The sequence below is a fragment of the Staphylococcus argensis genome (genome assembly GCF_002902305.1).
In the GTDB taxonomy this organism is placed as follows: domain Bacteria; phylum Bacillota; class Bacilli; order Staphylococcales; family Staphylococcaceae; genus Staphylococcus; species Staphylococcus argensis.
Genome location: NZ_PPPX01000001.1, coordinates 98,787 through 140,449, shown reverse-complemented (window position 1 = coordinate 140,449; position 41,663 = coordinate 98,787). Strand labels below are relative to the sequence as shown.

The 41,663-nt window shown below is 40.2% G+C and carries 43 protein-coding genes and 1 pseudogene; 13 read left to right on the top strand and 31 right to left on the bottom strand.

Going from position 1 to position 41,663, the window contains the following annotated elements:
- The 3 genes and pseudogenes from CD039_RS12190 to mntC form a co-directional block, all read left to right on the top strand.
- Positions 1 to 100, top strand: a pseudogene (locus tag CD039_RS12190) (metal ABC transporter ATP-binding protein); the annotation flags it as partial.
- A gap of 9 nt (positions 101 to 109) precedes the next feature.
- Positions 110 to 949: a metal ABC transporter permease gene (locus tag CD039_RS00710; protein WP_260843956.1), complete on the top strand. Its 840-nt coding sequence runs from the start codon at positions 110 to 112 to the stop codon at positions 947 to 949.
- On the top strand, positions 946 to 1,875 hold the full coding sequence (mntC, locus tag CD039_RS00705) for a manganese ABC transporter substrate-binding lipoprotein MntC (RefSeq protein WP_103370723.1): 930 nt from the start codon (positions 946 to 948) through the stop codon (positions 1,873 to 1,875). Before CD039_RS00710 ends, mntC begins: the two co-directional genes overlap by 4 nt.
- Before the next feature lie 864 nt (positions 1,876 to 2,739).
- On the opposite strand, the gene CD039_RS00700 is transcribed toward mntC, so the two are convergent.
- From CD039_RS00700 to CD039_RS00660, 9 genes are all read right to left on the bottom strand, one after another.
- Positions 2,740 to 4,788, bottom strand: coding sequence for a cation:proton antiporter (locus CD039_RS00700; protein ID WP_103370722.1), 2,049 nt, complete (start codon positions 4,786 to 4,788; stop codon positions 2,740 to 2,742).
- A 402-nt stretch (positions 4,789 to 5,190) separates the two neighbouring features.
- Positions 5,191 to 5,649 carry a Na+/H+ antiporter subunit G gene (locus CD039_RS00695; RefSeq protein ID WP_002472602.1) on the bottom strand — a complete coding sequence of 153 codons (459 nt, stop codon included), beginning with the start codon at positions 5,647 to 5,649 and terminating at the stop codon, positions 5,191 to 5,193.
- Positions 5,624 to 5,926: a Na+/H+ antiporter Mnh2 subunit F gene (gene mnhF2 / locus CD039_RS00690; protein ID WP_002472538.1), complete on the bottom strand. Its 303-nt coding sequence runs from the start codon at positions 5,924 to 5,926 to the stop codon at positions 5,624 to 5,626. The genes CD039_RS00695 and mnhF2 overlap by 26 nt, the downstream gene beginning before the upstream one ends.
- Positions 5,923 to 6,405 (bottom strand): Na+/H+ antiporter Mnh2 subunit E, encoded by a 483-nt coding sequence (gene mnhE2 / locus CD039_RS00685; protein ID WP_002472570.1) that lies wholly within the window; start codon positions 6,403 to 6,405, stop codon positions 5,923 to 5,925. Before mnhE2 ends, mnhF2 begins: the two co-directional genes overlap by 4 nt.
- Complete coding sequence (mnhD2, locus tag CD039_RS00680; RefSeq protein ID WP_103370721.1) at positions 6,402 to 7,907, bottom strand: Na+/H+ antiporter Mnh2 subunit D; 1,506 nt, start codon at positions 7,905 to 7,907, stop codon at positions 6,402 to 6,404. Before mnhD2 ends, mnhE2 begins: the two co-directional genes overlap by 4 nt.
- Positions 7,900 to 8,250: a Na+/H+ antiporter Mnh2 subunit C gene (mnhC2, locus tag CD039_RS00675; RefSeq protein WP_103370720.1), complete on the bottom strand. Its 351-nt coding sequence runs from the start codon at positions 8,248 to 8,250 to the stop codon at positions 7,900 to 7,902. Before mnhC2 ends, mnhD2 begins: the two co-directional genes overlap by 8 nt.
- Positions 8,247 to 8,672 carry a Na+/H+ antiporter Mnh2 subunit B gene (gene mnhB2, locus CD039_RS00670; RefSeq protein WP_002472610.1) on the bottom strand — a complete coding sequence of 142 codons (426 nt, stop codon included), beginning with the start codon at positions 8,670 to 8,672 and terminating at the stop codon, positions 8,247 to 8,249. Before mnhB2 ends, mnhC2 begins: the two co-directional genes overlap by 4 nt.
- Entirely contained in the window at positions 8,659 to 11,055 is a 2,397-nt protein-coding gene (locus CD039_RS00665; RefSeq protein ID WP_103370719.1) for a DUF4040 family protein, read from the bottom strand. Before CD039_RS00665 ends, mnhB2 begins: the two co-directional genes overlap by 14 nt.
- A gap of 26 nt (positions 11,056 to 11,081) precedes the next feature.
- Positions 11,082 to 11,639 (bottom strand): tyrosine-type recombinase/integrase, encoded by a 558-nt coding sequence (locus tag CD039_RS00660; RefSeq protein WP_103370718.1) that lies wholly within the window; start codon positions 11,637 to 11,639, stop codon positions 11,082 to 11,084.
- 150 nt (positions 11,640 to 11,789) lie between these two features.
- Between CD039_RS00660 and sroA the strand changes: the two genes are divergently transcribed.
- Entirely contained in the window at positions 11,790 to 11,987 is a 198-nt protein-coding gene (sroA, locus tag CD039_RS00655; RefSeq protein WP_103370717.1) for a sigS mRNA-stabilizing protein SroA, read from the top strand.
- A gap of 13 nt (positions 11,988 to 12,000) precedes the next feature.
- A complete protein-coding gene (locus tag CD039_RS00650) occupies positions 12,001 to 12,222 on the top strand; it encodes a DUF2922 domain-containing protein (RefSeq protein WP_103370716.1) in 222 nt (73 codons plus the stop codon).
- Between the two features lie 295 nt (positions 12,223 to 12,517).
- On the opposite strand, the gene CD039_RS00645 is transcribed toward CD039_RS00650, so the two are convergent.
- On the bottom strand, positions 12,518 to 12,769 hold the full coding sequence (locus CD039_RS00645; protein ID WP_103370715.1) for a hypothetical protein: 252 nt from the start codon (positions 12,767 to 12,769) through the stop codon (positions 12,518 to 12,520).
- Between the two features lie 368 nt (positions 12,770 to 13,137).
- Here CD039_RS00645 and CD039_RS00640 point away from each other — a divergent pair, with 368 nt between their 5' ends.
- The 3 genes from CD039_RS00640 to sarA all read left to right on the top strand — a co-directional run bounded on the left by CD039_RS00640 (position 13,138) and on the right by sarA (position 15,898).
- Positions 13,138 to 14,067 carry a DMT family transporter gene (locus CD039_RS00640; protein WP_103370714.1) on the top strand — a complete coding sequence of 310 codons (930 nt, stop codon included), beginning with the start codon at positions 13,138 to 13,140 and terminating at the stop codon, positions 14,065 to 14,067.
- Between the two features lie 167 nt (positions 14,068 to 14,234).
- Positions 14,235 to 15,158 (top strand): efflux RND transporter periplasmic adaptor subunit, encoded by a 924-nt coding sequence (locus tag CD039_RS00635; protein ID WP_103370713.1) that lies wholly within the window; start codon positions 14,235 to 14,237, stop codon positions 15,156 to 15,158.
- A gap of 365 nt (positions 15,159 to 15,523) precedes the next feature.
- The gene (sarA, locus tag CD039_RS00630; RefSeq protein ID WP_103370712.1) at positions 15,524 to 15,898 is read left to right on the top strand and encodes a global transcriptional regulator SarA; all 375 of its coding nucleotides are present in this window, start codon (positions 15,524 to 15,526) and stop codon (positions 15,896 to 15,898) included.
- Between the two features lie 237 nt (positions 15,899 to 16,135).
- Here the strand turns inward: sarA and CD039_RS00625 are convergent, their stop codons facing one another.
- From CD039_RS00625 to CD039_RS00605, 5 genes are all read right to left on the bottom strand, one after another.
- Complete coding sequence (locus CD039_RS00625) at positions 16,136 to 16,846, bottom strand: hypothetical protein (protein WP_103370711.1); 711 nt, start codon at positions 16,844 to 16,846, stop codon at positions 16,136 to 16,138.
- Between the two features lie 320 nt (positions 16,847 to 17,166).
- A complete protein-coding gene (locus tag CD039_RS00620) occupies positions 17,167 to 17,673 on the bottom strand; it encodes an SA0570 family protein (RefSeq protein ID WP_103370710.1) in 507 nt (168 codons plus the stop codon).
- A 271-nt stretch (positions 17,674 to 17,944) separates the two neighbouring features.
- Positions 17,945 to 18,745, bottom strand: a complete 801-nt coding sequence (locus CD039_RS00615; RefSeq protein ID WP_103370709.1) for an alpha/beta fold hydrolase — start codon at positions 18,743 to 18,745, stop codon at positions 17,945 to 17,947.
- A gap of 6 nt (positions 18,746 to 18,751) precedes the next feature.
- The gene (locus tag CD039_RS00610) at positions 18,752 to 19,450 is read right to left on the bottom strand and encodes an HAD family hydrolase (protein WP_002472509.1); all 699 of its coding nucleotides are present in this window, start codon (positions 19,448 to 19,450) and stop codon (positions 18,752 to 18,754) included.
- A gap of 156 nt (positions 19,451 to 19,606) precedes the next feature.
- Positions 19,607 to 20,566 (bottom strand): FecCD family ABC transporter permease, encoded by a 960-nt coding sequence (locus tag CD039_RS00605; RefSeq protein ID WP_103370708.1) that lies wholly within the window; start codon positions 20,564 to 20,566, stop codon positions 19,607 to 19,609.
- A gap of 176 nt (positions 20,567 to 20,742) precedes the next feature.
- Here CD039_RS00605 and CD039_RS00600 point away from each other — a divergent pair, with 176 nt between their 5' ends.
- Both CD039_RS00600 and CD039_RS00595 read left to right on the top strand, forming a co-directional pair.
- Entirely contained in the window at positions 20,743 to 21,090 is a 348-nt protein-coding gene (locus tag CD039_RS00600; protein ID WP_103370707.1) for a hypothetical protein, read from the top strand.
- A 1-nt stretch (position 21,091) separates the two neighbouring features.
- Positions 21,092 to 21,280 carry a helix-turn-helix transcriptional regulator gene (locus tag CD039_RS00595; RefSeq protein WP_103370706.1) on the top strand — a complete coding sequence of 63 codons (189 nt, stop codon included), beginning with the start codon at positions 21,092 to 21,094 and terminating at the stop codon, positions 21,278 to 21,280.
- A gap of 152 nt (positions 21,281 to 21,432) precedes the next feature.
- Here CD039_RS00595 and CD039_RS00590 read toward each other — a convergent pair whose 3' ends face one another.
- The 15 genes from CD039_RS00590 to pta form a co-directional block, all read right to left on the bottom strand.
- Positions 21,433 to 22,311: an ABC transporter substrate-binding protein gene (locus tag CD039_RS00590; RefSeq protein WP_103370705.1), complete on the bottom strand. Its 879-nt coding sequence runs from the start codon at positions 22,309 to 22,311 to the stop codon at positions 21,433 to 21,435.
- Between the two features lie 68 nt (positions 22,312 to 22,379).
- Positions 22,380 to 23,021, bottom strand: a complete 642-nt coding sequence (locus CD039_RS00585) for an endonuclease III domain-containing protein (protein ID WP_103370704.1) — start codon at positions 23,019 to 23,021, stop codon at positions 22,380 to 22,382.
- A gap of 208 nt (positions 23,022 to 23,229) precedes the next feature.
- On the bottom strand, positions 23,230 to 24,891 hold the full coding sequence (argS, locus tag CD039_RS00580) for an arginine--tRNA ligase (protein WP_103370703.1): 1,662 nt from the start codon (positions 24,889 to 24,891) through the stop codon (positions 23,230 to 23,232).
- The gene (locus tag CD039_RS00575) at positions 24,892 to 25,305 is read right to left on the bottom strand and encodes a YwiB family protein (RefSeq protein WP_103370702.1); all 414 of its coding nucleotides are present in this window, start codon (positions 25,303 to 25,305) and stop codon (positions 24,892 to 24,894) included.
- A gap of 46 nt (positions 25,306 to 25,351) precedes the next feature.
- A complete protein-coding gene (locus tag CD039_RS00570) occupies positions 25,352 to 25,858 on the bottom strand; it encodes a YwhD family protein (protein ID WP_002472563.1) in 507 nt (168 codons plus the stop codon).
- Between the two features lie 139 nt (positions 25,859 to 25,997).
- Entirely contained in the window at positions 25,998 to 27,296 is a 1,299-nt protein-coding gene (locus tag CD039_RS00565; protein ID WP_103370701.1) for an HD domain-containing protein, read from the bottom strand.
- A gap of 16 nt (positions 27,297 to 27,312) precedes the next feature.
- Positions 27,313 to 27,795: a GNAT family N-acetyltransferase gene (locus CD039_RS00560; RefSeq protein WP_002472542.1), complete on the bottom strand. Its 483-nt coding sequence runs from the start codon at positions 27,793 to 27,795 to the stop codon at positions 27,313 to 27,315.
- 314 nt (positions 27,796 to 28,109) lie between these two features.
- Positions 28,110 to 28,652, bottom strand: a complete 543-nt coding sequence (locus tag CD039_RS00555) for a flavodoxin family protein (protein ID WP_103370700.1) — start codon at positions 28,650 to 28,652, stop codon at positions 28,110 to 28,112.
- A gap of 166 nt (positions 28,653 to 28,818) precedes the next feature.
- Entirely contained in the window at positions 28,819 to 29,754 is a 936-nt protein-coding gene (locus tag CD039_RS00550; RefSeq protein WP_103370699.1) for an aldo/keto reductase, read from the bottom strand.
- Positions 29,755 to 30,027: 273 nt separating this feature from the next.
- Positions 30,028 to 30,372, bottom strand: coding sequence for a YuzB family protein (locus CD039_RS00545; protein ID WP_103370698.1), 345 nt, complete (start codon positions 30,370 to 30,372; stop codon positions 30,028 to 30,030).
- A 300-nt stretch (positions 30,373 to 30,672) separates the two neighbouring features.
- Complete coding sequence (locus CD039_RS00540) at positions 30,673 to 31,749, bottom strand: phosphomevalonate kinase (RefSeq protein WP_103370697.1); 1,077 nt, start codon at positions 31,747 to 31,749, stop codon at positions 30,673 to 30,675.
- Positions 31,750 to 31,761: 12 nt separating this feature from the next.
- On the bottom strand, positions 31,762 to 32,745 hold the full coding sequence (gene mvaD, locus CD039_RS00535; protein WP_103370696.1) for a diphosphomevalonate decarboxylase: 984 nt from the start codon (positions 32,743 to 32,745) through the stop codon (positions 31,762 to 31,764).
- A gap of 3 nt (positions 32,746 to 32,748) precedes the next feature.
- Entirely contained in the window at positions 32,749 to 33,672 is a 924-nt protein-coding gene (gene mvk / locus CD039_RS00530; RefSeq protein ID WP_103370695.1) for a mevalonate kinase, read from the bottom strand.
- Between the two features lie 1,025 nt (positions 33,673 to 34,697).
- A complete protein-coding gene (locus CD039_RS00525) occupies positions 34,698 to 35,531 on the bottom strand; it encodes a lipoate--protein ligase family protein (RefSeq protein WP_103370694.1) in 834 nt (277 codons plus the stop codon).
- Positions 35,531 to 36,517 carry a phosphate acetyltransferase gene (gene pta, locus CD039_RS00520; RefSeq protein WP_103370693.1) on the bottom strand — a complete coding sequence of 329 codons (987 nt, stop codon included), beginning with the start codon at positions 36,515 to 36,517 and terminating at the stop codon, positions 35,531 to 35,533. The genes CD039_RS00525 and pta overlap by 1 nt, the downstream gene beginning before the upstream one ends.
- Positions 36,518 to 36,711: 194 nt before the next feature.
- Between pta and hemQ the strand changes: the two genes are divergently transcribed.
- The 3 genes from hemQ (at position 36,712) to CD039_RS00505 (ending at position 39,848) form a co-directional block, all read left to right on the top strand.
- Complete coding sequence (gene hemQ, locus CD039_RS00515) at positions 36,712 to 37,461, top strand: hydrogen peroxide-dependent heme synthase (RefSeq protein WP_103370692.1); 750 nt, start codon at positions 36,712 to 36,714, stop codon at positions 37,459 to 37,461.
- A gap of 1,142 nt (positions 37,462 to 38,603) precedes the next feature.
- Positions 38,604 to 39,377 carry a threonine/serine exporter family protein gene (locus CD039_RS00510; RefSeq protein WP_002472601.1) on the top strand — a complete coding sequence of 258 codons (774 nt, stop codon included), beginning with the start codon at positions 38,604 to 38,606 and terminating at the stop codon, positions 39,375 to 39,377.
- Between the two features lie 18 nt (positions 39,378 to 39,395).
- Positions 39,396 to 39,848 (top strand): threonine/serine exporter family protein, encoded by a 453-nt coding sequence (locus tag CD039_RS00505; RefSeq protein ID WP_103370691.1) that lies wholly within the window; start codon positions 39,396 to 39,398, stop codon positions 39,846 to 39,848.
- 178 nt (positions 39,849 to 40,026) lie between these two features.
- Here CD039_RS00505 and CD039_RS00500 read toward each other — a convergent pair whose 3' ends face one another.
- Positions 40,027 to 41,433 (bottom strand): DHA2 family efflux MFS transporter permease subunit, encoded by a 1,407-nt coding sequence (locus CD039_RS00500; protein WP_103370690.1) that lies wholly within the window; start codon positions 41,431 to 41,433, stop codon positions 40,027 to 40,029.
- Between the last annotated feature and the right edge of the window lie 230 nt (positions 41,434 to 41,663).

Genomic DNA, 41,663 nt, shown 5'->3' with positions numbered 1-41,663 from the left:
AGTCATGTTACTGAACAAGAACTTACGCTATTTTGGTGAAAGCAAACAAGCGACACAACCTGAAATACTCAATGATGTATTTCTCAATCAAGTCGGATAAGAAAGGAGTATACTCGTGGATTTCATTCAACATTTGTTTGATTATCAATTCCTCAACCGTGCACTGATTATGTCCATGGTGGTAGGTATCGTTTGTGGCACAGTAGGCAGCATCATCGTCCTACGCGGATTGTCATTAATGGGAGATGCAATGAGTCACGCCGTCTTGCCTGGCGTTGCACTTTCATTCGTCTTTCAAATTCCAATGTTCGTCGGTGCACTGATTACAGGGATGCTAGCCAGTGGTTTCATCGGCTTAATCTCTGACAAGAGTAAGACGAAAGCCGATGCAGCGATTGGTATTAGCTTTACAGCATTCTTAGCCAGTGGTGTGATCATCATTAGCTTGATACATAGTGCGACAGATTTATACCATATCTTATTCGGTAATCTGCTCGCCGTCACGCACGCGACATTCTGGTCCACACTCATCGTCAGCTTAGTCGTGCTCGCACTCATTATCATCTTCTACCGTCCATTGAAGATTTCAACGTTCGATGCGACATTCAGCCGTATGAGTGGTCTCAATACAACATTCATTCACTATTTCGTGATGTTACTACTTTCATTAGTTACGGTAGCAAGCATTCAAACTGTGGGGATTATCTTAGTCGTAGCACTACTGATTACACCCGCTTCAACTGCTTTTTTAATTTGTAAAAAGCTACACACGATGATGATTGTGGCAAGTATTATCAGTATTGTTAGTTCAATAGTAGGACTTTATTTCAGTTATATTTACAACATTCCAAGTGGCGCGACGATTGTAATTTGTGCATTTATTATTTATCTCGTCGTCTTCGCCCTTCATAAGTTGAATTTACCAATCAAGAAAGGAAGCGTATCATGAGAAAGTTTATTACATTTTTACTCATAGCAGTCTTATTCCTAGCTGCATGTGGAAACAATGGTTCAGGGGACCATCACGATAGCAAGCATAAACTCAAAGTCGTCACTACTAACTCTATCCTGTACGATATGACGAAAGAAGTGGGTGGCGACAATGTCGAAGTACACAGTATCGTACCGATTGGACAAGATCCGCACGAGTACGAAGTGAAGCCGAAAGATATCAAAGCTTTAACTGATGCAGACGTTATTCTCTATAACGGGTTGAACTTAGAGACAGGTAATGGTTGGTTTAAAAAGGCTTTAGACCAAGCAGGCAAATCTGAAAAAGATGACTCCGTCGTATCTGTTTCCGACAAAGTGAAACCGAATTATTTAAAAGGTGCTAAGCACATCGATTCAAACCGTGATCCACATGCATGGTTAAGTCTATCTAACGGTATTAAATACGTAACAAGCATCCAAAATGCATTAGAAAAATACGATAAAGATCACAAATCAACATACCAAGATAAAGGCGACAAATATAAAGAGAAATTAGATAAACTCAATAAAGATAGTCATAAGAAATTCAAAGATATCCCTAAAGATCAACGTACAATGATTACGAGTGAAGGTGCATTTAAATACTTTGCACAAGAATATGACATCAACGCGGGTTATATTTGGGAAATCAATACTGAAAAACAAGGTACACCTTCTCAAATGAAACAAGCCATTCATTTCGTTAAAGACAACGATGTGAAGAACTTACTCGTCGAAACAAGTGTAGATGAGAAGAGCATGAAGAGTCTCAGTGAAGAAACAGATAAAGATATTTACGGTAAAGTTTATACAGACTCTATCGGTAAAAAAGGAACAGACGGGGACTCTTATTACAATATGATGAAATCAAACATCGACACAGTACACAAGAGTATGAAATAAGGCTACACAAGGGGATGAAATTGGCAGAAATACTTTAGAAGTGTAATCGCTATTCAGAGATTAAACCAGAGGCAGTGATATCCTCCCACTGCCTGTTGGGTTATCATCATAGTGATTCGAACAGATGGCCGTACAATTACCTTGTTCCGGCTAACTACAGTCTCCACCCTGAGAGTTGGCGGGGGCAACGGTACTATAAGTCAAATACCCCTTTGACAGCCACTTAACGTAGACACCGCTCCCCTTTAACAGGTGCTACGTTAAGTCAATAATTCTCCTAAGGTAATAACATTCCGGGCTATGAACCTCTTCGTTGAGGTGAATAGTCCCATATCGTACGTACCCTCCTAATACATGACGTACGATATGGTGGTATTCAAGCCTAGATAATCTCTCAACTCCAACGACGGTTCAAATCCTCCCCCGTCGTTGGAGTCATCTTTTTATATTCATTCTAGTTTATTTAAAATAGTATATGAGGTAGATGAAAATAACTAAAAAATGAATTATAAATCCATTTTCAATGTCGACTCGAGACGCTAGATGGATTTAAGACCACAACGAAAATCCATTCTTTGAGCTCTTTGAGCGAAAAGAATTAGTTGAGTGTGGTCCTACGCAGTAGCTGTCTGAATTCGAGATGGCTATCGCTTTCTCGAACTCTAGTCAGCTTTCCGGGGGTAGTACTACGAAATCATAGATTTCTGTACTTCTCCCAAGCAAGCGAGAGTCATAACATTGAAAATTAAATACTTTTTAAGTTTAACCGGCCATATTTGATAATGCCCATATAAAAACACTTTCGCTCGTCACTTTATCTTCCTTCGACAGTGACTTCAAAGCGAAAGTGTTTCTTTATATTATTTAAGTTAAACTATCTACAATAATCATTTCATCGTAGTTAATCGCTTCTCGAATCTTCAACGCAGTCGCCTCACTAATCTCATCTTCATCTGTTAATTGACTGAGTAAACGACGCTGTTCTTTCAGAGCGACCAACTTAATCTTCGTGATAGAGTTCTCGTTATTTGGATTAAAGAAGTTATCAGGTGTTAAGTTATCAATTCGCACGAGATACGCATCACAAACCATACCGACCTCTAATTTGTTGTTCTCTGTCGTTTCTTTACTTAAACGACTGACAACATGGTAGTGCACTGTACGCATAACGTTAGATATTTCGACTAAGTTATCCGCGATAGAGAGCGAAGAGGCTGCATTTGTGCGCATGCGTTTACGAATACGTTTTTTCAAGAAATAACCTCTTATTCCCACGATAATTCTTTGGATTAACGATGCTTGTTTGTAGACTTGTGTACGTTCTGCATAGCGTAGGTAGTTGTCGAGCACGTTAGATGTGATGTCGCCATTTTCAACTAATTTATTTAATGTCGCATTCTCCACATCAAACGCGAGCTTTTGAAGACGCTGCAATTCTTTCGAGTTCTCATCTTCATTCTCTACTGTTTTTAAAAAGGCTAATTTATCATGATATTCCTTAATGACGTTACCGTAACGATAACTAGATTCTGCCGTAGATTTCTTATTCAATGAATCGATCACATGCTCTAAGATAAAGATACGTGCTTGTTTGAAGTTCATACCTTTAATCTTAGGTTTCTTCGCATTCGGCGTAATCAATGGTAAGACGACTTGCGCCATCACTAAGCTGATGATGACCATGCCTGAAGCGATAAATAGTAAGTCATCACGGAATGTAAATTTATGATGATCCGCTAACACATAAGGTAGCGTCAAGGCGATAGCAAGCGAAATCGTACCATGCACACCACACAACGTCATTAGAAAAGCGTACATACTCCGTTTAGGTGGCGTTTCTGTAGGGTTATAATTATCATCATTCTGTGCCATAATCTTCTGGAATGGACTGATTGGCAAGTAGAAATAAGGATAGAGTACGTAAACCCATAAGAATCTGAATAAATAAACGGCTAAAGCGATTAACGCTGTAACGATGACTAAGAAGAGTAAGTTATGTGGCTCGTACTTCACAATCTTCTCGATAACTTCAGGAACGAGGAAACCAAGAATAGAGAAGACGAAACCGTTGAGTGCATAGCTCAAGATGTTCCACGTGTGATTGTAACTCATCTGTAATTGCGTACGTGCTTGTGCGATACGATCGCGTTCAAAGCCGTGCACGAGACCTGCAACTACCGCTGCGATGATTCCAGACGCATGTAGCATTTCAGCAACAAGATATGTCACAAATGGCGTCAGCAACTGGATAAACGTAAACATATTCACATTCTCAATACCCCGGTGTGTCAACGTAATTCTAAATCGAACGAGTACGACACCGATGATGAGACCGATGATAAATCCGCCGATCGAAGAAATGAGGAATTGTTCTACTGCATTGAATATTGAGAATGCACCAGTAATCAAGGCAGCAACAGATATTTTAAATGAAATGATACCTGCAGCATCATTAAGTAGAGATTCACCTTCAAGGATCGTCATTGCACCTTTAGGTAAGACTTTGCCTTGAGTGATTGCTTGTACCGCCACTGCATCGGTAGGACAAAGGATTGCTGCGAGTGCAAATGCAGCTGCCAGTGGAAGTTCTGGCCATATCCAGTGCACGAAGAGGCCTACAACAATTACCGTAGTGACAACAAGTCCTAAGGCCATCATCAATACAGGTTTGATATACCGTCTTAAGTGGACCCTTGAGACGTGTACCCCTTCCACGAAGAGTAGTGGCGCGATGAGTGTTAACATGAAGAGCTCGCTATCAAAGTGAAATTCAACCGGAATAGGCGTGAGATAAAGTAACATTCCCAAGATAATTTGGATAAAAGCAAGTGGCACCTTTGGTAAGTAGGTATGTACAAGTGAGCTCACGATAACGAGCGCTAAAAATATGAGTATCGTTTCAAAAATTTGCAAAGTTTCACCTCTTTTCAGTTCACTATTTTTCTTTATAATTGCTGAGGTTGAAACACAGAATATTTCAATAATTAATAACTTTTAAAGCGCGATTTGTCAGCTCCCCTCATTCCATCAAATACAGACCAATGTCATATCGTCATCAATTGAATGACACGCTCTTTAAGGATGGAATCCGTTCATTCTTAACGCTTTAAGATAAGAAATACTGTAGCATTTCAGACAATTACATTCACTTAATATTTTATCATCATTTTTATGCATATTTAAATGTGATGCACCATTAAATATAGTTCGAACCACTCTCATTCCAAAGCGAGAGGGAAGTCGATCTAATTCATCGACGCAACTTACATCGAGATGGACTTCCTCAACTTTGGATATTAATAAACGCTTCAACCTTTAACGATCATCGAAATCTTCGTGTTCTTTACGATAATTCTCTAAACGACGTTCTTCACGTACCTTCGCACGCTGTTTCAGCTCTTCGAACGTATTATGTTCACTCGAACTCAACAGAATATCTGCCTGGCGAGGGCCATCCTTTCTACGATACATAAACGCCCCAGTACGATAAGCGGCTCTTGAGATGAGATGTCCACCTACCGGAGAAGTTAGATTGATGAAAATCAATGCGAGAATCAAGCGAACACTGAGATAACCTTGTGTCGTCATAAAGTAAATTAAGACACCGACAATCGTAAATAATACAGATAACGTTGAACTCTTTGTAGCAGCGTGACTGCGCAAGAAGACGTCTTGAAATTTAATCAGCCCTATAGCACTAATGAGCGCGATGATACTTCCTAAAAAGAGCAGTATAGCAGCAATGAGACTAACGATTTCGCTTATTTGAGGCATGGAAGACCTTCCCTCCTTCAATAAATCGCGAAATAGACACGGAACTCACAAAGGAAATAATCGCGATTAACAAGATAGAATCAAGGAATGAGAATGTACCATAGAGCACGCTAATGACACCGACGATACTCATAAGGATGGCACTGGCTGCGTCAAAGGCAACAACGCGATCGGCTGTTGTTGGTCCTTTAATCAATCTAAATAACGTAAGGAACAATGCGATACCAAAGATCACTATCGCACTTGTAATAAAGAACGTTGTAATGTGTTCAATCATCGTGCCACCTCCAATATGAGATCTTCGTACTGTCGTATACTTTTCAATAATTTCGCTTTCTCTTCTTCAGAGACATCTATCGCATGAATAAAGAACTTTTTCTTCTCATCCGAAATGCGAATGACGGTCGAACCTGGGGTAATAATGACGAGTATCGTGAGAAAGGCAATCTCCCAATCGTTCTTCAATGACGTTTCGTACGTCACCATCCCCGGATTCATGTCGCGCGTTTTAAACAAGATGTAATTAATAATCGATAGGCTTGAAGTCGTGAGTTGGTAGAGATAGACAGCTAAGAACTTAATCGCGACCCAGACCTTTTTCAGATAGAATTCTTGTCCGAAGAAACGGTGAAGAATATAAATCACGATGACACCGATTAAGTAACCCGCAAAGAAAGTAGAGAACTTAAAGGACTCTTCATCTTGGAATAACACCCAAAGAAAAGCAATGATTACATTTAGGACGACTTGTCTCATCTCTTATGCGCCTCCTTCAATAAATGCGGGTTCACTAATTTCGTATAATTGTCCGGATTCATATTCATCTTCGTCGCTTGATCAGTCACTTTGAATAACAGCGGTGCTGCGAGCCCCATGAGAAGTACAACCGTCGTTAAGATGCCAATCAGCCACTTACGGTAACCTTGAAGTGGATTAAATTCTACGCGCTCACCTTCCGCTGAATGCCCTGAATACATCTTGAAGTAAATTCGGAAGAGACTATACATTGCAAGCAAGCTCGTAATAATCATGAGCGCTAAACCAATATAGTTACCATTTTCAATCGCCCCTTTAAAGATATAAATCTTACCTGGGAAACCACTGAACGGCGGAACTCCACCAATCGCAAAGATCATGATGATGAACGCTACACCAAAGAATGGCTCTCGCTTAGCTAAACCGTGAAGATAACTATAATGTTGGCGACCGCTCATATAAACGAGGGAACCGATAATGAAGAATAATAACGTCTTCACGATGATGTCATTTGCTAAATAGAAGATAGCCCCACTCACACCAGAGAATGTGTGACTACCTAGACCTAAAATGATAAAGCCAATGGATAGAATAACTTGATATGCTGCAATCTTTTTAATATTCGTGTAAGCAAGTACACCGAAAGCGCCGATCAACATCGTGATGCATGCTAAGACGACGAGCAGTTCATGTGTAATCTCTGGATGGTCATTGAACATCAATGTGAAGAAGCGAATTAACGCATACGCTCCGACTTTAGTCATCAATGCCGCAAAGAGTGCTGCCAACTCAGTGTTGAGTACAGAATAAGCTTTAGGCAACCACATGAAGAGTACTAATGCAGCTTTCGAACCAAAGGCCACGAGGAAGATGATAGCGATGATGACCACCGAACTGGCATCTTTCATATCATCTAGACGTTGAGCGACAAGCGCATAGTTCAATGTACCTGTCAGTTTGTAAAGCAAGCCTATACCGAGTAACAGCAACCATGACCCAATAATGTTTAGCACGACGTAGATAATCGCTGCTCGTAACTGTTCAACAGATTGACCGAGAGTAACGAGCACGAATGACGCAAGTAACATTACCTCAAACATGACGTAGATGTTAAATAAATCTGCGGTTAAAAATGACCCGACGACGCCTGTGGTAAGAAAGAGTATGAAACTTGGTAAGTAGTAACGAATCGCACGTTTCTCAGCTCGACCGAAACCATAGGCGATGATGAGTGTCACTACGAAACTAGACGTCGTGACCATCAGTAAGCTGAACGTATCACCGACGAACTGAATGCCAAATGGTGCTCTCCATCCACCGAAATCGAGCACTAAAGGATGTGTGCGCATCACATGGATGAGTAGATACACTGAGATTAATGTTGAAACACTCATCGTACCGATAGATAGAATGCGTGACAACAGACTATTTTTACGTGTAAAAACTAAGACTAACGCGCAAATGACTGGAAGGAGTAGTGGCAAGATCAGTAAGTTATTCATCTGAGTTGTCACTCTCCTTTCTCAATACGTCAATTTCTACTTCTTTCGTCACGCGGTAAGTACGATAGACGAGTACAAGCAAGAACGCAGTCATACCGAAACCGATGACAATCGCTGTGAGTACGATAGCTTGAAGTAATGGATCTACGAAATGTTGCGTCCCTTTACCAATCAAAGGTTCCGACATATGACGGCCGTAATGACCCATACTCATAATAATCAATTTACCCGCGTGTGTATAAATTGAAATACCAATAATAATACGTATTAAATTGACCGACAGTATCATGTAAGTACCGATGAAGATTAAGAAACCAATCACCATGAGTAAGATAATATTCATGAGCGACCACCACTCATCGATAACATGACTGTGACGACAACACCTACGACCGTCAATAAGACACCCGCTTCAAATAATGTCACTGTCGTCAAATGAAGCTCACCCAACAAAGGAACGTGGGCGGCAATTGACGTTTGATATAGGAATGGCTTTCCGAAGAATATCGGTCCAATTGCCGTCGCTATCGAAAGAAGTGAACCGATAATCATAAAGATTCGGAAGTCTATTGGCAATGAAACGAGTACTTGCTTCACATCAAAGGCTAAGAACATGAGCAAGAACGCGGAGCTAAAGATTAAACCTCCGATAAAGCCACCGCCTGGGCTATCATGTCCGGCTAAGAACAAGTAGAAACCAAACGTCAATAAGATGAAGACCACAATCTTCGTGACTGTGCGTAGTACAACATCATTCTCTTTCATCTTGTCCCCTCCGATCCTTAAAGTTGAGTAATGTATAGATACCTAAACCAGTGATGATGAGCACCATACCTTCGAATAACGTATCAAATGCTCGGAAATCACCAAGAATAGCGTTGACAATATTTTTACCACCTGTGAGCTCTTTCGCATCATGATAGAATGTGGAAATCGTCGGCATACTGTCACCTTGCTGTGCGATGAAGACGAGCGTCACGACGACAACCGCCATGATCAATGACACGATAATCTTCATTAACTCACGTCGTTTATGCACACGTCCACGAGGAACGTTAGGTAAGCGCGAGAAGCTCACGATAAAGAGAATAGTCGTAATCGTTTCAACCACGAGTTGCGTCAGCGCTAAATCTGGCGCTTTCATAAGGATAAAGAAGATTGTGACACAATAACCAATAATTCCGTTAAGAATGACCATCGTGAGTCTTTGACGAATAAACGTCAACGCAATACCTAAAGCAATGACAACGATGAGCGTAATGACTTCAAGTGGTCCGAAATCACTGACATGAATTTGATGCACTTTCGGGAATCCTGTTCTAAACAAGCCATAGCCAATCAATACCGCGAAGAAGAGCAACGTCCAGACGATGTAATGATTTAGACGGTTATTCATTAACCCGCGAATACTATAGCCTGAATAACGCTCGAAACTGTTATAAATACGTAAATATAAACGTGTAATAGATAAATCTTTACCTCGTTGCGCAAGTCCAATCCAATCTACTTTAAATACAGCGATGAGACCTACAATGATGACTATCGCACTCATCAACAGCGATAAGTTAAAGCCGTGCCATTGAGAAATTGTTGGTGCCACTTCTTTGATTGCAGCCTTTCCAGAAATACCTTGTAAAGCTGGAACTAACACATAGGTTGTTAGGATGTTCGGTACGAAGAAGATGACTGGTAAGCAAATCATCATAATAGTTGATGGCAATGCGAACAAGAATGGTTCGTGCGGATTGCGAATCGGCAAGCATTCATTATGATAACTGCCCCAGAAGACCTTTTTAACCATAAATAGTGAATAGATAAATGTGAAAATGCTAGCTACGACACCGATCACAACAACAATCACCATCAATAATGTGTTGAACTGCGGTAAGTCATTCGCGTTAAGCAGACCTTCAAAGAACATCTCTTTACTCAAGAAACCGTTCAGTAAAGGAACGCCGCCCATGGATAAGCCAGCTAATAGCATCACAATATGTGTTAAAGGTAAGACTTTACGTAAACCGCTTAAGTTACGGATATCACGCGTGCCTGTTTCGTGGTCAATGAGCCCTACTCCCATGAACAATGCGCCTTTGTATAACGCATGGTTAACGAGGTGGAAAAGACCGGCAAACAGCACGATGACATAACTTTCCGTCATACTGTCGTGCGGATGTTGTGCATAGCCTGCACCTAAGCCAACCATTGACACGATCATACCTAATTGACTAATCGTCGAATATGCCAGTATCGCTTTAAGGTCATACTGTCTAATCGCATTCACTGAACCGAAGATCATCGTGATCAATCCGACAAATGTCACTACGTATATGTACGTATTGCTCAATCCTAATACCGGAATAAAGCGAAATAGCAAGAAGATACCTGCTTTAACCATCGTAGCTGAGTGAAGATAAGCACTAACAGGTGTCGGTGCTTCCATCGCTTTCGGTAACCATACGTGAAATGGAAATTGAGCAGATTTAGTAAAAGCACCAATCAGTAACATAATAACGATTGGAATAAAGAGTGGGTGTTGTGCGATTTCATGGCGTTGCGCCATAATTTCAGTGATCGTGTTCGTGCCCGTCACGCTATAAATCATAATAAAGCCTGTGAGGAGCGCTAACCCACCGAAGACCGTAATCATAAATGACGTTATCGCGCCAAATTGACTCGGCTGTCTATCATACCAATATGAGATAAGTAAGAATGAGGAGATGCTCGTAAGCTCCCAGAAGACGTACATCAGAATAGTGTTATTGGAACTCACTATTCCAAGCATACTCAACATGAATAGTAGCAAATAGATGTAAAAACGTGGAAGATGATCATGTTGCTTTGATAAATACTGTGTGGCGTAGAAAAATACTGCGACCCCAATTAATGAAATGAGCAAACTAAAGAATAGACTCAAACCGTCTAGTCGCAAATCGATATTCACATCAAACGCGTTGAGCCAAGGCAACTTGATGTGAAGAATATGCTGCTTGATCACAGATGGAATCTGCCAGATGAAATAAACCGCAGAAACCACGGGCGCAATCAGAGCAATATGTCCTGCAAACTGGGCTAACTTCGGATGCGTTAATGTTCCCAGAACGAGCAACATTATTAGCAAGATAGCACAGAACAAATAGATTAAACTCATGCTAGCCCTTCCTTTCTATCTTTGGCTTATGGCTGAAGATTTAGAGCAATCGTCGTCGTACTCGCTTGTTTCGAGATACCGATAAACTTCATCGTTTCATAAGTCGTTTGATGCCCTAAATATTTTTGAATGATCGATATTGATATTCCCGATTGATACGCATGATATGCAAACGTTTTGCGTAAAGTTGTCAATCCAATATGACGCATGCCTAGCTTGTCAGCTGCTGCGTGGATGATGCGATACGCTTGTTGTCTCGACAACCCTTTATGAGTGCGGTTGGATTGGAATAAGAGCGCTTGTGAGTCAAGCCTCGTCTGATGTATGTAATGCTCTAACTCATCGCGCAATTGTTCAGGCAAGATTATATGGATGTGCGTCGCTAGGCCTTCTACCCAATAGGTCTTCACATGACCTTCTGCATCAAGCACCTCATCAACGTGCAAATTCAGCAATTCCGCCAACTTAACTCCTGTATGTATAGCAAATTTAAATAAGAGATAATCTCGCTCAGACTTTTCACGTAAGACCTCATACATATCTTGAATCGCTTTTAAGTCTCTGATTGGATCCACTTGATTCATCTCAACCACCTCACTTTTCCGTAAAATGTTTCTTATTCAATGATAAACGATAGTTGAGTAACATCAAAATATTTTGTTTTTATTTTCACAAAAATCATTACCCTCTTACACACTTTATAACGATATATATAGTGAAAGGAGGTGAGCACGATGAACAACATCACAGTTAGCCTTGTAAAAGTCACTCACAACGCAGACGGCAGAGCAGTTACATCACGACGTCGATTCACAAATTTAAACGGTAAAGCTACGAAGGAACAAATTAAACAATTTGCAACTATCATTGAACAATTGACCGGCGAACAATTTGACTCTATCGAATTGACAACAACTACAAACGTATACTAAAGGAGGAACTATCATGACTGAAACACTAGAACTTATCTTTCACGACGTTGCCAACAAACAATGCAAGTTCACGATTAATAATGTCTTACAAGACGTATCAGAAGCTGTAGCGAGAGATGCGATGCAGAAGTTACTTTCTCTCGACATCTTACGCCCGAGTAATAACGTTCCGACTAAGGTGGGTAGCGCACAAATCGTGAGCAAGACCACACGTAATATCTTCACTGACAAGTAAGAATTAAAGTGAATAGAGAGTTTAGGGAGTGTTTCGCCCCCTGCTCTCTCATTAAGAACATAGTTAAAACGAGGAACATGATCACAGCTTAACACAAGTCCTACCGCGCGAAATCTACGCAGACGAAGGTATCTCCCTCGCATGACAATAAAGGCAGAACGACACCATTATCATTAACTCACCAATGATAAAAGTGCGTTCTGCCTTTTTATTATTTCTCTCTTAAATTTAACTACACTTTATAATAGTTCACACGTCCGACGCTCCCTATATAAATAGGATTAGCTCAATCCTCCTACGACTGCGTCTTTCTCTCCTCTTGGCGCGGACGAATACGAACAGTGTCTCCGAAAAATATCTTTCTTTTACCCAACTTCTTACACAAAGCATAGTGATCGAAGACTTCTTCTATTTGCGCTAAATTTTTATATGAACGTCGTGGATTCAACACATCTATGTACTGTTCTTTCTCTAGGTTGTGGTCAAGTCCAGCTCCAATGAAGAACGTTTCCTCATCAAGCAATCGTATAATTGATAATTTAGCCACTCTAGTCATCACCTACTCTCGAACTTTCATCCCAACTCGATAGTCTCTCTAGCTGTCTCATCCCTTAACTGATATGTGATGTAACTGATAGCAGATGTACTCTCCTCGTACTCTGACTAGCCATCCATGCTTTTTACACATGTGCGCCAAATGGAAGCACATAATCGAACACGCGCTTACTACTGAAATGTACTCCTCAGCAATAAGAGCCAACACGCTTTTTCAAATATCTGCTTAATATCATATTATAAATCGCACGTCTTTGTATACGACTTTGCGTCATCCACCCCCCTCACATTGAACGCCCCCTATAATTCTCCTCGCAATTTCTATATAATAGGATTATCTTAACTAGAAAGCGTGATCACATGTTACTACTCATGGTACTAGGCGTAGCTGCAGGCATGGTCATCCCATTCCAAACTTCCATCAATTCACGATTAGGCGCTTATACCCACTCATCGTTCTACGCATCAACGATTTCATTCTTCGTGGGTTCACTTTGCCTTATTATCATCAACGCCTGCATCAATCCACATATGCTGACACCCTCCTATCTCCTACACCAAGACTTTAACTTCTACTGGTTTACAGGTGGACTTCTGGGCGTCATCTTCTTAACTGGAAATCTATTGTTACTACCTCGACTGGGAGCCTCACTCACCGTAGTAATGTCAGTGAGTGGTCAGATTATCATGGGCGTCATTATCGATACATTCGGCTGGTTCGGTGCAAGTACAGAACCTTTTACTTTCCTAAAGTTTATCGGTATTCTTTGTCTCATTCTCGGCATTTTACTCATGAATTATGTACGCAATCGAACACACCAACATTCCAGACCCTTATCTTTCTATGTCTGGCTCACCATATGTTTTGTCTTTGGCTTCTGTCCGCCACTTCAAACGACGATTAACAGCACATTAGGCCAACAGGTGCACTCCTCATTTCTCGCATCACTGATATCTTTCACCACAGGAACACTAGCGCTCTTTATTCTGACGCTTATCTTTCACCGCAGTTTAAAAGTGCACAAGCAACATGCACAACATGGTCAACTTCGTCCATTCTATTTCATTGGTGGCTTTCTCGGAATGATCTTCGTCACGATGAATATTATCTTAATGCCTCATCTTGGTGCAGCTGTGACGACAATTGTAGGAATGCTAGGACAAATGTTAATGGGTGTTATCATCGACCAATTCGGTTTACTAGGTACGCCACGCAACACGATTACTGTGCGCAAAGTATTAGGACTTATCGCCATTATGATTGGCATTATACTTCTTCGCCTCTTTTAAAATGGTCATGGACCCATCATCGATCTTGCTCTAAAACTCTCTTTTTGAGGGACTTTTAGAGCATTTTTTGACTTTTGTAAAAATGTTATATACTTCAATAGAAAATCAATGACAAAAGAATAAGATTTAGTATATACTATGTTCACTACATCAAAAGAGGTGACCTCATGTCCAAGAAAATCATCATTACTACGGTAAGTCTCATTCTTGTTACTCTACTCGGCGTGGGCATTTATGGGCTCATCGTCAACCAACCGACATCTGCCCAATCTCCTGTTAAAACGATAACAATTCAGCACTCGCCGCCTATCTCAGTCAATGGTCGACAAGAACCGACTGATAGCACCACGCTCAAATACGACGCTACGAAAGGCAACATTCATGACTGGTACGTCACTAATAACAGTTCAGTGAAAGCAGGTGATAAATTATTTGAGTATTACAATCCTGCCATAGAACAACAAATCACACATAAGCAACGACAACTTTCTAGGCTCGTGCACATGCCGAAACCTACGAAAGAAAGTAAAGCAACAAGTGACACGTTGCAAGCTGAAATTGACGAATTACAAACACATTTGCGCACACAAGTCGTCGCTCCTATCAGCGGCAAACTCACGCTCACGAATGAACATCCTTCTAAAGTAGGTGAACCCATCCTTTCGATTTATTCAGAACATAAAGTGATTAAGCTCACTCTCAACGAAGAGGAGCTACCACACATTAAAGAACATCAAACTTTAACGATTCACGATCAGCAACACCAATCGTTCAAGAGTAAAGTTCAGCAAGTTAACGCCTTTCCTCAGAACTATCAATCTAAAGCACGTACTTCCACGTACGAAGTGCAACTTTCTACTAAAGCACGTTATCCCGTCGGCACACACTTCAGTATAGAAATTCCGAGCCAAACGATTCAGATTCCTACTTCAGCTTTATATAAAAAGGATTCCGTCCTCGTCAAACGAAACAATCGTTTCATTGAACGCAAAATTAAATATTACAAAACTGTAAAACAGAACGAAATTATTGTTACAGAAGGTTTAAATATTAATGAAAAGATAGCCAAAAACACTAAAGATGTGGCATAATAAATTAAAAGGTGTTCTTTTAGTTTATTTTTCTTTTAAATTTAGGTCTTCCTTGTTTCTTATTTATCAAGTAATGAGCGAAAATAAGATTTAAAAATAATAATTCTTCTCAATTGTTGCTTTGTTTAAAAATGAATATAACGGGAAAAATCTATTGTATTTCACATAGACCTTTTTGTTTACTTTCTAAATTTATTTAGTTATAATAAATTAAATAATAGCGTAGGTAATATATGTCTTTAATATTATCTATACCCATACCATGGGTGTCATTTTGCAAATAATATTTAAACAGAGATAGATACGATTGCAAAGTGATGAACACTTTACACACCGAATGGGCAGGCAAATGAGGAGGAATCAACATGGCAGTTAGTAAAATTAACGATTGTTTTGAACTTTTAGCGATGGTAACATACGCAGACCGATTGAAAGGTATTATTAAACGAGAGTTTTCAGTAAGTTTCGAAGAATTTGCTGTATTAACTTACATCAGTGAGCATGAAAGTGATGAATATTATCTTAAAGATATTATCAATCACTTAAACTACAAACAACCACAAGTAGTTAAAGCTGTTAAAAATCTTGCTCAAGAAGATTACTTCGACAAGAAACGTAACGAGCACGACGAAAGAACTGTGCTTATCTTAGTCAATGCGAAACAACGAGAAAAAACGAACGAATTATTATCACGCGTTAACAATCGTATTAAAGAAGCTAACGATCAAAACGAAGTCTAATTCGATTCATAATACATGACTACCACTAGCGTGTTCTCGTTGAGCACGACTAGTGGTTTTTATTATTTCAAACCACTATGTAATCCTTTTTACCCACATAAAAAAAGTAGGACCGAAATCCTTATGATTTCGTAGCCCTACCCTAATGAGCGTTCATAGCTTAGATATGCGACTTTTTCTGAAGGCCGTACCTCTACGACGCATATCATTTTACTATACCTCAAATATCTATTCATTTTACTTTCGCGATGAAACACGAATCGTATAATAAATGATGACGATGAGTAATAATATCCAAATGACAATTGAAATAAACTGTGCAATTGGTGCGCTTTGAATCATCGCATCAATCGTCTTCTGACAAAGTAATAAACCTAAACCAGTAAATTCTAAACGTTTGTAATAAACGCCAAAGACACTGAACAGAATACCAATAAAGAAGACAAATTGATGTCCATATTTCGTAATAACATAGATGTTCATGTCTAAATGAAAGGCATGTAAGATAATGAGCGCTAGTGCTACTATGCCTATCAAGATACCAATATACCTTTCAATCTTATTGCTATAGAGGTAATTCTTCCTAATAATGCTCGCATAAATCGCAATCGACAACGGCAACACAATGACACAGTAGAAGATAGTGATGCCAGATGCAGCTTGGAATGGAACGTATTGTTTATCATATAAAAAGGATATCAGTACAAAGTTCACGATAAAGAAGATGACTGGGTTAAGTTGTAACGTAAATAAATTACGCTGAATCACTAAGATAATTTCAGCTGGTGACTTTCCACGATACTCAATATAATCCTTATCTACAGCTTCCGATTTTTTAAAATCTCGTTTAATTTTCATTTTAATATCATCAATGAGATTGGGCGACAAGCCCTTATGTGTAAAGTAATCATTGATATTTTCAACTAATACCTTATCATTAACTCGCATAGTTTACTCCTTCAAATCACATTATTCCATGTTGTTGAACGACGGTGTTAAATAAACAAAGCATTACTCCCATTGTAACACTTCAAATACTACCGTGATATAGTTAACACTTATCTTAGCCAATTTGACGTCATCTTGCCTGATTGTCTACAATACAGCCCCTTAGATGTAATTATTCCATTCACTCTATTGCGTTGATGAAAATAGTCATAAGAAAAAGCCGGAACGACTCATATCTTTGTATGAGCCGTACCGACTTGCAAATTATCTATTCTAATTACCTTATAGGAAGATTCTTAACGACTAATTGTTCAACTTAACTATTCACCAATATCGATGCGATAAAGTTTGATATTTTTATCATCTGGTGATTGTGAACTAAATTGATAAGAAGCATGATCATCTTGGATATAACCAAAGTTACCTGTCACACTATTGTAATGTTCACGCGTAACAGCATCATCACTGAGCTGTTTCTTAACGTCTTTATAAGATGGGCCATCTGTATCGTTGTAACTCATTGAAACGCGTGTGATGTGACCTTTATCTTTCTTACCATCTGTAGTCACAACTAATTTACCATTACCTTTATGAAATTCGTAAATATGTTCTTTACCATCTGCACTAGTTGAATAAACGGGATTCTTGTTCTCTTTAAGCACTGTTTGAATTGAGTCTCCTAAAGTGGCACCCTCAAGCGTTGTGTCACCTTGCTCAATTTGTTTCACACTATCCATCGAGTTTCCTGTCGCTGCATTTGCAGAAACAGAAGCGATAGGTGACATCGCTAATCCAGTAACTAATGTTGCTGCAATAAATTTCTTCATAAGCACTCTCCTTTATTAGAACAATGATCTCTGTGCTTATTTTGATTATACAACAAATATTACTAAATTAACAGTGATATTACATTTAGATTACAATAGATTTTAATAACCTTTGGATTTATTGCTGAGAAATTGTAAAAAAACAGGAGCAAGACAACCATTGTTGTGATTGTGTTATCTTGCCCCCGTGTGGCTAACTACAGTTCAAGAAAGCGATAGCCTTGTCTATATTTATTATTTTTTGCGTCTTAAAGCCTGACTCTAATACGCCTTAATGCACACCTTCAGGTTCATGCGCTTTAATGAAATCTACGGCTACTTTTAAAAATTGTGTTCTTTCTTCAGCGAAAGGATAAAGACCTGATTTCTCAAATACTTTAAACTGCGCATGAGGCACGTAATCAGCGACTTCTTTCGCTTCTACAATTGTCGTACGCTCTCCATGTTGCCCTGCAGTAATCAATGTTGGAACTTTAATTTCACCTAGATAGTGACGAATATTGGTATTGATAAATGATTCGCGTACCGCTTGATTCTCATTATCTGTATTAAGACTATTTGTTTCGCTAATTTGCTTGAGGAATTTCTTGCCTTCTCTTTTAGAATAATATAAATGTTTATCTAAAAATTTCTCTTGTTTCTCTTCATCCCAATTACGAATTTTATGTGCATAGTGCTCATAAAGACGATCTGCTGGCAAGCTGTCTTCTAAAATCGTTGGGTTAACTAAATTAAGTGATGTCACCATATCAGGGTATTGTGCAGCAAATGCCACTGCGACAGAAGCGCCAAGCTCATGACCGATAATTGCACAATCCTCAATATATAATTTATCCAAGAGTTGTTTGATATCTGAAGCATAATCTTCAAACTGAATAGACGTCAGTTTATCTGAGTAACCGTGACCACGTAAGTCTACGAGTACGACTTGATAATCTCTACTCAAAGCTTTCTCCAACTCAGCAAAGACTGAGAAATTATCGAATGCCGTATGTAGTAACAAGATGGCATTGCCCTCTCCAGTCGTTCTATAGTTTAATGTCACATCGTCTTTCGTCTTCATTAAGTCCATGGTCTATCATCCTTTCTGTTCTTCGTCTAAAGGTAATATTTGTAATAGTTCTTCAAGCGTCGTTATCGTGTAATCTACTTCTTCAGGTAAAGGCTCTAATTCAGCGTCTTCTTCCTTAAACCAGACACTGACCATGCCCATCGCACGTGCAGGTGCTACGTCGTTGAGTGCGTCATCACCGACATACATCGTTTCTTCAGGTTTCGTATCTAACTGTTCTAACATATCCTCAAATATTCTTGGATGTGGCTTACGATAACCTACAGTTTGCGACGTTGAGAGGTAATTGATGACATGTTCAATGCCCAGCGCGTGAAGTCGATAGGCTTTGATTTTAGATTTGCCGTTCGCGATGACCCCTGTCAAATAGCCCTTTTCAGCTAATCTTTCCAGTGTGTATAACGTGTCGTAGTACGGAAACACATAGCGGTAAAAGTGCATTTCGAAATCATGGAATAGATCTTTCCAACTCAAGCGATCGATGTGGAAATCTTTAATAATTGCTTTGTATAATTCAGGTTTATCGTGATCTTCATCATCGTCGAGCTCTATAAATTTATTTTTAAAATCAGCAAGCTGAACACGAACTAAATAATCGTGAAAACGCTCGTATTGTTCTTCGATAAATTTATCGCGTGATTTACGACGGTCTAATAATGTGCCTTCCAAATCGAAGACGACCGCTTTAATTCGTGATAAGTCCATCTGACTCAACCACCTTCTGTTCTATTCATCTCGTCCGTTATTTACTTCGTCTTAACTATAACATGGTTCTTATGTATACGGATTAAATTATACTAAGAATCTCGATAGAAAGATACAAGCGTCTTCTGTCTATATCATTCTCCTTTACTGCACCCCTTAAACGTGCGAGTCGGAATATTTGTGTTCTGTCATCAATAAGAAGAACAAAACGGGGATGCTGAAGAGTGCGAGAACGATACTCGCTGGTATTTGAACCGGATAAATGACAGTGGTACCGAGCCAATCTGCAAGCACCATTACGCTCGCCCCGATGAGACAGTTTAATACGATCTGCGCACCTAACTGACTGGTACGATAAATACGGCGAACTAATTGCGGAATCACCATACCAATAAAGCCGATAATCCCTACATAAGCAACGATAATCGCGGTAATCACCGATGCGATAATAAGTGCGACGTAAGTGACCGTTTGATAACGTAGTCCAAGAGAGACAGCTTGTCGTTCGTCTAATTGTAGTAGTTTAAGTTGTGGCAGCATGAGCAATAGGATGAGCAATCCTACAATCATAGCACATGCGATATAACTTACTTTCGTATACTCAGCTGCAGAGAAACCGCCGAACATATAATTGACGATGCTATTCATCTTGGGTTGGTTTAAGACAATAATCACGTAGAGAAAGGCGTTGAATAATGCGCCAATCATAATCCCAGAGAGTATTAACGTACGTATCGGATGGCCACGAGACATTAGACGGGTCATCAAGAGTACCAGCGCTAACGTGATTAAACTAAATAGAATGGACGAGATGGGAATTAGCATAAAGCTCAAACCGAGCGCCACAGCCACACCGGAGCCAAACGTCGCGCCACTTGCGAGCCCTAAGGTGAAACTGTCCGCTAGTGGGTTGTTTAGTAGTGTTTGAAAGATGAGCCCTGCGAGTGTGAGGCCTGCCCCGGCTAATGCCGCTTCCAACACTTTAGGAATTCGCACTTGCAAGAGAATAGACTGCGAGAGTTGTTCATGTAAGTTGCCAATATCCCAGAGTAAGCCAAGACTCATACTGATGATTAAGACGATGAGCCATAGAATAACCGATTTCGCTTGTGACATAGTAAGTGATAGCACCTCCTCTTTAGTGAGAGTATATCAAGAAAGTATACTGGTTGGATATGTGGAACAAAGTTAGGATAGTTCATTTTTCAATAATGTAAAATACTTTTGACATTTTAACTAGATCTTGTTACGTTATCAATGTCAAAACAACTTTACATTTTGAGGTGTTTTTCTTGAAAATTATTGCTTATATCATTTTATTTTTAGCGTTTTTAGGATGGTCAATGTTGACAATTAAATACCTTCCCTCTCAAATTTCAGATGTTAAAAATAATCGCCACCCTTTTGATGAACGTCAGCAGTATATGTTTGTAGAAATCATGGCGAAAAGTTTTTATACTATAGTTACGCTAATGCTAATGACAACTGTAATGAAAATGCTAGGTTTATTTAATACTTATACACCTATACGACAATTTGCAGAACATAATTTCGAATTAATCATGTTGGTTATTGCTTTAATTTCATTTATCTCAAATTATATTCTGACTAAACGTAAATACACATCAAAGGAACAGTAATATGAAGAATAAAATTCGTCATTACCGCAAAATTAATGGCCTGTCTCAAGAAACACTAAGCAAGAATCTCAATGTTTCGAGACAGACCATCAACGCCATTGAAAATAATAAATATGACCCTTCGCTGACGCTCGCGTTTAAACTCGCTCGCCAATTTGATGTTACTGTGGACGAACTGTTCACCCCGTAGAGACAAAACTTAGCGAGTAACGTACTCCGATAAGCGCGATGAGTGCGAACTCGGTCGCGTATAGAACAACTGACGCAGCCCATCCGAGTTCGCTATCTCTGCGAAAGTGCTATCATCACGCTCTTACGTCATGTATCTCAAACGCATTTTCACTATTCATACAAAGCGTCACGAAGTTCTTTCAAGCCTTCGTCAATGCGCGGTCCTGGTCGTGAAATTTGATCGCCGTTCACTGATTTCAATTTACCATCTTTAACAGCTTTCACTTGTTTCATACCGCCACGTTTTTCAACCATTTGTTTATATTCTTTGTCAGATTGACCTGCTGTATTGACCATAATCGCTGGATTTTTACGGATAATGTCTTCCTTGCTCACTTTCTGCCAACCTTTTAAGTTATGGAAACTGTTCTTCGCATGCAATTGCGTTAACATATCATCAAAGAAAGTACCTTTACCTGCTGTATAAAGGTCTGGATCAGAAGAAACTTCCCTAAACACATTCTGTTTCTTCTGATGTTCAGGTACAGAATCGATGACTTTATTTACTTTCTTCTTCGTATCAGATACGAGTTTGTCAGCTTGCTTCTGCTTGCCAGTCACCTTTCCGATTTGCTTAAAGGAATCATAGACATCATCAATTGATTGCGCATCTTTCACATAGACCACTTTGACACCATCTTTTTTCAAAGCGTCCAACGTATCTTTACTTGATGATTTTTGTGACTCATGCGCTAAGATTAAATCTGGTTTCGCTTTCATCAACGCTTCTTTGTTTAATTTCATCGCGTCAAATTGCTTTTTATTCTTCACATCTTTCGGGTAGTCATCCACCGTGGAGACACCCACTACATCTTTGCCTAATCCGAGCTTATATAACGTTTCTGTATTACTTGGCATCAATGAGACGATACGATGGTAGTTCGCTTTGTCCCCTTTCGATGATTGCGAATCTTTGTCTTGATTTGAACCACATGCCGTGAAGATGAGCAATGCTGCAACCAAGACGAACCATAATTTATTTAATTTCATTCCATCCACTCCTTTTGCCGATTTTTTAAAATGCACTTTCAGTATATCAACGTCACCATTCAACTTCTTTAGTCATCTATAAAGTCGTCATCTAAAAAGGTGTAGCGCGTTTCCGTTTTACCATTAAAGTAATTCTTACCGAAATTATCTAACAAAGCATGAAACTCGTTCGCATCTTGATTCGAAAAATGCTCGGGCAACTCGATATGTCGCTTCAACTTGGTATAGCTTTCTGTGTTAGAATAACCCAATTTCGACAAAATGCGTCGCGTATAACTGTCAGGAATCAATTCGACACCATCAAATATGTATACTAACAGCACATCCGCCGTCTCTTCGCCGACACCTCGGAGCGACAAGAGTTGCTGACGTAAAGCATCGCCATAGTGCGCTTTAATCTCATCATAATCATAATCGAACTGTTCGAGCCACTGAAAGACTTCATGTATCGCCCGACCTTTATTCTTGTAGAAACCGCTAGATTTAATGTACGTCTGCAACGTTTCTAGTGGAAGTCGTGTAATGCGATAAGGATCTAAATCTGTTTCTTGAGCCAAACGTTCAATCGCATACGCTGCATTACGCCAATTTGTATTCTGAACGAGTATGGCGCCGATGATAATCTCGATCTTACTCTCAGCAGGCCACCAATATTGCGGTCCCATATGAGCGTATAGTTTCTTGTACAAGTCCCCTAATGATAGTGTCATCGTCTGCGCTTTTCCCTCCTTTCGCAACAAAGTACATCTACGTCTTTCATACCCTCGAAAGTAGCGAACCTAACAAAAAAGCGGAAGTCGAAGAGACGTCAGACTATCAGGCCAAACACAAAGGAAACAAAGCGCATAACAAAAGAGCGGAAATCGAAATCCACATTGATTTCGTCTCTCCGCTCTCAACTGACCGAACTTCACAAACTTACATATTTTCAGGTGCTGTGACACCTACGAGATGTAAAGCGTTGCGCAATGTGATATTCACAGTTTCACACAATGCAACGTACGCTGTTGTTTGCGCTTCGTCGTCTGTGAGTACTTTCTGTGCATTGTAGAATTTATGGAAGTGTGCAGCTAAATCTTGGATATAATTTGTCATGCGATGTGGCGCACGATGCTCTGCCGCACTTTCAATCGTTGGTTCGAACTCTGCTACTTTTTTCAATAAATCAATCGCTTTGTCATTCGTAATTTGTGATAAATCTAATTCACCTGATGTAGAGATACCACGTTCTTCTGCTTGTTGCAGAATAGAACAAATACGCGCATGAGCATATTGCGCATAATAGACTGGATTATCTTGAGATTGTTGTTTCGCAAGTTCCATATCAAAGTCGAAGTGTGTGTCTGGACTACGCATCGTCAAGAAGTAACGTGCTGCATCAATACCTACTTCGTCCATGATATCGCGCAATGTAATGGCGTTACCTGTACGTTTACTCATCTTCACTTCTTCGCCATTCTGCATTAAACGTACCATTTGCATAATTTGAATTTCTAGACGGTCACTGTCGACACCGAATGTTTCCATAGACGCTTTCAGACGATTGATGTAACCGTGATGATCCGCACCAAAGAGGTCGATTAAGACATCATTGCCACGTTCAATCTTGTCGTAATGGTAAGCGATATCCGGTAAGAAGTACGTGTAGTTCCCGTCCTTTTTAATCAACACACGGTCTTTGTCATCTTTAAAATCTGACGTACGTAACCACGTAGCACCGTCTGCTTCATAAGTGTAGCCAAGGTCAGACATTTTATCTAACACAGCTTGAATGTCGCCTTTCTCGTATAACGTCGTCTCGCTAAACCAGTTGTCGAAGTGAATATTAAAGTCAGCGAGATCTTGGCGTAATTTCTCCATCTCATAATCGACACCCAGTTGTCTGAACGTCTTCAAGCGCTCAGCATCATCAAGCGACTTCAACTCAGGGCGTTTCTCCGCTAAATCTTGACCAATCTCGATGATATCTTTACCGTGATAGCCATCTTCAGGCATTTCATGGCTTGTATCGCCTAGCGCTTCGAAGTAACGCGCTTCGATTGAACGTGCGAGATTCGTAATTTGGTTGCCGGCATCGTTAATATAGTATTCTCGTGTCACATCATAGCCTGCCGCATCGAGAATGTTAGCCAAAGTGTCCCCCACAGCTGCATTACGCGCATGACCGATATGTAAGTCGCCTGTAGGGTTTGCAGAGACATATTCTAGTAGAATGCTTTCGTCTTTCGCTGTTTCAACACGACCGAAAGCTTCGTCTTTACGTAGTGCTTCAGGAATCACTTCTGTTAAATACGTATTATCTAAGTAGAAATTGATGAAACCTGGTCCAGCGATATCGATTTCTTTAACGTGTGCTTGCGTCGTATCGAAGTGGTCTGCAATCGCTTGTGCGATGTCGCGTGGATTACGACGTGCAAGTTTCGTTAAGACCATCGCAATGTTCGTGGAATAGTCACCATTCTTATCATCTTTCGGAATTTCGACTTTGATTTCTGGAATCTCGTCTACGAGTTCCGCTTTACGAATACTCGCTGAAATCTCTTCAATCAGCGTCGCTTTGACTTGATCAATAATATTCATCTATTCTTTCTCCTTATACTGAATTTCGTATTGATACGTACCCATCTTCTCATCTGCTTGAAAGAGTTGATATTGTACTTTAAGTTTGCCACCTTGATCGGTCACATAATGCTTAATCGATTGCGTCTTAATAGTAAGAGGTATGCGTCCTGCGCTCATTTCATAGAGGGTCGTCGTCTCTTGACCTTCGATGAAATGGAGTTTCATATTAATGTCACCTTTACGGATAATCTTGACGCCCTCTTCTTCAATCTTTAACGTGACATTCACATGCGCATCCTCTACATTCTCTTCGTAGCGAATGTACTCTGCACCCTTCTGTAGCCACGTACCTTCCGTTTGCGCATTGAAATGTTGCTTCTGACCGAACTGCTTCACGACTTGTTTCGTTTGGATGTCGACGTTATTCTCCATCCACGTTCACCCTCACTCTTATAGTCTCGTCGCCTTCACTGTCTGCTTAGTCAAAGGCTTGATGTAACTCATCTTTAGAGTTTGCCCACATTTCTGGGTTATGTTCTTGTAAAAATGCTTTGAGAATCGCTTTGTTCTCTTCGCCAATTTGATCAATAACGATATGATGTTTCATCGATTTATCCATCATATTCACGTGTTCAGGCATACTCTTATATCCACGACGGATACTCTTATTGACTAAGAGGTAGCACGCTGTCAAGCCTGCGTAATAAGGCCCTTGCTCGCTACGTTCAGTTGTTACCCAACATAGCCAATATGGTTTCGCTTCGTCGCCTTCAACCGTTTCTTTATCGTTAATCCATTTAACACCTTTTTCAACTTCGGCGCGGGCATGCATACCACCAATGTCGATAAACGCTTCTTTATTCAACACATCGATAAAGACTGGTGCGACGTTATCTAAACTAATAGAACCGATATTTGTTCCTTTATGACCATCTAGTGGGTCATTTTTAATAATATTGAACTTGAACCCTTTCTTGTTTGCCATCTTCTTCCACCTCCGCATCAATTTTTTACATTCTATATCACTAATGACTTATACTTTCATAATCACTGTAATTCGCCGTTTATACGTTGAAGTCACAACGTTACTATATTAAAACATCTGAGCGCTCGGATTCAATAGTTTAATTTAACTCATTTAACAAACCGATAATGGCGTTTCGTACCTCATCATCTTCAATATTTGCAATAAGTTCTTTAGGATAATACAGCTTATAATCTTCTCGATTGATTCCTGTAATGCTTGAGATCACAAGTGACTGACTACTAATTTCTCTAATCTTGCCATTGCGTCGTAATAAGTGAATCGGTTGGCGGTTAGAACCTGGTCGGTCATAGTCATAAGGTAAATCAGAGAATGATTCACTCACAAAGTAATAATTCGGATCGATACCACCTTGAATAAATAAATCCGTCAGCTCTGTAATCGTAATGATCGAACCATCAAACGGCATATATTTAAAGAGATCACGATTGATAAATCGACGTGACAAATCACTGAGAATCGGATCGCTTTCATGAATCCATTTTTTCAAGTAATACACGACGACCGCTTCATCCAAATCCACATATTCCTGGATGGTCATTTCATTTTTAAAAAATGGGATAAAATCCGTTGGTGTCATTGTAAATTGATAACCTTCGTCATACAATTGTTTCGCCCGTCGCAAGCAATTGTTCAATAACACTTCTCCACCACGACTCACAGGATGGAAATAAATTTGCCAGTACATTTGGTAACGACTCATGATGAAACTTTCAACAGCATGCATACCGCTCTCTTTGATCAAGACCTCATCTTTGGAAGGTCGCATCAGACGCAGTATACGTTCCATATCAAACTGACCATACGACACCCCTGTAAAGTAAGCATCGCGCTGTAAATAATCCATGCGATCCGCATCAATCTGAGAAGAAATCATTGAGATGACCAATTTATTGTCATGCGTCTTGTTGATGACATCAGCCACCTCTTGCGGGAAGTCAGCGTCGACGCGACTCAACACTTCGTTCACCTCTGTATCACCCGTGATAATCGCTTGAGTAAACGCTTCGTGGTCCGTACCAAAGATCTTCTCAAAGCTATGTGAGAATGGACCGTGACCCAAATCATGTAACAGAGCAGCACATAACGCTAATGGACGATCTGCGTTGTCCCAAGCCTCTCTACCGAAGAACGACTCGTCAATCATACGGCGTACGATTTCATAGACGCCCAACGAGTGACCGAAACGGCTGTGCTCAGCAGTGTGGAAAGACAAGTACAATGTGCCTAGTTGTTTAATTCGGCGTAACCGTTGAAACTCTTTCGTCTTAATTAAATCCCATATCAATTGGTCTTTCACGTGAATATAGCGATGGATTGGATCTTTAAACACTTTCTCTTCCGGCAACTGTTTGAAAGCATAAGTCGATTGTGTCAAATTGGTCCTCCTTCTATCAATGCGTTAAAGTCTTACGTAGCAGTGCGAGCTCCATGAGTTCTCCGTACATCGTATGTTGATAGACGCGCACTTGCTCAAAGCCTTGGTTCAGGTAAAAGTTCACGGCATCTTTATTTCTGCAATCTACTTCTACATATAACGTATCATAGCGCTGACGATAAGTATCGAGACCCGCTTGTAATAACGCGCCTCCGTGTCCATGATGTTGGTATGCAGGACGGACGTAATGCGCAGATAAGTACAACTCTTTGCCATGAATGAAATTCGCAAACGCGATGATCTGATCATCTTCTTCAATCACTAAGAAGAGTTGATCTTCGAGACGTTGAAGTAAGTTATGTTCGTTGTAAGATGCTTCTAGGAACGCATTCACCGTCGTAGCTGCATAAATATTGAGGTATGTATTATACCAAGCTTTCGTTGCTACATCTCTGATTCCTTGAACATCAGCTTGAGTGGCTTCTCTCACGTTAGTCATATCGTCGCACACCCCTTCGTTGATAAATTTATGAATAGACACATTATATCACAAATTGCCGTTCTACTATATGACCGCCCTTTTGACGTATAAAAAGGGAGCAGGACAGAAATCTATGATTTCGTCGTCCTGCCCCCGCGAGGATGACTAGAATTTGAAAAAAGTGAAACGCCTTTTCAAATTCAGTGAGCTACCGCGTAGTTCTTAAGTGAGCTTTAATAAACTTAGCCATCCACTTTCCACGTATGCGTATTACTTTTTTTTACATCCTTAACGGCTAAGCGTGCTTTACACTTAATCATCTAGCCCACCGTCTATTGCCCTTTCAACTCATCATTCCAACGCGCAGCATGATCTAGGGCATAGCGGTCGTTATAAATATCACCAGGTCTCTCTGCAGAGCCGATGATAGAGTCTGAAAGTCGTGCACCTAGGAACTCCAAGCTATACTCAATCTGTTTCAGGCATGGCTTTCCTTTAACTTGCGGACAGTCGCCACCTACGATTACGAGTCGGAAATCAATCTCAGCTAATCGTTCTTTAAAGTGAGCATAGTCCGGATCTTCGAGTGTCTCTGACCAATGATCGATAAAGGCTTTCAACGAGGCAGAAACGCTATACCAATAGATTGGCGACGCAAAGATGACGATATCACTCTCTAGCATCTGATCGATGACCGCTTTATAATCATCTCGATAGTCACGAATCTCGCTATCCTCATGTCTAACATCTCTCACTGGATCGAAACGATACTCCGTTAAATCAATCCACGTATGTTCGACGCCTTCCAGCGCTTGTTTCGTCAAAGTCGCCGTGTTCCCTTCTGGACGACTTCCTCCAAATAGTACAGTAATCACTTCACATCCCCCTTTCTCCGATATTTGTCTTGCTTTCCGCTTCTAAAGTTAAAATGCGTAACATCATTCCAGAGTCATGTATTGCAGTTACCATCTCACTCATCTTTGAACTTATGATTAACAGGAAACATACGCACATCTTTATCATTACGCTATTTCGCGCCAGTTATTTTACTGGAAATAGCTCATCAATATAGCGAATTTCTTCGTCTGTTAATTCAACTTCTAACGTCTTCAAGTTATCTACGACTTGAGTCGATTGTTTCGCTCCAGGAATAATAACGTCTATAGATGGACGAGTGAGATAGAACGCAAGTACGATGTGCGCTACCTCTACATCGTGATTGTCAGCAATTTCACGTAACTGATCTACCTTTTTAAGATTCTCTTTAAAACGCTCACCTTGGAAATCAGGATTTTTCGCACGTAAGTCATCAAAGGTACTATTCTCATTATATTTACCAGCTAGTAAGCCTGAAGCTAATGGGAAATACGGGATAAACGTAATATTGTGTTCAGTCGTATAATCTAGGTAAGCTTCATTTTGACGATTGAGTAAGTTGTATTCTAATTGCACAACATCTACGTCGCCGTTTTTATTCGCTTCTTTCAATTGTTCAAGACTAAAGTTAGAGACACCAATCGCTTTAATCTTGCCTTGATCTTTCAGTTCTTTTAAAGCAGCTACCGCTTCATCTTTAGGTGTGTCTTCGTCTGGGAAATGAATATAATATAAATCAATGTAATCTTCTTGTAGACGTTCAAGACTCTCTTCAACTTGTTGTTTCAAGAATTCTGGGTCATTTGAATAATGTTCATTGCCTTCGTCATCGAAATAGTGCGCACCTTTCGTCGCTATCGCATAATCTTCGCGTGGAAATTCTTTCACTGTCTCGCCTACGAGTTCTTCTGAACGTCTCGGTCCATAAATAAAGGCTGTATCAAGCAAATTTAAGCCGTTACGAATTGCCGTACGTACGACCTCTTTACCTTGTTCTTCATCTAAATTGTTATATAAATTGTGTCCACCTACAGCATTCGTTCCTAATGCGATGGGGTGTACATATACGTCTGAGTGTCTTAATCTTACTTTGTCCGTCATCTTGTCATCTCCTTTAATCTTTGTATTACCTTATTCCCCTCTATTTAATCATAGGAAAGCATGTGGGGCTGGAACAAAATTAAAATTTAGTTTAAGCTTGCTTTTGATTTATTTAATAAGCTAATTCACATTAATGTCCCAGACTCTAGTTAACCGGGATTTATAGCGATGCTCGTTTCTCCTTTTAAATCGAAAGGATATATAATACAGCACGAAAAAAGCGTGAGACGTATCATTCCTCAGAATGCTCATCCGTCTTCACGCTACATCAACTTATACTTTTGATTTTTTACGTTGTGCTAACTTTTCCTTTAACTTACGATCTTGTTCTTCTTTACGACGTTTACGTTGTTCATGGCGTTGACGCAAACGCTCTTCCTCTTCTGGGTCACGAGGTTTCTGTAATTGCTTTTCAACTTTCTCCATGAGTTCATCCTCAGAGTGTGCAGCAAGCGGCCGGTTATTCACAAAGGCAAAGGTCTTTCTACGTCCTGGTCCACAGTACGATTGACAGCCAATGTCAATTTCCGCTTCCGGATCCAACTTTTTCAATTTACGTTCAAGCGACTTACAATTCACAGCCTGACAATCATCACAGATCATAAATTTATTTTGCAAACGTCTCACCTCATTCCCATTTAAACTCATATCCGTTATTTGCATATCCATCATAATACCAAATGTGTAGTTACGCTAGTACCACAGCTCATACTACTGGTAAAATGCACCTTCGTCTACACCGCTATTTCGCCTTTTAACAAAAAGACAGACTACAAAATTAAAATCCAGGCCGTTAACGCAACGCCTTGACGCTCAGGCACTAACGCACGCTGGATAAGGAATCCAATCATATACCTTCATCCGCTACACGGACTGAAGCTATATCATTCGATTATAATTATATTCATACAATTCATCTTATTGACCATGATAAATATTAAATTCTAACGGTTTCACGCCGTTTTGAAGCCATTCGTCATAAATGGCTTGCTTATCGCATTCATTATTGATAATCGTGATCCCACAATCACCGCCACCAGCACCAGAAGTTTTCGAAGCGCCGCCATGCTTTTCACCAATTTCACAAAGTGTCTTCAATGTCGGTGTCTCAATATCCACTGTCGCTTCAGCATCCATTTGTTGGATAATCGTACGATTCAAGCGAACCATCTGCTGTACGCCTTTCAAGTGGTTCGTCTTAAACGCATGAATCAATTTCTCAACACACGCATGAGACTGTTCAAGGAAGCGACCATAGAAAGAAGGATCCGATTTCAAACGTTTCACTTCACTCACTAAATGTGGCGACGAAGCTGGTGAACCTGTCCACCCGATGAGAATTTCCATATTCTCAGGCGCTTGTAAAGGTTCGATGTGTAAACCTGGCCAGTTCTTCTTCAATACTTCGTTTACTGATGTTTCTTCGATTTGCTGTTTCACCCATTCGTGATCAAAGGTACTGTATGCGAGCCAACCTGTGTAAACACTCACTGCGATATCACCGCATGAACTTAAACTTTGTAACTTCATGTTCGCGATGACAGCTAATTTATAAATAAACAAGTTAGATAGATTCAGTTGATAGAATTCATTCAACGCTTTGACTACCGAAACAAGTACAGCCGCGCTCGAACCGAGACCATACTTATGTCCAGAAGCATCGTCCAGATTGCTATCGATAGTTAAGTGGAAGTGCTTTAATTCCATACCTTTATTACGCGCATATTGCTCAAAGACTTCGATGGCTGTAATCACATACTTTAACTGTTTAGCCGCATGCAAGTCCGAGACGACGATTTGATCTTCATTTCTTTTAAAGTTCACCGGTTCGTGATGTAACGCTTTGGAGTGGATTGACCCTTGTGCCACTTCGGAATCCTCAATCGTTGCAGTGACAAAGCGGTCTACAGCTATCAATATAGACTTGTATCCAGGTTCAGTGACTGCGTATTCTCCTGCAATGTACAATTTACCTGGCGCTTTCGTTTCAATCATGATATCTCTTCCTTACTCAATAATTTCCACACCTGAACGTGTAATATCGCTCGTAATAATCTTCTCTTTATCGAAATGTTGATGTAACGCGTCGACTACGGCGTCCACATTTTCCTTTTCCACTAAAATCTTAACATTAGGCCCTGCGTCCATCGTGAAGTAGCACAAATGACCCTGCTCACGGCACTCATGTACCACCTGCATCGCTTGATAACTTTCCGGAACTAAATACGTAAATGGCGGTTCTGCACCGAGATTCGTCGCATGCATACGTAAACCGTTCGCCTCAATCACTTCACCTAAATGTTTGAAATCCTTCTCACCAATCGCACGTTTCACTTCAGCAATATCCTCATCAACATGGTCAAGCCAATACTGGTAAAAACGTGATGTTTGTCGTGTCAATGACATGCCTGCACGACTCGAAACACTCTTCGATTGGTCGTTAATCACGACGAAGATCATCGCTAAGTCATCTTCCCAGTTGTCAGTTTCTACGGGATGACTATATGAAGTCTGATCATCTGTGCCCTTTTCCCACTCAACGAATCCGCCAAAGATACTACGGGAAGCTGATCCTGAACCACGGCGGGCAAGCCGTGATAAGTCTTTCGGTGATAATTGAAGGTGTAACGCCTCATCACAAGCGGCTGCTAAGGCTGCGTAAGCACTCGCAGAAGATGCGAGTCCAGCTGCGGTCGGCACGAAATTCTCACTTTCGATTAGCGCATAATCTGATGTTTGGCCTTTCTCACGTACGATATCCATAAAGCGACGAATCTTAACGCTTTCTTTGTCGCTCACTTCTTCACCGTTCAAGATCAACACATCTTTATCGTACGTCTCGCTGAACGTCACTTTCGTTTCAGTGTAGAAGCGATCTAAAGCAACAGAAAGACTGTTATTCATCGGGATAATCTCTTCTTCGTTCGCTTTACCCCAGTATTTAATTAACGCAATATTTGTATGAGCTCGTGCTTTCCCGCTTGTAGCCACGTTCTAACCTCCTAAGTATTCAATCCATGTATGATGCGCACCTAAATGTTCTGCACTCTCAGTAATCTTTTGCGCAGTTTCTTTATCTTCAGCTAAGACAATCATACTGCCACCTCGGCCGCCACCTGTTAATTTACCGGCTGTAGCGCCATGTTGGTGACTCGCTTCTAAGAGCATTTCAATCTTATCGTGACTGACCGTTAATTCGCGCAAATGTTTCTGACCTTCATTAAAGACATTCGCCAATTTACGGAAGTCATGTTGTTCAATCGCTTCAGAAGCTTGATATGTAAGTTCGCCTAAACGTTCAACGCAAGCCATGTAGTGCGCATCTGATTCACACAAACGATGAACATCTTCGACCGCTTGTTTCGTTGAACCTTTGATACCTGTATCAATCACTACCATATAAGCATGAATATCTAGCGGTTTCAGTCTCTCAACCTTACCTTGTTTAAACCAGACAGGCTGATTTGAAACAATCGTCTGCGTATCAATACCGCTCGGTTTACCATGCGCAATACGCTCTGCCCAGTTCGCTTCTTCAATTAGCTGCTCATCCGATAATGGACGTTCCAAATAATCATAACTTGCCCGCACGAAAGCAACCGCCATCGCTGCGCTGGATCCTAGCCCGCGTGATGGTGGCAAGTTTGTCTCAAAGACGACATGTATCGGATTGTCGATATGATATTTCTCAATGAAACGTGTCACTACAGCTTTAATGTGTTCCGGAGCATAGTCTAAATCGCCCTCGTAAACATCGCTCGTAATACTTGAAACATGATCTTCATCTAAAGCAGTGATAGATGCTTTCACTCGTCCAGTAGTGAAAGGTATCGCTATGGCCGGCTGACCAAATGTCACCGCATGTTCACCTATGAGTATTACCTTTCCATTCGCTTCCCCAATTCCACGTTGAGTCATAATTTATCACCTTTAATTTTAACAGTTAAATACGCATTCTATCTGCACAATGCTCACGATTAATTTAGCGATTCAAGTCTGTTTCTCTGCCCGGACTCTCGTTAAAAGTGAGCGTTCAATCTCGATGTTCAAAGTCAATCTGTCACGATTGAATCCATTAGTTATGTGCGTGCTTCATCTTCAATTGATATGTAACATTAACGCCACTCTCGTTATACCCACACCTGTGACGTAATCTGTCGTTCAAACATTCCGATGAAGCGAGCAAAAAAATTTCTCAAATGAAACTTAAGTATTTCACAAATTCGTGATAATTATATCAGTCTTAAGACTTAATTACCCGACTTCGACACACTTTTACTCATATTTTCTCAAATAATTTTGAGACCAGCTACTAATTATATAGATTACGTTCTTATTATAAAACGCAACTCTCATATAATCAAAGCGTAAAATTAAAAAGAAGTAAAATTGATGTCCCACTTCTCAATATCCGTAGTTATCTTATCACGAAGTCCACCTTGAAAGCGACTGCTCCCCTTCTCATCTATCTGCGCGGTAGATGTCTAATGCTTCCCTTTTCTTGAACTCTAGTCATCTTCGAAGGGGGAAGGACGGCGAGACTGGGATAAATAATAAAAACTTTCTAATTTTCAATGTTATAACTCTCGCTTGCTTGGGAGAAGTACAGAAATCTGTGATTTCGTAGTACTTCCCCCGGAAAGTTGTCTAGAATTTGAGAGAGCGATAGCCATCTCGAATTCAGACAACTACTGCGTAGGACCACACTCAACTAATTCTTTTCGCTCAAAGAGCTCGAAGAATGGATTTTCGTTGTGGTCTAGTTCCATCAAGCGTCTCGAGTACACATTGAAAATTTACTTATAGCTAATTATAATCGTGATTTTTTATTTATTTCATAATTAATTACCTTTGTCTGTACCAGTCTCTTCAATACGTCTTTTTCTTTGACTTATGCAATAGAAAGACCCTCCAAAGCGATTGACTTTGAAGGGTCTAAGAACTTAAACACGTCGATTAATCTTCTCATTGCGTTGAATCATTTTATCAAAATAACCATCATAACGTTGCCACTCATCTTCAGTAATAGGATCCATGTTTAACGTACTACCTAAATCTTTCAAAGCATATAATAATTTGAACATCACATCTTGAACGGTCATCTCATGTTGGAATAGCTCTTCAAGCGACGCCATGCAACTCGGCCACACATCAGGATAGGTAAACTTCGTTGTGGTTCCTTGCAACGCTCGATCGTAGAATTCACGCATCATCGCTGCACGTTCACTACCTGAACCTTCCACACATAAATAAACTTGAACAGCAATACCTCCACGTACACGACGTTGAGATATACCTGCAAATTTCTGTCCATTGATACTGAGATCAAATTTGCCAGGACAGTAGGAATGGGTGATCTCACGTGTTTCAATTTCGACGTCTTCATCTTCAAACATTTTACTGACCAATAAGTACATCACTGTAAAGGCTTCATCAATTGTCGTTTCGGTCTTTCCTTTGAAGATGAGTGAAATATTTAACACGCCTTGATCAAGCACCACGCCTAAACCGCCTGAATTGCGCACTATCGCGTTGAAACCTTGCTCGTCCGTCAAGTAACGAATACCGTCGTTCAGAAATGGCAAACGTGAATCATGAATACCTAAGATGACGGTATGTTGATGGACCCAAGTACGAACCACGTTGCAGGACAGGTCCTTACCGACGCTTTCAGATAAAGTGTCATCAAACGCAAAGGACTGCATAGGCGCTAATCCTGTAGAGTGATCGACGTAGCGCCATTCAATCCCACTGAAATACTTACTCGTTAAGTCCATTATTGTAACGCTTGCGCTGCAGTGATGATGGATAAGTTGTAAACGTCTTCTGTTGAGCAACCACGTGATAAGTCATTCACAGGAGAGTTGAGACCTTGAAGTACTGGCCCTACTGCATCATAGCCACCTAAACGTTGCGCAATCTTGTAGCCGATGTTACCTGCTTCTAAGCTTGGGAATACGAAGACGTTCGCATCACCTTGTAACTTCGCATCTGGTGCTTTCTTCTGAGCAACTTCTGGCATAATCGCTGCATCGAATTGGAATTCTCCATCAATCACTACGTCGTCCATTTGTTCTGAGGCAATCTTCTCTTGAGCCATTTGAACGGCTGTAGATACTTTCTCCACATCGTCAGACTTCGCTGAACCTTTCGTAGAGAAGCTCAACATAGCGATACGTGGTTCCATACCGAATGATTTCGCAGATTTCGCACTTTCTACTGCAATTTCAGCTAAATCTGGCGCTTCTAAAGTTGGGTTGATCGCACAATCTCCGAAGATATATTGTTTGTCATCTTTAATCATGAAGAAGATACCAGACGTCTTAGACACGCCCTCTTTCGTCTTGATGATTTGTAGCGCTGGTCTTACTGTGTTACCAGTTGAATGTGCGGCACCACTCACGAGACCTTCAGCTTTGCCTTTATACACGAGCATTGTGCCGAAGTAGTTCACATCTTTCAATTGCTCTTTCGCGTCTTCTTCCGTCGCTTTGCCTTTACGACGTTCAACGAATGCAGACACGAGCTCATCTTTCAATTCACTGTTCTCTGGGTCAATCAGTTCGATATCTGAAATATCCAAACCTTTGTCGTCTGCTAGCGCTTGTACTTTCTCTTTATTTCCTAATAGGATTGGTGATACATAGTCTGTCTTGTGTAACTGTGTTGCGGCTGTAAGTACACGTTCGTCTTCCCCTTCAGGCAAGACAATCTTGATATTCTTTCCTGATAGCTTATCTTGTAACACATTTAATAAAGTCATGGTATGTCCCCCTTAGTGAATCTTCACATATTTATCTTTAGTTTCTATTATACGCAAGATATTTTTAAAATGCTATTATCCTTTGAAGTTCATATAATCGTCAGAATTAAGCCGAACTATTGTTTATGAAAGCGCCATAATATGTGATAAAATCTGTAAGTGAAACGATAACTTGATTAAAGGAGTGATCATCTATGCCACAAGCACCAGAAACATTAGATGGTTGGTATAGCTTACACTTATTCTACGCGGTAGATTGGACGACTTTCCGTCTCCTATCTGAAGAAGATCGTAACGAGTTAATTGACGAATTACGTTCATTCTTAGCGAAACACGAATCTGCAAGAGAAAACAATGCTGGAGATCACGCATTTTACAATATCACAGGTCAAAAAGCTGACATCTTACTATGGGTACTACGCCCAGAAATGAAAGATCTCAACACAGTAGAGAATGAATTCAACAAATTGAAGATTACTGACTACCTCATTCCTACGTACTCTTATGTATCTGTCATCGAATTAGGTAACTACTTACACACTAATCCTGATGAAGATCCATATGAGAACCCACACATCAAACCACGTCTTTATCCTGAATTACCACATGCAGAATATATCTGTTTCTACCCAATGGATAAACGTCGTAACGAAACTTACAACTGGTACATGTTACCAATGGTGAAACGTTCAGAGTTGATGTATGCGCACGGTAAGATCGGCCGTAGCTATGCTGGTAAGATCAAACAGTTTATCACAGGCTCTATCGGTTTCGACGATCATGAATGGGGCGTGACACTCTTCGCAGACGACCCACTTCAATTCAAGAAGATTGTTTACGATATGCGCTTTGACGAAACAACTGCACGCTATGGCGACTTCGGTAGTTTCTTCGTAGGTCATATCGTTGAGAAAGAAGATTTACAAGACTTCTTATCTATTTAAAGTTGAATAAGATATTTTATTGCGGAAGCTCAAGGTAGTGTGTTGCCTTGGGCTTTTTCTGTGGCAGATGACTTGGGTTCGTCACTTCCTGATATGTATAAAATGTGGGAGTTATGAGCATGAAGAAATTGATATGTAAGAGGATTTCCAGAAATTCCTATCATAATAGTCAAAAAAGTGGCGTACTTCTTAGTCGAAATACGCCACTTCGTAGTGTTTGGGAGAACTTTATCCACTACTAATTCATAGATTAACTGCCTTATATTGTCGCTACCCAATATGCTGGAACAGTTAACTATTACTATAATAACCATTCTAAAATTTTCAAAACATTTTTAATCTAAATGTTAGTGTAATAATACCTTTATATTAATCGTATTCACATCTATAATAAAGTTGTCCTACAACTTAATGACATTTGACTAAAACGTGTTACAATAAGTGTACTTTAAATAACTCTAATTAATAGAGAGACTGATAAGATAATATTCTATTAAACTTCGTTTTTGTGTAGCTATTCTCCTGGAAATCTGACTAGAGATCGAGAAAACGAGGGCGCCTCGAATTCAAACAGCTACTACGTAGAACCACACTCAACTAATGAGTCTGAGATATACCAAAAGTTATTTAATTTTCAATGCAATGACTCTCGCTTGCTTATGGGACCACACTCAACTAATTCTTTTCGCTCATAGAGCTCAAAGAATGGATTTTCGTTGTGGTCTTAGCTCCATCAAGCGTCTCGAGTCGACATTGAAAATATACTTAAGATTCATTTTTAAGCGTGATTTTTATTTATCTCAAACACTTATTTTTGTTAATATTCTAGACTCATGTATTTTTCGCTGTGCCCTTGATTCTTCAAGCGTGTCGAATAGCCTACAAAAACGAATATAAAATACGTTATTCACTCATAATTTGAAGACATATTTTAGATGAATTAGTCTAATTAAGATTAAGCAGTTATACTTATTTAAGTAAATGTAAGGATTCACAATAATCTAAACTATTTTATATTTAGCTAACTTCTTCATTAATGAAATCTAAAGATTGTTTTCATATCAAGTAATAATCTTACGCTTAATTCATCAAGATTTTAGCTCTAATATTTTAATCAATAAATACTAACACTGGTGATAAGAATGACACATCAACAACCTATTCATACTAATGTAGACGAACGTCGTGTAAAAGACGTAGCTGTCTTAGCTGGCCGCATCTTGTTGGAATCCGGCGCTGAAGGAACACGCGTCGAAGATACGATGAGTCGTATCGCAGCGAGTGCAGGCTATACCGAAAGCAATAGTTTCGTCACGAACACAGTAATCAACTTTATGTTACATAATGAAACAAATCCACGTATTTTCCGAATCAAGACCCGCGATACGAACCTGTTCCGTATTTCACGCACGAATGAAGTTTCGCGCCAAATTACGAAGGGCATATTATCGCTCGATGAAGCTTATGAAGAACTGAAATATATTTACAATGAACAAAGCATTCGTCACGATTTAATCTTTAAATTTATCGCAGCGGCGATTATTTCTATCAGCTTCCTCTATCTACAAGGAGGTCATTTGGTAGATATTTTCACCGCACTCATCGCAGGTTCTATTGGCTATATTGTCGTTGAAATTCTAGACCGTAAACTCCATGCGAAATTCATTCCAGAGTTCATCGGTTCTCTAGTTATTGGTCTACTTGCCGTCTTCGGCCACTATTTGATTCCCGGTGGTTCCATACCAGAAATTATCATCGCAGCCGTGATGCCGATTGTTCCTGGAGTCTTGATTACTAACGCGATTCAAGATCTCTTTGGTGGACACATGTTAACTTTCACGACGAAATCTTTAGAGGCGCTCGTCACTGCCTTTGGTATCGGTGCTGGCGTCGGTTCAATCTTGATTATTTTTTAACTTTGAGGAGTATCTCATATGTTCTGGATATTAAACTTTATTTTTAGTTATTTAGCTTCATTATTTTTCTGTGTCATATTCGATGCACCGAAACGTTTGTATTATAGTGCAGGCTTCGTCGGCGCTTGTGGGTGGATGGTCTACGCCCTGTTCTATCACGGTTTCGAACTTCACACGATTTATGCAAGCTTCTTTGGCAGTCTCGTGCTCGGTCTGTTGAGTCATGTGATGGCACGTTACAAGAAAGAACCTGTCATTATCTTTATGGTGCCAGGTATCATTCCACTCGTGCCAGGTGGTTTAGCATATGATGCGACGAAGAACTTGATTCTGCTCAACTTTAGTAAAGCGATCAACACGATGTTAGAAGTGACGCTTATCGCAGGCGCTATTGCGCTCGGCTTACTGTTCGCAGATCAAATTTCCAAGTTAGTCGTTTCAGGTTTTGTCCGCACACGTAAAAAGATTTAGGGAGTGAGATAGAAATCTTTGATTTCGTTGTCTTGCCCCCGCACAGTTGACTAGCGTTTGAGAAAGCGTCAGCTCTCTCAAATGCAGACAACCACTGCGAATAAGTATATTAAAATTGGCCGCTTCATCGATAAAAGTGATGAGGCGGCCTTTTCATATACATATTAGTTCAAATATTCTACTCGCTCGCTTTCCTTTTACTACTCAAAAAGCAACCAGGAATCAGTAACAGCAACAAGATAACAACAGAAACTAAAAACGCGAGATGATACGCTGTGATTTGATGGCTTAACTGCGTACCGAATTGCGTCACAAACATCGCTACTACGGAAGCCATAACTGCCGAACCAAAGCTTGATCCAATGTTCTCAATCATGTTCACACCTACTCCAGCTGGTGGCAATTGTGAGTCATCCAACGTCACATAGACATCTGTCGTCAACGGCAACATAATACCTCCAACGCAGAGACCACGTATAAATAAGAAGAGGCTTAACCAAACAATTGAGACATGAGGCCCTACGAGTGTAAATGGAATCGTCGCCATAACCGTTAATCCTACGCTCACGAGTACAATAGCTTTGGCACCAATGCGATCAATCCACTTACCGATCATCGGTCGCGTCAATAACATTCCTATCCCTTGAGGCATCAACGCTAAAGCAGCTTGAATCTCAGTATAATGTTTGAACGTCTGAAAGAAGATAGGAAAGATAATCATCGGGCCGAGAATCGCAATATTAGCTAGAAACAGACCTACACCTGCGATAGAGAAATGTTTATCTTTGAACAAGCTTAACGGTAAGACGAGATGCTCTCCTCTGCGTAACCCGTACACGATGTAGCCAAGAATCATTACTAACCCTACTCCAAGACATATCAGCGTAGTTAAATTCATAAATGTCGCTTGATTGGCGGCAGCTGACACTCCATAAATAAATGCGATACTTATTAAAGCGATAAGTGTAATGCCTGTGAGGTCAAAGCGACTTTCGGGCTTAAACGGTTGAAACGACGGTAGAACCTTTAACATAATCGGCGTAATAATCATCGTAATCACGATATTAAGATAGAAGATATACTGCCAACTGAGATAGTGAATGATAAAGCCACCAAGTACGGGTCCAAAGATAGGCCCAAGTATCATTGGCGTGCTCACGATAGCCATGACTTTACCAATATGCTCACGTCCAGCGACTTTCACTAATAACGTCGACATCAACGTAGTGATAACGCCGGCAGAACCACCTTGAATAATTCGGAAGAAGATGAAACTTCCCGCATTCCAACTGAGGCCAACGAATAGTGATGTGACACCAAAGAGAATGACACTACTGATAAACACCTTTTTACTATTAAAACGATTCATCAGCCAACCTGCGAGTGGCACGGTCGTCGCAAGTGCGAGGATATAACCTGTCACGCCCCATTGGATGATATCTAATGACGTATGAAAGTTCGAATTCAATTGCTTAATCGCAATATTAATCATCGTGGAATCTAACATCGGTGCGATGGCAGCGAGCGCAATACTCCAGGCAGCAATCATAATATGTTTAGGAATCACGTCTTTCTGATGAGACATAGATAACCTCCTTAATGTTTCTCAAGAAACAATATATACCCATTTTGTTTCCCAGTCAACAATATTAGAGGTAAAATTTAAACTTTATACAGCTTGTGATACGCAAATGTGTGTCATGCATCGGTCCATCACTGTATAAAGTTGACGCATTGATTCTGATTATAATGTATGGCCTTCTTTAGCAATTTCATGATCTAAATGTGCATCATAACGTTCGAGAAAGCGGAAGA

Excerpts from the sequence above, each read along its gene's own strand:
- mntC (WP_103370723.1), top strand. The coding sequence starts at position 946 with ATGAGAAAGTTTATTACATTTTTACTCATAGCAGTCTTATTCCTAGCT.
- CD039_RS00695 (WP_002472602.1), bottom strand. The coding sequence starts at position 5,649 with ATGCCTCAAATAAGCGAAATCGTTAGTCTCATTGCTGCTATACTGCTC.
- mnhF2 (WP_002472538.1), bottom strand. The coding sequence starts at position 5,926 with ATGATTGAACACATTACAACGTTCTTTATTACAAGTGCGATAGTGATC.
- mnhE2 (WP_002472570.1), bottom strand. The coding sequence starts at position 6,405 with ATGAGACAAGTCGTCCTAAATGTAATCATTGCTTTTCTTTGGGTGTTA.
- mnhD2 (WP_103370721.1), bottom strand. The coding sequence starts at position 7,907 with ATGAATAACTTACTGATCTTGCCACTACTCCTTCCAGTCATTTGCGCG.
- mnhC2 (WP_103370720.1), bottom strand. The coding sequence starts at position 8,250 with ATGAATATTATCTTACTCATGGTGATTGGTTTCTTAATCTTCATCGGT.
- mnhB2 (WP_002472610.1), bottom strand. The coding sequence starts at position 8,672 with ATGAAAGAGAATGATGTTGTACTACGCACAGTCACGAAGATTGTGGTC.
- CD039_RS00665 (WP_103370719.1), bottom strand. The coding sequence starts at position 11,055 with ATGAGTTTAATCTATTTGTTCTGTGCTATCTTGCTAATAATGTTGCTC.
- CD039_RS00660 (WP_103370718.1), bottom strand. The coding sequence starts at position 11,639 with ATGAATCAAGTGGATCCAATCAGAGACTTAAAAGCGATTCAAGATATG.
- sroA (WP_103370717.1), top strand. The coding sequence starts at position 11,790 with ATGAACAACATCACAGTTAGCCTTGTAAAAGTCACTCACAACGCAGAC.
- CD039_RS00650 (WP_103370716.1), top strand. The coding sequence starts at position 12,001 with ATGACTGAAACACTAGAACTTATCTTTCACGACGTTGCCAACAAACAA.
- CD039_RS00640 (WP_103370714.1), top strand. The coding sequence starts at position 13,138 with ATGTTACTACTCATGGTACTAGGCGTAGCTGCAGGCATGGTCATCCCA.
- CD039_RS00635 (WP_103370713.1), top strand. The coding sequence starts at position 14,235 with ATGTCCAAGAAAATCATCATTACTACGGTAAGTCTCATTCTTGTTACT.
- sarA (WP_103370712.1), top strand. The coding sequence starts at position 15,524 with ATGGCAGTTAGTAAAATTAACGATTGTTTTGAACTTTTAGCGATGGTA.
- CD039_RS00625 (WP_103370711.1), bottom strand. The coding sequence starts at position 16,846 with ATGCGAGTTAATGATAAGGTATTAGTTGAAAATATCAATGATTACTTT.
- CD039_RS00620 (WP_103370710.1), bottom strand. The coding sequence starts at position 17,673 with ATGAAGAAATTTATTGCAGCAACATTAGTTACTGGATTAGCGATGTCA.
- CD039_RS00615 (WP_103370709.1), bottom strand. The coding sequence starts at position 18,745 with ATGGACTTAATGAAGACGAAAGACGATGTGACATTAAACTATAGAACG.
- CD039_RS00610 (WP_002472509.1), bottom strand. The coding sequence starts at position 19,450 with ATGGACTTATCACGAATTAAAGCGGTCGTCTTCGATTTGGAAGGCACA.
- CD039_RS00605 (WP_103370708.1), bottom strand. The coding sequence starts at position 20,566 with ATGTCACAAGCGAAATCGGTTATTCTATGGCTCATCGTCTTAATCATC.
- CD039_RS00595 (WP_103370706.1), top strand. The coding sequence starts at position 21,092 with ATGAAGAATAAAATTCGTCATTACCGCAAAATTAATGGCCTGTCTCAA.
- CD039_RS00590 (WP_103370705.1), bottom strand. The coding sequence starts at position 22,311 with ATGAAATTAAATAAATTATGGTTCGTCTTGGTTGCAGCATTGCTCATC.
- CD039_RS00585 (WP_103370704.1), bottom strand. The coding sequence starts at position 23,021 with ATGACACTATCATTAGGGGACTTGTACAAGAAACTATACGCTCATATG.
- argS (WP_103370703.1), bottom strand. The coding sequence starts at position 24,891 with ATGAATATTATTGATCAAGTCAAAGCGACGCTGATTGAAGAGATTTCA.
- CD039_RS00575 (WP_103370702.1), bottom strand. The coding sequence starts at position 25,305 with ATGGAGAATAACGTCGACATCCAAACGAAACAAGTCGTGAAGCAGTTC.
- CD039_RS00570 (WP_002472563.1), bottom strand. The coding sequence starts at position 25,858 with ATGGCAAACAAGAAAGGGTTCAAGTTCAATATTATTAAAAATGACCCA.
- CD039_RS00560 (WP_002472542.1), bottom strand. The coding sequence starts at position 27,795 with ATGACTAACGTGAGAGAAGCCACTCAAGCTGATGTTCAAGGAATCAGA.
- CD039_RS00550 (WP_103370699.1), bottom strand. The coding sequence starts at position 29,754 with ATGACGGACAAAGTAAGATTAAGACACTCAGACGTATATGTACACCCC.
- CD039_RS00540 (WP_103370697.1), bottom strand. The coding sequence starts at position 31,749 with ATGATTGAAACGAAAGCGCCAGGTAAATTGTACATTGCAGGAGAATAC.
- mvk (WP_103370695.1), bottom strand. The coding sequence starts at position 33,672 with ATGACTCAACGTGGAATTGGGGAAGCGAATGGAAAGGTAATACTCATA.
- CD039_RS00525 (WP_103370694.1), bottom strand. The coding sequence starts at position 35,531 with ATGGACTTAACGAGTAAGTATTTCAGTGGGATTGAATGGCGCTACGTC.
- pta (WP_103370693.1), bottom strand. The coding sequence starts at position 36,517 with ATGACTTTATTAAATGTGTTACAAGATAAGCTATCAGGAAAGAATATC.
- hemQ (WP_103370692.1), top strand. The coding sequence starts at position 36,712 with ATGCCACAAGCACCAGAAACATTAGATGGTTGGTATAGCTTACACTTA.
- CD039_RS00510 (WP_002472601.1), top strand. The coding sequence starts at position 38,604 with ATGACACATCAACAACCTATTCATACTAATGTAGACGAACGTCGTGTA.
- CD039_RS00505 (WP_103370691.1), top strand. The coding sequence starts at position 39,396 with ATGTTCTGGATATTAAACTTTATTTTTAGTTATTTAGCTTCATTATTT.
- CD039_RS00500 (WP_103370690.1), bottom strand. The coding sequence starts at position 41,433 with ATGTCTCATCAGAAAGACGTGATTCCTAAACATATTATGATTGCTGCC.